Genomic DNA, 57121 nt, shown 5'->3' with positions numbered 1-57121 from the left:
ACGTTCGCTCCGATCAGCAGCAACCAGCTGAAGCCGAATATCAGCGGGAAGAGCATGCCCGCCGTCTTGTGCACATAGTTGAGCTGCCCGCGGGCGTCCCCGTCCATTGCGGACCGCAGTTGCTCCACATAGCCCTGGTCAAAGCCCCCGATGAGGGAATCCGGCATGGCCAGGCCGCCGGAGAGCTGTGTGAGTTGGTTCAGGGTGAGCAGGTGGACGTACCAGAACAGGAAAAGGCTGGCCACGACCCCGGCAATGACGATCAGATTGCTGTTGTTCTGGGCTTTCTGCGGAGTCCTGCTGGTGCTGGGGTTGATCACCGACGGCAGCTGGTGCTGGGGGACGGCTGCGTTGGCGCCGTGCTTCTTGATCCGCTGTGCGGGTGTCTTGGCCATGGCTCCATTATCGTCCGTCCCGGTAGGCTCGTCTGCCGCGGCCCGCGCCGATAGTCTGGGACGCGTGACCGAACTAGGAAAACACCGACTTGGCCGACACAGCACCGCTGAACTCGACCCCGCCCTGGATGACTACCAGCTCGCCGAGGCGCTGGTGCGCGAAGCCGGCACGCTGGCACTGCTGATGCGGCAGGCCGGGCTGGAGGGGCGGCAGAAAACGTCCGTCTCCGACGTCGTCACGGCCGCCGATCATGCCGCTGAGGCGTATGTGCTCGAACAGCTCCAGCGCTGCCGTCCCGACGACGGCATCCTGGGCGAAGAAGGCTCCTCCGTGGCGGGCCGCAGCGGCCGGACCTGGGTCATCGACCCCGTCGACGGGACCTACAACTTCCTGCACGGGTCCACCTACTGGTGCTCCGCGATCGCCCTCAAGGACGGCTCCGGCGTGCTGCTTGGCGCGGTCTTCCAGCCGGAGGAGGACAAGCTCTGGCTCGGCGGGACGTCGCGGCATGCAACGCTCAACGGGGACCGGCTGGCCACCTTCGGGCCCGCTGGTTCCGCGGGCGGGAGCCGGTCAGACACGCCGCTGTCCGAGCTCGGCGCCGCCACCTACATCCATCCCACCTGGCTCGCCGACCCGATGTGCGCCATGCCCTGGCACGCCGCCGCGACCTCCGCCGCCGCGCTCCGTATGTTCGGCTCGGGGTCCTGCGACCTCAGCCGGGTGGCCGACGGCGAGCTGGGTTGCTGGTTCCAGCACAGCTGCCCGGAATGGGACTGGCTGCCCGGCCAGGCGATCGTACTCGCGGCGGGCGGCGCGGCCGACGTCGTCCGGGTCAATGGGCTCGACTGGTTCCTCGCGGGGGGCACGACGGCGGTCCGGCAGCTTCGTGCCGCGCTCGAGTCAGGCTCCGTGGCCTAGATCCGGGTGCGGACGCCACCGTCAGCGGCACCGCCTAGACTTGTAGGCACCATGGATATGTTGTTTGACCCTTACGCTGACGGACCCTTCCAAGCTGCCTCCCAGGCGGGGGCGCCCAGCAGGTCTCCGGCGGGGGCATCCGCCGGGAATGGAATGGCGGCCTTCGACCCGGCGGCCAGCTTCGGATCAAACCTGGCAGATTCAGCAGACCCGGACCGTCCGGCGCTCCCCACCGCGGAGGAGCTCCTGCAGGGGCTCAACCCACAGCAGGAGGAAGCGGTCAGGCACACAGGCAGCGCCCTGCTGATCATCGCCGGCGCCGGCTCAGGCAAGACGCGCGTGCTCAGCCACCGGATCGCCTACCTCATCGCGACGGGACGCGCCCACCATGGCGAGATCCTGGCCATCACCTTCACCAACAAGGCCGCGGCCGAAATGCGCGAGCGGGTCGAAGGCCTTGTCGGCGGCCGGGCCAAGACCATGTGGGTATCCACCTTCCACTCCTCCTGCGTCCGGATCCTGCGGCGCGAGGCCAAGAACGTCGGCCTGAATTCCAACTTCTCCATCTACGATTCCGCGGATTCGCTGCGCCTGATCACCCTCGTGGCCAAGAACCTCGACCTGGACCCCAAGAAGTTCGCGCCCAAGGCCATCCAGCACAAGATTTCCGCGCTCAAGAACGAGCTGATCGACGCTGATTCCTACGCCTCCAGCGCCAACTACAACGACCCTTTCGAACAGTCCGTTGCCGAGGTGTTCAAGGGCTACACCCAGCGTCTGCGCCAGGCCAACGCGATGGACTTCGATGACCTGATCGCCGAGACCGTCTACATGTTCCGCGCCTTTCCGGCGCTGGCGGACTCCTACCGTCGCCGCTTCCGGCATGTCCTCGTGGACGAATACCAGGACACCAACCACGCCCAGTACGCCCTGGTCCGTGAGATCGTCGGTGAGGGCCCCGGCGCGGCCGAGCTCACCGTCGTCGGCGATTCGGACCAGTCGATCTACGCCTTCCGCGGCGCTGATATCCGCAACATCGTGGAATTCGAGAAGGACTACCCGGACACCCGCACCATCAAGCTCGAGCAGAACTACCGCTCCACCCAGACGATCCTCAGCGCCGCCAACTCGGTCATCTCCCGCAACCCCAACCGGCCCGAGAAACGGCTCTGGACGGCGGAGGGTGACGGCGAAAAGATCGTCGGCTATGTCGGCGAGAACGAGCACGACGAGGCCCAGTTCATCGCCAAGGAAATCGACCGGCTGCAGGACGAGGGCAATCTTCGTCCCGGCGACGTCGCGATCTTCTACCGCACCAACGCCCAGTCCCGCTCGATCGAAGACGTCCTGGTGCGGGTCGGCCTGCCCTACAAGGTGGTGGGGGGTACGCGCTTCTACGAGCGCAAGGAAATCAAGGACGCGCTCGCCTACCTCCGCGTCCTGGTCAACCCGGACGATGACGTCAACCTCCGCCGGATCCTCAACGAACCCAAGCGCGGCATCGGCGACCGCGCCGAGGGCGCCGTCGCCTCCCTCGCGCAGCGCGACCGGATCTCCTTTATGGCGGCCGCCCGGCGCGCGGACGAGGCGCCCGGCATGGCGACCCGCTCGGTCAACGCAGTGCTGGGTTTCGTGAAACTGCTCGACGACCTGGCCGAGGTGGCTGCCGGCTCCGGCGCGGCTGCAGCCCTGGAAGCCGTGCTGGAGCAGACCGGCTACCTCGCCGGCCTGCGGTCCAGCACCGACCCCCAGGACGAATCCCGCGTGGAAAACCTCGCCGAGCTCGTCGCCGTCGTGCGCGAATACGAACGGGACAACCCCGAAGGGTCCCTCGGCGCCTTCCTGGAGCAGGTGTCCCTCGTGGCCGACGCCGACCAGATCCCGGATGCCCCGGCCGGATCGGCCGAGGACGCAGCGGCCGCCGTCGCCGAGGCCAGGCGGCTGGGCGTTGTCACCCTGATGACGCTGCACACCGCCAAGGGGCTGGAGTTCCCGGTGGTGTTCCTCACCGGCATGGAACATGGACTGTTCCCGCACCAGCGGTCCGCGACCGACCCCAAGGAACTGGCCGAGGAGCGCCGGTTGGCCTACGTGGGCCTGACCCGGGCCCGGAAGCGCCTGTACCTGACACGCTCCGAGGTGCGCAGCATGTGGGGCCAGAGCCAGTACAACCCCGCGAGCCAGTTCATCGAGGAGATCCCGGCCGAGCTGGTGGAATGGAAACGGGAAGGCACCAGCCGCCAGACCGGCGGCTGGGGGAGCGGAGCGCCGATCGGTTCGAGCCGCTACGGCGGGTCCTTCTGGGGAGCCGGCACCGCCCGCGGCTCCGGGGCAGGCGCGACCGCAGGCTTCAACGCCGACGTCCCGGCCGCGATCGCCAAGAACCGGGTCCAGCCGCAAAAGGAAATAGTGGCGGTCAGCGTGGGGGACAAGGTCAACCACACGAGCTTCGGCAACGGCACCGTCCTGGCGGTGGAGGGCGCCGGGGACAAGACGGTCGCCAAGGTGAAGTTCGACGTCGGCGAGAAGCGGCTCCTGCTCCGCTACGCGCCACTGACCAAGCTCGACGCCTGAGCACACCCGGTGCCCGGACGCTGCCGCTCCGTCATCCGGATGACGGCGCCGACGGGACCGTTACGCAGTATTCTCCGGCGCCGGGAAACAGGCGCGCCGCCGCCACCGGGAGCCCCAAAAACCCCGTAATCTAGGGGTTTTTCTACGCTCAATAGAATAGTGTCCTTCCTCACATAACGGGTACTCTGGGACGGGCGGCTCCGAAGGAAGGGCTAGAGTTCCCAGAGGAGCATTGCGCCGTGTGGCTCGTTTCCAAGCCTGTCGCAGGGTGCGTTTATTCCGCAGCCCGGTAACCGCGAAAACGCGGGGTCCGGCTGTACAGAAACTACTTCGACGTAGAAGGACACTAACCCGTGGACCTGTTTGAATATCAGGCGCGCGATATGTTCGAGGCGCACGGTGTACCCGTGCTTGCTGGCATCGTGGCGTACACCCCTGAAGAAGCAAAGGCAGCTGCCGAGAAAATCGGCGGCGTAACTGTCGTAAAGGCGCAGGTCAAGGCCGGAGGCCGCGGCAAGGCCGGAGGCGTCAAGGTCGCCAAGACCGCCGACGAGGCGCTTGAACACTCCACCAACATCCTCGGCATGGACATCAAGGGCCACACCGTTCACAAGGTGATGATTGCCCAGGGTGCGGATATCGCCGAGGAATACTACTTCTCCGTCCTCCTGGACCGGGCCAACCGCAACTACCTGGCCATGTGCTCGGTTGAAGGCGGCATGGAAATCGAGCAGCTCGCCGTCGAGCGTCCCGATGCCCTGGCCAAGATCTCGATCGACCCGGCCGTCGGCATCGACCAGGCCAAGGCCGACGAAATCGTTGCTGCCGCAGGCTTCGCTGAGGAACTGCGCGGCAAGGTCGCCGGCGTGATCCTGAAGCTCTGGGACGTTTTCAAGAAGGAAGACGCCACCCTCGTTGAGGTCAACCCGCTGGTCCTGACCGGCGCCGGTGACATCGTTGCCCTCGACGGCAAGGTCTCGCTGGACGAAAACGCCGGATTCCGCCACCCGCACCACGCGGAGCTGGAAGACAAGGAAGCCGCTGACCCGCTCGAGGCCAAGGCCAAGGCCCAGGACCTCAACTACGTCAAGCTGGACGGCTCCGTGGGTATCATCGGTAACGGTGCCGGCCTGGTCATGTCCACCCTGGACGTCGTTGCCTACGCCGGTGAAAACCACGGCAACGTCAAGCCCGCCAACTTCCTGGACATCGGCGGTGGAGCTTCCGCAGAGGTCATGGCTGCCGGCCTCGACGTCATCCTCGGCGACGAGCAGGTCAAGTCCGTGTTCGTCAACGTCTTCGGTGGCATCACCGCCTGTGACGCCGTCGCCAAGGGCATCGTCGGCGCACTGGCCGAGCTGGGCTCCTCCGCGAACAAGCCGCTGGTAGTCCGCCTCGACGGCAACAACGTTGAGGAAGGCCGCCGCATCCTGGCCGAGGCCAACCACCCGCTGGTTACCCTGGCCGCCACCATGGACGAGGGCGCCGACAAGGCTGCCGAGCTCGCCAACGCAGCGAAGTAAAGGGACCCGACTATGTCTATTTATCTGAACAAAGACTCCAAGGTCATCGTCCAGGGCATCACCGGCGGCGAAGGCACCAAGCACACCGCGCTCATGCTGAAGGCGGGCACCAACATCGTCGGCGGCGTCAACGCCCGCAAGGCCGGCACCTCGGTCCTGCACGGCGACAAGGAAATCACCGTCTTCGGCACCGTCAAGGAAGCCATCGCCGAGACCGGCGCCGACGTCTCCATCGTCTTCGTGCCGCCGGCCTTCACCAAGGACGCCGTCGTTGAAGCCATCGAGGCAGGCATCGGCCTCGTCGTCGTCATCACCGAAGGCGTGCCGGTCCAGGACTCTGCCGAGTTCTGGGCACTGGCCCAGTCCAAGGTCGACGCCGACGGCAAGCAGGTCACCCGCATCATCGGGCCGAACTGCCCCGGCATCATCACCCCGGGTGAGGCCCTCGTCGGCATCACCCCGGCGAACATCACGGGCAAGGGCCCCATCGGCCTCGTCTCCAAGTCGGGCACCCTGACCTACCAGATGATGTACGAACTGCGCGACCTGGGCTTCTCCACCGCCATCGGCATCGGAGGAGACCCTGTCATCGGCACCACCCACATCGATGCCCTCGAAGCCTTCGAAGCCGACCCGGAGACCAAGGCGATCGTCATGATCGGCGAAATCGGCGGCGACGCCGAGGAGCGCGCTGCCGACTACATCAAGGCCCACGTCACGAAGCCGGTTGTCGGCTACGTGGCAGGTTTCACCGCTCCGGAAGGCAAGACCATGGGCCACGCCGGCGCCATCGTCTCAGGCTCCGCGGGCACCGCACAGGCCAAGCAGGAAGCCCTCGAGGCTGCCGGTGTCAAGGTCGGCAAGACGCCGTCCGAGACCGCCAAGCTCCTGCGCGAAGTCCTCGCAAGCCTCTAGGCTCCAGGCAACACCGCTTCACGGCAACACCGCTTCACAGCAACGCGGGGTCACTTACGGCCCATCCCACTCGCTGGGATGGGCGCAAAGTGACTCCGCGTTGTTTATTTAATACGCACGACGGCGGCCAGCAGCTCCTCGAGCCGCTCGTACCCTTCGGACACGCCGCCTTCCATGCCGGACTGGGCCATTCCGTCGCGGGCCTCCAGGCTTGGGTAGACCGCGTGGGCGGCCAGCCGGGTGCGCCCGTGGCCAAGATCGTGGAAGGTCAGGAACTCGATGCTGACGACGTCCGGGTAACCGTCGAATTCGAAGGTCTGGATGGCGAGTTCGTTCTCGCGGACCGTGTGGAAGATGCCGCTGAAGGTATAGGTGTCACCGTCCGGCCCCATGTGGGTGTAGAGGTAGCTGCCGCCCGTGCGGAAATCATAGTGGTCGATGCTCATGCTCATCCGCCGCGGCCCGAGCCACTGCGCAATCAGTCCGGGGTCCTTGTGCGCCCGGAAGACCTCAGTTACCGGAAAATCGAAGTCGCGTTCGAAGTCGATGAAGGGCAGTCCCACGGGAACTGTCAGTGTCAGTGCATTGCTCATGATGTGTCCTTTGCCTGTGCGCCGCTGGCAGCGGCGTTGGATCGCAGCACGGCGTCAAGGCTGCGGAACTGCCCCTCGCGGACCAGCCGGTACTGGTCGATCCATGCGGTGAGCGCATCCAGCCGTGCGGGATTCAGGTGGACGGGCCGGCGCTGGGCGTCACGGGTGCGCGTGACCAAGTGCGCCTGCTCGAGGACCTGGATGTGTTTCGAGACCGCCTGCTTGGTGATCGCGAAAGGTTCCGCCAGTTCGTTGACGGTTGCCGGTCCCCGGCTGAGCCGGGAAATGATGCGACGACGGATCGGGTCGGCCAGGGCCAGGAAGGCGGCGTCGAGGAAATCGTCGTCGTGTTCGTCCATTGCGTGCCTCCTCGCCCGGAATCCGGCATTCAAGCGGCTAATCATCTGGGTCAGCAACTGGGTCAACAACTGCGCTATCACCTGGTCAGCAACCTACTAATCAACCGATTCATTGATCAACCTCCAGGTTGCTAACGCTACGCCGCACCGCCGGCCTGCGCAATACCCCAACGCGGGGTCACTTCGCGCCCATCCCGGGGCCTGTGATGGGCGCGAAGTGACCCCGCGTTGCTGTGGGCCGGCTGAAAACCTTGTATCGCCTCGTCAAAGTTTGTTAGTATGTCAGGACAAACTATTTAAGGAGAAGCGAGTGCCTCTCGTGCGAATCGACATCAATCAGGGCCGCACACCGGAGCAGCTCCAGGTGCTCAGCCAGGGCGTCCACGCTGCGATCGTGGCCGAATACGGCATTCCGGTGCGGGACTACTTCCACATATTGACCGAACATCCCGCGGGGCAGATAGTCGCCCAGGATGCCGGGCTCGGCTTCGAGCGGACGCCGGATGTTGTGATGATCCAGATCTTCACCCAGGCCGGGCGCAGCCAGCTGGCCAAGCAGTCCCTGTTTGCCGCCGTCGCGGAGAAGCTGGCCGCCGTGGGGGTCTGTGGCGAGGACGTCTTCATTGGATATGTCGAAAACACCGCGGGGGACTGGTCGTTCGGGTTCGGGCAGGCCCAGTACGTTACCGGCGAACTTGGAGTCCCCGGCACGTAGCCGCATGGCGCCGCTGCAGCGGCCAGGCAGCCGCGCCGCGGACCGGTTCAGTCCCTCTGTGTCATGTTGTAAATATGTCAGTACAAACCTTTGACAGGACATTGATTCTAGGGCAAAGTAGTGGATGTGGCCCGGCTCACGCCGGCCCCTAAGCAACGAAGCTCAGGCTGCGCAAAGGTACCGAGTTCACACCAGAAAGGTCCACGATCACCGTGACCCACGAACTGCTCACGATCGGGCGCATCAGCGTTGATATCTACCCGAATGACATCGGGGTGGATCTGGAGGATGTCGTATCCTTCGGAAAGTACCTTGGCGGATCCCCGTCCAACGTAGCGGTCGCCGCTGCCCGCCATGGCCGCCGCACCGCCGTCATCAGCCGCACGGGCGACGATGCCTTCGGCAAATACCTGCACCGCGAACTGCGCAAGTTCAACGTGGACGATTCCTTCGTTACCGCAGTCAAGGAATGGCCCACCGCGGTCACGTTCTGCGCGATCAAGCCGCCGGAAGACTTCCCGCTCTACTTCTACGGACGTTTCCCCACCGCACCGGACCTGCAGATCAAGGCCGAGGAACTGGACCTGGAGGCCATCAGGGACGCCGGAATCTTCTGGTCAACTGTCACCGGCCTCTGCCAGGAGCCCAGCCGCACCGCCCATATCAAGGCCCACGAGGCGCGTCCCCGCACCGGGCTGAAGCCCGGCCAGTTCACCATCCTGGACCTCGACTACCGGCCGATGTTCTGGGCCTCCGAAACCGAAGCCCGGGAACAGGTCGCCAGGATCCTGCCGCACGTCACCGTCGCGATCGGCAACGACAAGGAATGCGCCGTCGCCGTCGGCGAAGGCACCCCGGACGAACAGGCGGACCGGCTGCTCGCGGCCGGCGTCGAAATCGCCGTCGTCAAGCTCGGCCCGGAAGGAGTGATGGCGAAGACCCGCACCGAACGCGTCGTCTCCGCGCCGGTGCCGGTGGAAACCGTCAACGGCCTTGGCGCCGGCGACTCCTTCGGCGGAGCGTTCTGCCACGGGCTGCTCTCCGGCTGGCCGCTGGCCCAGGTGCTCGATTTCGCCAACGCCGCCGGCGCCATCGTCGCCTCCCGCCTGTCCTGCGCCGACGCGATGCCGACGCCGGAAGAAGTCATGGGACTGCTCGCCGAACGCGGCCGCCTGGTGCCGGGTGCCTACGCCACCGAAGGAGCAACATTGTGAGTGTCAACCCAGCCGCTGCAACCCTCGCGGTGGACGATGATCCCCGCCGCTACGAGCACCTGAGCATCATCCGGCTCGAAGACCCGGACGCGATCGCCCGCGCCGCGAAGGCCCGCCGCCGCCACCCCGGCGTCAAGGCCGGCAAACAGAACTTCATCGTCGCCGCCGACCACCCCGCCCGCGGGGCGCTCGCGGTCGGCAGCGATCCCGTCGCGATGGCCGACCGCCGCCAGCTTCTGGACCGCCTGCAGATCGCACTGGCCAACCCGGAGGTTGACGGTGTCCTGGCCTCGCCGGACATCATGGACGACCTCCTCCTGCTCGGCGCGCTCGAGGGCAAGCTGCTCTTCGGCTCGATGAACCGCGGCGGGCTCTCCGGACTGGTCAACGAATTCGATGACCGCTTTACCGGCCACACGGCCGCCGCCCTTGAAGCCCTGGGAGCCGACGGCGGCAAGATGCTCACCCGCATCTGCCTCGGCGACCCGGACACGGTGGCCACCCTCGAAGCAACCGCGAGGGCGATTGACTCGCTCGCCGCGCGCAAGCTGATCGCCATGGTGGAGCCGTTCCTCTCCGTCCGGGAGAACGGCAGGGTCCGCAACGACCTCTCCACCAACGCCGTCATCAAGTCAGTGGCCATCGCCGAAGGCCTGGGCGCCAGCAGCGCTTACACCTGGATGAAGCTCCCCGTGGTGGCCGGGATGGAACGCGTCATGGCGTCCACCACGATGCCGACCGTGCTCCTCGGCGGAGACCCGGAGGGCAGCCAGGAGGACGTATTCGCCAGCTGGCAGGCTGCGCTCGCCCTGCCGGGCGTCCAGGGCCTCACCGTCGGCCGGACCCTGCTCTACCCGCACGACGGCGACGTCGCCGGCGCCGTCGCAACCGCTGCCTCGCTGTTGCACCACGCCGACCCCACTCAAACCGAATCCGCCCGCCCCGGATCCGCCCGAACCGCAGAAGCATCGGAGTAACTTCCCATGGGAATGAGAACTGCCTCAGGAACACGCAGAATGACGGTCGCCCAGGCCGTCGTCGAATACCTGTCCCAGCAGTACACCGTCGATTCGATCGGCGGGCAGGACTTCCGGGAGCGGCTGATCCCGGGTACCTTCGGCATCTTCGGCCACGGCAACGTCGCCGGCGTCGGACAGGCCCTTAAGCAGTACCAGCAGCTCGATCCGACGATCATGCCGTACTACCAGGGCCGCAACGAACAGGCCCAGGCACATCAGGCCGTCGGCTACGCCCGGCACACCCGGCGCCGCCAGACCTTCGCGATCAGCACCTCGATCGGACCGGGTTCCTCGAACCTGCTCACCGGCGCGGCGCTGGCCACGACCAACCGGCTGCCGGTGCTCCTGCTCCCCAGCGACACCTTCGCCACCCGTGCCGCGGACCCCGTACTGCAGCAACTGGAACGCCCGGAAGCCTACGACATCACCGTCAACGACGCCTTCCGGCCGCTGTCGAAGTTCTTCGACCGGGTCTCCCGTCCTGAGCAGCTGTTTTCCGCGTTCCACCACGGCCTCCGCGTCCTCACCGACCCGGCCGAGACCGGGGCAGTGACGATCTCGCTGCCCCAGGACGTCCAGGCCGAAGCCTTCGACGTGCCCGAGGAATTCCTCGCCGAACGCGAATGGCGGATCCGCCGCCCCGACGCCGACGACGAGGACATCCGCCGCGCCGCGGCGGCGATCCGCGCCGCGAAGTGCCCGCTGATCATCGCCGGCGGCGGCGTGCTCTACGCCTATGCCAACGAGGAGCTGGCCAAGTTCGTGGAACTGACCGGCATCCCGGTGGGCAACACCCAGGCCGGGGTCGGCGTCCTGCCCTGGGACCACAAGTACTCGCTCGGCGCGATCGGCTCCACCGGCACGACGGCGGCCAACGCCATCGCCGCCGTTGCGGACCTCATCATCGGCATCGGCACCCGCTACGAGGACTTCACGACGGCGTCCCGGACCGCGTTCCAGAACCCGGACGTGAAGTTCATCAACATCAACGTCGCGCCGATCGACGCCTACAAGCACGGCACCGCCCTGCCGATCGTCGCGGATGCCCGGAAGGCCCTGGTCAAGCTGAACCAGGCCCTCGGCGGCTACCGGATCGGCGCCGACCTGGAGCAGCGGATCACGGCGGAAAAGACACGCTGGAACGCCACCGTGGATGAGGCCTTTGACACCCGGTTTACGCCGCTGCCGGCGCAGAACGAGATCATCGGCGCCACCAGCCGGGCCATGGACGCCCAGGATGTTGTCATCTGCGCCGCAGGTTCCCTGCCGGGGGACCTGCACAAGATGTGGCGTGTCCGGGATCCGTTCGGCTACCACGTCGAATATGCCTACTCGTGCATGGGCTACGAAATCCCCGGCGGCCTCGGCGTCAAGCGCGCGGCGCTGGCCGAGGCCGCGAAGGGCGGGGCGCAACGCGACGTCGTCGTGATGGTGGGGGACGGCTCCTACCTGATGATGCACACCGAACTCGTCACCGCCGTCGCCGAGCGGATCAAGCTGATCGTGGTCCTGATCCAGAACCACGGCTACGCATCGATCGGCTCGCTCTCCGAGTCCCTGGGCTCCCAGCGCTTCGGCACCCAATACCGGGCCCTGGATGAGGAGCACCACAGCTTCGACGACGGCGAGAGGCTCCCCGTGGACCTGGCCCTGAACGCCGAAAGCCTCGGCGTGAAGGTGATCCGGATCGACCCGGGGGAGAAGGTCATCGCCGAGCTCGAGCAGGCCATCCGCGACGCCAAGGCCGCGCCTGAGCGCAGCGGGCCCATCCTGATCCATGTTGAATCCGACCCGCTGCTGGACGCCCCGAGCTCCGAGTCCTGGTGGGATGTCCCGGTCTCCCAGGTCTCCGAGCTCGATTCCACCAAACAGGCCTTCCAGGCCTACGTCGACCACAAGAGCCGCCAGCGCAAGCTGCTGGGCTGACCCCGGCCCCTGAGCCACCCCAGTATCCAACCCCCAAGGACATTCCCATGACGACCAGCACCATCACCAAGACCATCCACCACTTCATCAACGGTGCCGAGACCGCCGGCGTTGGCAGCCGCACCCAGTCCGTCTACAACCCCGCCACCGGCGCCGTCTCCGCAGAGCTGCGGCTGGCGAACCGGGCCGACCTGGACACCACGGTTGCCGCCGCCCGCGCCGCCGCAGATTCCTGGGGCGACATCTCCCTGGCCAAGCGCACCGCCGTCCTGTTCAAGTTCCGCGAACTCGTCGCGGCCCACATGGACGAGCTCGCCGAACTGATCACCGCCGAGCACGGCAAGGTCCTCTCAGACGCCAAGGGCGAGATCGCCCGCGGCCTCGAGGTCGTTGAGTTCGCCTGCGGCATCCCGCAACTGCTCAAGGGCGACTACTCCGACCAGGTCTCCACCGGCATCGACGTCTTCTCCTTCCGCGAGCCCCTCGGCGTCGTCGCCGGCATCACCCCGTTCAACTTCCCCGTCATGGTGCCGCTGTGGATGGCGCCGATGGCCATCGCCACCGGCAACGCCTTCATCCTCAAGCCCTCCGAACGCGACCCCTCCGCCTCGATGCTGCTGGCCAAGCTCTGGAAGGAGGCCGGCCTGCCCGACGGCGTCTTCCAGGTCCTGCACGGCGACAAGGAAACCGTCGAAGGCCTGCTGACCCACCCGGACGTGGACGGCATCTCCTTCGTCGGCTCCACCCCCATCGCGAAGTACGTCCACGAAACCGCCACCGCCCACGGCAAGCGCGTCCAGGCCCTGGGCGGCGCGAAGAACCACGCGATCATCCTGCCCGACGCCGACCTCGACAACGCCGCCGACCACCTCGCCGCCGCCGCCTTCGGTTCCGCCGGCGAGCGCTGCATGGCCATCTCGGTTGCCGTCGCAGTCGGCGAGGCCGCCGACCTCCTGGTCAAGAAGGTCGAAGAACGCGCGCTCGCCGTCAAGGTCAACAACGGCACCGCGCCGGACGCCGAAATGGGCCCGGTCATCACCCAGGCCTCCAAGGAACGTATCGTGAAGATCGTCACCGAGGCCGAAACGGCCGGGGCCGCCATGGTGGTGGACGGCCGCGGCCTCGTGGTCCCCGGCCACGAAGAGGGATTCTGGGTCGGCCCTACCGTCCTGGACCACGTCAAGACCGGAATGACCGCCTACACCGAGGAAATCTTCGGCCCCGTCCTCGTCGTGGTCCGGGTGGAGGACCTGGACGCCGGGATCGCCCTGATCAACGCCAACCCCTACGGGAACGGCACCGCGATCTTCACCTCCTCCGGCGCCAACGCCCGCAAGTTCCAGCGCTCCGTCACGGTGGGGATGATCGGTATCAACGTGCCGCTGCCCGTGCCGGTGGCCTACCACTCCTTCGGCGGCTGGAAGGCCTCGCTGTTCGGCGACAAGCACATCTATGGCCCGGAAGGTGTCTCCTTCTACACCCGCGGCAAGGTCGTCACCTCACGCTGGCCCGAGCCCACCCACGCCTCCGGCGCCTCCTACAACTTCCCCTCCAACTAATCCCCACCCCCCCCAACTGGCTGGCATTAGTTGTCGTTATGAGCCCTCAAAACGACAACAACTGCGAGTCAGTTGGGTTAGCCGGCCAGGGAACCCTGGCGGCGTGGGCCCAAACCACCAGCAGACACAAGGATTGAGCAATGACTGAGAACAAGCTGATCATCGGCACCGCGCCGGACTCCTGGGGCGTCTGGTTCCCGGATGACCCGAAGCAGACCCCGTGGGAACGTTTCCTCGACGAAGTCGCCGAATCCGGCTACAAATGGATCGAACTCGGCCCCTACGGCTACCTCCCCACCGACCCTTCCCGGCTGGCCGAGGAACTCAAGGCCCGCGACCTGAAAATCTCGGCCGGCACGGTGTTCACTGCCTTCCACCGGGGCCTGGACCAGTGGGAAACCGCGTGGGAACCGGCCCGCAAGGTCGCCGAGCTCACCGCCGCGATGGGCGGGGAACACATCGTGGTCATCCCCGCGATGTGGCGCGACGACGTCACCGGCGAGGCCGTGGAGAGCGGCCAGCTCACCGAAAAGGCCTGGAGCGATCTCTTCACCGGCCACAACCGCCTCGGCAAGACCCTGCTGGAGGACTTCGGCCTGAAGCAGCAGTTCCACTCCCACGCCGACTCCCATGTCGGCGCGCAGGAGGACATCGAGACCCTGCTCGCCGCCACAGACTCCAAGCACCTCAACCTGTGCCTGGACACCGGCCACGCCGAATACTGCGGGGCATCCAGCCTCGACCTGATCAAGAACTATCCGGACCGGATCGGCTACCTGCACCTCAAGCAGATCAACCCGGACATCCTCAAAAAGGTCAACGTGGAAGATATGACCTGGGCCGCCGCCAACCTCGCCGGCGTCATGACCGAACCGCCCAACGGGCTGCCGGACCTGCGCGCCGTGATCGAGGCCGTCGAGGCCCTGGACCGGCCGATCTTCGGCATCGTGGAACAGGACATGTACCCCGTGGCCTTTGACGTCCCGATGCCGATCGCCAAGCGCACCCGGAACTACCTGCTCTCCTGCGGCTCCCGCACCGCTGTCAACTAGAACTGAGGACAAGATCATGACCAAGACCCTCCGCGTAGCCGTCATCGGCGCAGGCCGTATGGGCGCAGACCACATCCAGCGGCTCAACACCCGCATCCACGGCGCGGAAGTTGCCGCCGTCGTCGACGTCGACCTTGCCCGGGCCCAGGCGGCCATCGAAGGCATCCCGGGCGCCGTCGCCCTGGCCGACGCCGACGAAGCGCTCAACAACGGCGACGTCAACGCCGTGCTGATCGCCACCCCCGGCTTCCTGCATGAGGACATCCTGCTCAAGGCGATCGCCAAGGACATCCCGATCCTCTGCGAGAAGCCGCTGACCCCGGACGCCGCATCCGCCTGGAAGATCGTCGAGGCCGAGGAAAAGCTGGGCCACCAGCGCATCCAGGTCGGCTTCATGCGCCGCTTCGACGCCGAATATGCCGCCCTGGGCAAGATCATCCGCGATTCCGAACTCGGCGAGCTGCTCATGCTGCACCACCAGCACCGCAACCCCACCACTCCCGCGGGCTTCACCAACGAAATGCTGATCAACGACTCCGTGGTCCACGAATTCGACGCGATCCGCTACTTCACGGGTGAGGAAATCACCTCCGTCCAGGTCCGCCTCGGCAAGGCCACCCGGAACGCCCCGGCCGGCCAGCACGACCCGCAACACGTGCTGATCGAGACCGAGTCCGGCGTCCTGGCCGACGTCGAGATCTACGTCAACGCCAAGTTCGGCTACGAAGTAGCCACCCAGGCCTCCTTCGAGGACGGCATCGTCAGCATCGGCGGGGACCAAGGACCGTACACCCGCAGCAATGGCCACTGGGGCGGCAACATCACCCCCGGCTTCGAGGAGCGCTTCGGCGCGGCATACGACGTCGAAATCCAGTCCTGGGTTGACGCCGCCCTCCGCGGCGAGATCGGCGGCCCCACTGCCTGGGACGGCTACGCCACCGCCGCCTGCTGCGAAGCCGGCGTCGAGGCGCAGAAGAACGGCGAAAAGGTCGCCGTGAAGCTGAACGCCAAGCCTGTCCTCTACCGCTAGACGCGAGCCAGCAGCAATTCCCCGCCTGATCCACAATGGAGTGTTCCCCAGTGAAAATCGCCCTTGACCCCACGCCGTTCCATCACAGCCACGGCCTCCTGGAGTTCCCCCGCGTGGTCGCGGACCTCGGCTACGAGTACATGCAGATGACCCCGCACCCGGACTTCATCCCGTTCTTCAACCACCCGAAGGCGGACGACGAGCTCGTGGCCAAGCTGGCCAAGGCCTGCAAAGACGTGGGGATCGGGATCGCCTCGGTACTGCCGGTGCTGCGCTGGTCGGGCCCGGACGAGGACGCCCGCGAGGCGGCTGTCCGCTACTGGAAGCGCGCCATCCAGATCACGGTGGACCTGGGCGTGGGCACCATGAACACCGAATTCAGCGGCCGGCCGGAGAAGGCCGAGGAGTCCGAGCGCGCCTTCTACCGATCCATGGAGGAATTGCTGCCGATCATCGAACGGGAGGGGATCGACCTGCTGATCGATCCCCACCCGGACGACTTCGTGGAGGAGGGCCTGGCCGCCATCAGGGTGATCCGGGGCCTGAACTCAAAGAACGTGGGCCTGGTCTACGTGGCCTCGCACAGCTTCCACATGAAGAATCCGCCGCTGGAGATCATGCGGGCGGCGGGGGACAAGCTCCGCCTGGTCCACGTCGCGGACACGATGGACCACCATGCCTCGCACGGTCTGCGCTACATCACCAACCCGCCCGGCAACCCGGTCCGGGTCCACCAGCACCTGAAAATCGGCGACGGCGACGTCAACTGGGAGGAGTTCTTCGGCGGCCTGAAGGAAATCGGCTTCCTCGACCGCGAGGACACCGTCATGGTCTCCAGCGTCTTCGCCGAGGATGACGACGCCGCCGAGGTCTCCCGTTACCAGCTGGAGACGATGCAGCAGCACATTGAAAAGGTGAGCGTCTGACGACGGCGGCTGCGGCCTCGTGATCCAGGCCGGTAAGCCCCGCCGCCGCGTTTCGACGCGGCGGCGGGGCTTACCGCGCGTCCGGCCTCAAGGCTCCGGCCCGGCCTAGACCCCGGTGTGCAGCCTGGGGAGGGCGTCGACCAGCGGCGCCAGCTCCGGGACCTCCTGTGCCTCGGCCAGGGCCCGCTCCAGCGTGGCGTCGTGGACCGGCCGGCTCTGCTCGAGCAGCGTGATGCCGCTGGGCGTGAGCTCGGTATAGATCCCGCGGCGGTCTTCCGCGCACAGGATCCGGGTCAGCAGGCCGCGGTCCTCGAGCCGGTTGACCAGGCGTGTCGTGGCGCTCGCGCTCAACGCCGTGGCACGGGCCAGTTGCTGCATGCGCATGTGCCAGCCGTCCTGCCGGCTCAAGGCATCCAGCACCGTGTACTCCACCACGGACAGCTGCGCTTCGGCCTGCAGGGAGCGCTCCAGTTCCGCCTCGATCAGCCCATGCAGGGCCGCCAGTGTCCGCCACCCTTGCGCGCGGACCTCGACGGCGTCGTCCTTGATGCCCATCTGATGTTCCCTTCCGATCAGCCCGCTCCGCCAAAACGGCAGGCCCTCCAAAAATAGTTGCTTGCGCGGGATAGTTGCTTGTGCAACAATAAATAACGCGTCTGCAACTAATAGCTTACGCCTCCCATACCCCTCCGCACAGTTTTGAAGGAGCTCCTCCATGCCTATCGGCCTCATTGCACTCGCCCTCGGCGGGTTCGGGATCGGACTCACCGAGTTCGTCATCATGGGCCTGCTGCCCGAGGTGGCCGCCGACTTCCGGGTCAGTGAGGCCACCGCCGGCTGGCTGATCTCCGGCTACGCGCTCGCCGTCGTCGTCGGGGCTCTTGGCCTCACCGCCGCCGTGACGCGCTTGGAACGCAAGCCGGTCCTGGCCGTGCTGATGGTGCTGTTCATTGCCGGCAACCTCGTCTCCGCCGTCGCCCCCGACTACCTGACGATGATGGTGGGCCGCGTCATCGCCGCCCTGGCGCACGGCGCGTTCTTCGGCATCGGCGCGGTGGTGGCCGCCGGTATGGTCGCGGCCAACAAGAAGGCGGGCGCCATCGCGATCATGTTCACGGGCCTGACGGCGGCCAATGTGCTGGGTGTCCCGTTCGGCACCCTGCTGGGCCAGGCCGCGGGCTGGCGCTCGACCTTCTGGGCGATCACCGGCATCGGTGTGCTGGCGCTCGCCGGCATCCTCGCCCTTGTGCCCAAAACGGGATCCGGCCAGGGGGCGGCGCCTTCTGCCGCTGGTTCTGCCGCTGGCGGTTTGCGCATCGAACTGCGTGCTTTCCGGTCCGGACAGGTCTGGCTCTCCATCGCCGTCACGATCCTCGGCTACGGCGGCATGTTCGGTGCCTTCACCTACATCGCCTTCACGCTCACCGAGGTCAGCGGTTTCTCCGCCTCCACCGTGCCGTGGCTGCTGATCCTCTTCGGTGTGGGGCTCTTCGTCGGCAACACCGTGGGCGGCAAGGCGGCGGACCGGAACGTGGACCGCACCCTGCTCGTGGTGCTCGCGGCCCTGGTACTGGTCCTCGTGGCCTTCGCGCTGACCGCCGGCAACCAGCCGATGACCATCGCGTCCATGGTGCTGCTGGGCGGCTTTGGCTTCGCCACGGTTCCCGGGCTGCAGATGCGCGTCATGAAGTACGCCAGCAGCGCGCCCACCCTGGCCTCCGGCGCCAACATCGGCGCCTTCAATGTGGGCAACGCCCTCGGGGCCTGGCTGGGCGGGGTCACCATCACGGCCGGCTTCGGCTACACCTCGCCGATCTGGGCCGGCGCCGGGATCACCGCGCTGGGCCTCGCCGTGATGGTGTTCGCGGCCGTGAATGCCAGGCGGAAGAACGACGCCGGGCGCGGCGTCCCGGAAGCCGCCGTCGAGCCGGCGGAAAGCCGGGACGGCGTCGAACTGCAGCGTCTCTAGCGGCCGAAGGGCAGGCGCGGGTCCACGTCCTTGCCTTCCCAGGTCTGCCGGATCCAGCCATGGTGCGGGTCGTCGCTGATGAGCCAGTCGCGGACCGGGCCGGGGCCGGCCATCACGTTGAGGTAATACATGTCGTAGCCGGGGGCGGCCATCGCGGGGCCGTGCCAGCCATACGGCACCAGCACAACGTCGCCGGTCCGTACCTCGGCCGAAACGTCGATGGGCCGCTCGTCGGAGGCATACACGCGCTGGTAGCCGATGGCGTCGTCGGCGCCCGGGCGCTTCGGGGCTCCCGGCGCTACCCGGGTTTCGAAGTAGTAGATCTCCTCGAGGCTGGTCTCGCCGTCCTTTTCCTCGTCGTGCTTGTGCGGGGGATAGGAGGACCAGTTGCCGGCCGGGGTAAGGACCTCGCAGACGATGAAGCGGTCGGCTTCCAGCGCCGCGGGCGTGCCGAAATTGTGGACCTGGCGGGAGCAGTTGCCTGCCCCGCGGAGCTCCACCGGCGTCTCCGCGGCCGTGATCAGGCGGGTCGGGTAGGAGGCTTTCGCCGGGGCGGTGGCAACCGCGACCCGGCCGCCGTCGGCCGACGCGATGGTCACGGCCTTGCCGGTTCCCGTATAGAGCACATCGCTGGGACCGCTGAAGACGCTCTCCCGCCCGGCCAGGGAATACGACTGGCCGTCCACGGCCGCCGTGAAGGATCCGCTGAGCGGGATCACGATGCGTTCCTCGCCGGCCGCGGCAAGCCCGACGGCGCCGCCGGCGGGGAGCGTCGCCACCTTCAGACCGGTGTGCGCCCAGCCGTCCACGGCCAGCGTGGAGTCGGCGGTGCCCAGTGAAATGTCCCAGCTGCCCTCGGCAGCGGTTCCCAGCGGATAGACCCAGTTGGCCATGGAGGTCCTCTTTCGGTTGGTGCGCCTGGCGCCTGGCGCCTCGCGCCTGGCGCTTGGCGCGGGCGCTTAGCGTTGGACGAGCGTCATTTCAAAGCTGTAGGAATCGGCCCGGTAGACATGGTGGCCGGTTTCGACCATGCGCCCGGTGTCATCCACCGCGGTCCGCTCCATCGTGACCAGGGCGGAGCCGGGGGTGGTTTCCAGCAGCGGAGCCTGGTAATCGTTGGCGATCATGGCGCCGATCCGCTGCGAGGCGAGGCGGAAGTTCACCCCGCCGTTGCGCAGGATTCCGTACAGACCCTGCGAGCCCAGGAGCGCCTCGTCGATGAGGGTGATGTCATCGCGCACCCAGTTCTCCATCAGGGCCAGCGGTTTGCCGCCGACCTTCCGGAGCCGGGTGAAGTGGTAGACCTTCGCGCCGGCCGGAAGCTGGAGTGCCTCCCGGGTGGCGGCGTCGGCCTCCTCATGCGAGAAGCTCAGCACCTCGGTGGTGGGCTTGCTGCCGTTGTTGCTCAGGTCGTCGTAAAGACTGGAGAGTTCCAGCGGGCGCCGGACCTGGCTGGACACCACCTGGGTGCCCACGCCGCGCTTGCGGACCAGCAGGCCCGAGCGGACGAGTTCATCCATGGCCTTGCGCATCGTAGGGCGGGACAGATTGAGCTGGGCGGCGAGATCGATCTCGTTTTCCAGCCGGCTGCCCGGCTCCAACAATCCGGTGTGGATGGCGGCCTCGATGCCCTGCACCACCTGATGGTAGAGCGGCACCGGTGAGGAGCGGTCGATACTGAGATTTAGTTGATTCGCCACTGAGCTCTCCCTTGTGCTCCGCAGGGGCCGCTCGTGCCGGCCGGTCCGCGTATGTCAGGTATATGTTCGCTTGATAGGACATACTTCCTTGTTCTGATACTAGCAGGGTGATGAGGGACAGCCAATGGTGCTCCGGCCCTCTTGCGGGCTGTCCCGGGCTGCGCCAGGCGGCGCGGTGAGGGCCAATCCGGGCATTTCTTCCAATTGTGTTACGTCAAAACATCCTAATGTCAGGACAAACTATTGACAACTGTGATCGGAGTCACCATGATCATTTGTAGATAGCCCACGGACTGACGCGACGAAGCGGTCGGCGTGGCCCGGAATCAAAGGAGATTGATCGTGACCAAGTTCTCGTGGCGGAAGGCAGCCCTGACGGCGGCCGTGGTACCCATGCTGGCCCTGAGCGCGTGTTCCAGCACCGGCGGCAAGCCCGCAGACTCAGGCAACGCGGCCGGCGGAGGCCAGGCAGCTTCCACGCCCCGGATCAAGATCGCCCTCATCACCCATGCCGCTCCGGGCGACACCTTCTGGGACATCCTCCGCAAGGGCGCCGAGGAAGCCGCGGCCAAGGACAACGTTGACCTGCTTTACACCTCGGATCCCGAAGGCGGCCGCCAGGCCCAGCTGATCCAGCAGGCCATCGACCAGAAGGTGGACGGCATCGCCGTGACACTGGCCAAGCCGGACGCCCTCAAGGACGTGCTGAAGAAGGCCACGGATGCCGGCATTCCGATAGTCAGCCTGAACTCCGGTGCCGATGTCTGGAAGAAGGTGGGTGCGTTCACCCACTTCGGTTCGGACGAGAACCTGGCCGGCGCCGCCGTCGGCGACAAGCTGGCCTCCCTGGGCGTCAAGCACCCGATTTGCGTGATCATGGAGCAGGGGAACGTCGCCCTCGATTCCCGGTGTGCCGGTGTCAAGTCGAAGGTCCCGGGCACCGAAAACCTGTTCGTGCAAGGAACGGACATGACCCAGGTTTCCTCCACAGTGACCGCAAAGCTACAGGCGACCCCGGACGCCGACGCCATCATCGGACTCGGCGCACCGTTCACGCTCACAATTGACAAGGCCGTTGAGTCACTGAACCTGCAGAGCAAGGTCAAGGTGGCCTCCTTCGACATGAACGGCGAGCTCGCCCAGGCGATCATCGACGGCAAGGTGGCATTCACCGTGGACCAGCAGCCGTGGCTGCAGGGCTACGGGTCCATCGACGCGCTGTGGCAGGTCAAGCGCGGCGGCATCCACGTGGGTGGCGGACTTCCGGTACTGACCGGCCCGTCGATCATCGATCAGGCAGCAGCTCCTGACGTCCTCAAGTTCGCCAAGGAAGGCATCCGCTAAGGATGCCCCAGCCGGGTTCCGGGGCTTGGCGGCCCCGGAACCCGCCCAGGTAGGAGAAACACTATGACTCAATTAGCCGTAAAGATCCCTGTGCGTGATGAACGCATCGGTAAACGCAACCCGCTCCAGGCCCTCCTGGGGCGGCCCGAGGTCGGTGCCCTGGTGGGTGCGATCGTCCTGTTCATTTTCTTCTCCGCTGTTTCCCCGACCTTCCTGCAGCCGGCGTCCTTCGCGACGGTGCTCTATGGAAGCTCGACCATCGGGATTATGGCGGTGGGGGTGTCGCTGCTGATGATCGGCGGGGAGTTCGACCTCTCCACCGGTGTCGCCGTGATCAGCTCGGCGCTGACGGCGTCGATGTTCAGCTGGTACTTCAGCACGAACGTCTGGGTCGGCGTCGGCCTGGCTTTGCTGGTCTCCTTGTCCATCGGCTTCATCAACGGCTGGATCCTGATGAAGACCAAGCTGCCCAGCTTCATCGTCACGCTGGCGACGTTCCTGATGCTGACGGGCCTGAACCTGGGCCTGACCCGGATGATCGGCGGCGGCGTGTCCTCACCGTCGATCTCGACGATGGACGGCTACAAGGCGGCGCAGGCCGTGTTCTCCTCCTCGGTGAACATCGGCGGCGTCGATGTGAAGAACACCGTGTTCATCTGGATCCTGCTCGTGGCGGTGGCCTCCTGGGTGCTGCTGCGGACCAAGGTAGGCAACTGGATCTTCGCCGTCGGCGGGGACGCGAACGCGGCCCGCGCCGTGGGCGTGCCGGTCAAGGCGACCAAGATCGGCCTGTTTATGGGCGTGGGGTTCTGCGGCTGGATCCTGGGCATGCACAACCTCTTCGCGTTCGACGCCGTGCAGTCCGGCGAGGGCGTGGGCAATGAATTCCTCTATATCATCGCCGCGGTGATCGGCGGCTGCCTCCTGACCGGCGGGTACGGCTCGGCGGTGGGCGGTGCGATCGGCGCGTTCATCTTCGGCATGGCCAACAAGGGCATCGTCTACGCGCAGTGGAACCCGGACTGGTTCAAGTTCTTCCTGGGCCTGATGCTGCTGCTGGCCACCATCGTGAACCTCATCGTCAAGCGCCGCGCGGAACTCAAGTAAAGGGGCCCGGACCACCATGAATGCCAATCAGACAGACGCCAAACGGATTGACCAGAAGCGGCTCCTCAAGGATGAGAAGGACCCGCTGACCCACACCCCCGTCCACCTGCTCTCCCTGGAGGGCGTGGGCAAGCATTACGGCAACATCGTCGCGCTCAGCGACGTCACGATGGCCGTGGACAACGGCCGTGTCACCTGCGTGCTGGGCGATAACGGCGCCGGCAAATCGACGCTCATCAAGATCATCGCCGGCCTGCACCAGCACGACGCGGGAGTCCTGAACATCATGGGCGAGGAGCGGAAATTCGATTCGCCCCGCGACGCCCTGGACGCCGGGATCGCTACCGTCTACCAGGATCTGGCCGTCGTCCCGCTGATGCCGATCTGGCGGAACTTCTTCCTCGGCTCCGAGCTGACCAGCGGCTTCGGCCCGTTCAAGAGCATGGATGTCCAGCAGATGAAGGACATCACCAAGCAGGAACTGGCCGAGATGGGCATCGACCTGCGCGACGTGGAGCAGCCCATCGGCCAGCTTTCCGGCGGCGAACGCCAGTGTGTCGCGATCGCCCGGGCCGTGTACTTCGGGGCGAAGGTCCTGATCCTGGACGAGCCCACCGCCGCCCTGGGCGTCAAGCAGTCCGGCGTCGTGCTGCGCTACATCCTCCAGGCCCGCGACCGGGGGCTCGGGGTCATCTTCATCACCCACAACCCGCACCACGCCTTCCCTGTCGGTGACCGCTTCCTGCTGCTCAAGCGCGGCAAGTCTATCGGCTACTACGACAAGAAGGACATCACCCTGGACGAGCTCACCGCCCAGATGGCCGGCGGCGCCGAACTCGCCGAACTTGCCCACGAACTCGAACAGCTCGGCGGCCACGGCGATGTGGTCAAGGAGGTGCAGGCCGAAGTGGCCGAGACGTCCAGCCAACTGCCGGGCTGAGCAGCGGCCCGGTGCGCAGCACCTGTACGGGTCAACTTCACGAGTCCGGGAACCCCGGCCGGCGCCCGCCGGCCGGGGTTTGACCTGAAAGCCGTTATGAGATCGGAGCACCATGACCATCCGGGTAGGGGTGATTGGCGCCGGCAACATGGGCGCCCACCACATCACCAACCTCGCAACAACCATCAACGGGGCGGAAGTCAGCTTCGTTGCCGACGCCGATCCGGGCCGCGCCGCGCAGGCTGCTGCCGCCGCCGGCGCCCGGTTTACCACCGAACCGTCGGAGCTGATCAACTCCAGTGAGGTTGACGCCGTCGTGATCGCCTCGGACGATTCGAGCCATGCCGGGCTGATCCTGGAATGCTTCGAGGCCATGACCCCCGTCTTCTGCGAAAAGCCGCTGGCGCCCACGGCCGCCGAATGCCGGGAGGTGCTGGAGGCCGACGCCGACATCGTGGCCGCCACGGGCAACTCCCTGCTCTCCCTGGGCTTCATGCGCCGCTTCGACCCCGGCTACGCCGAGCTGAAGCGCGTCACGTCCGCCCGTGAACATGGCGAACCGCTTATGGTGCACTGCATCAGCCGCAGCCAGGCGTCCGCCCCGGGCGCGACCACCGAATCCGCCGTCACCAACTCCGCGATCCACGAACTCGACGCCGTACCCTGGCTGCTGGGATCTCCCATCACCGACGTCGCGTGGAACTCCGGCCGGCGTTCATCACGGGCCCCCGCAGGCCTCGATGACCCCGTCCTGATGATGCTGCGGACCGCGGACGGCACGCTCACCACGCTGGAACTGTTCCTCAACGCGGAGTTCGGCTACTCCATCAAGTGCGAGGTGGTGGCCGAACACGGCACCGCCAGCCTGTCGGAACCGGCGCTGCTGACCACCAGTGCGGCCGCAGCCATGTCAACGGGCTATCCCGGGGACTGGCGGGGGCGTTTCGCTGACGCCTACCGGCTGCAGCTCCAGGCCTGGATCTCGGCGCTGGCCAACGGGGAGGAACCGCCCCTGGCCACCGCGCTGGACGGCCTGCGGGCCGCCGAGGCCGCCGAGGCGATGATCGCCTCCTTCCACAACAACGGCGCCTACACCAAGGTGGCCCGTTCATGACCGGGCCGCGCTCGCTGCCGCCGTCCCGGGTTCCGGATTCCCGTGATGCGCCCCCGCTGCGCTGGGGGATCATGGGTCCCGGCTGGATCGCGGAGCGCTTCACGGAATCCGTCCAGGCACACTCCTCTCAGCTGATTGCCGCGATCGCCTCGCGTTCGCTGGACCGTTCCGAAATGTTTGCCGGGCGGCACGGAATCCCGGCGGCTTTCGGCAGCTACGAGGAGCTGGCAGCTTCCGACGTCGACATCATCTACGTGGCCACGCCGCACAACTTCCACTATGCGGCTGCGCTCATGGCGCTCGACGCCGGCAAGCATGTCCTGATCGAGAAGCCGATCGGCATCAACCGCGAACAGGCGGCAGGAATCGCCAGCCGGGCCTCCGGGGCCGGCCTGTTCGCCGCCGAAGCAATGTGGACGTTCTTCCTGCCCAAGTTCGACGTCATCCGGCAGGTGCTCGACGCCGGAATGCTCGGGGAGCTCACCACGGTCTTCGCTGAATACGGCGAGCATTTTGACCGCAGCCACCGGATCTTCGACCCGGCCCTGGCCGGCGGCCCGCTGCTGGATCTGGGGACCTATCCGCTCTCGCTGATCACGTCCGTGCTGGGCGAACCGGACCGTCTCCTGGCGCTCGGTGAACCGCACGGTTCCGGGGTTAACGCCCAGCTTTCCGCCGTGATGTCCTTTGCCGGCGGAAAGCAGGCGGTGATGAACACCCAGCTGCACAATTTCACGCCGACCTCGGCCACCATCGTGGGAACGGAAGCCTCGCTGACCATTGACGGTCCCTTCAACATGCCCGGCGGCTTCACCGTGCGCTTCCCGGACGGAACCCGGCTGGCCTACGAGGAGGCCGCCGGGGCGCACTTCGAGGGGCTGCACTACGAAGCTGCCGCCGTCGCCCGTGCCGTTGCGGCGGGGCAGCTCGAGGTTCCGCAGCGGCCGCTCGCCGAGTCCGTCCGGACCATGGCCGTCGCCGACGCCATCAGGAACCAGCTCGGCATCGTGTTTCCCGGCGAAAGGCCCGCGGCGGGACGGCCCGCCGGCAGCTCCAGCCCGACAACCATCGAAGGAATCCTATGAAGAACGTGACCCTTGGACTCGTGGGAGTGGGACGCATCGGCGTCATGCACGCCCGCAACATCTCTGCGCTGAACAGTGTGCTCCGCCCCCGAGGAATCAACGTCGGGCTGAGACTGACCGATGTGGCCGAGGAGCATGCCCGCACGGTTGCTGCCGGGCTGGATGCCGGGTTCCTGCCCTCGGTGGAGGCCCTGATCGGCTCCGGCATCGACGGCCTGGTCATCGCCACCGGCACCGGGACGCACCCCGGCTTGATCAAGGCGGGCGTGGGCGCCGGTATCCCGGTGTTCTGCGAAAAGCCGGTGGCCATGAACGTCGCCGACTCCGAGCCTGTGCTGGACTACATCCGGTCCAAGGGCGGCACGGTCCAGATCGGCCACCAGCGGCGCTTCGACGCCGGCTACCTCGAGGCCAAGCGCGCGTTCACCGCCGGGGAGCTGGGCTGGATCCACTCCTTGCGGGCGGTCACCTGCGACATGGCCCCGCCGCCGGTGGAGTTCCTGGCCGGCTCCGGCGGCCTGTTCCGGGACTGCTCGGTGCACGATTTCGACATCCTGCGCTGGCTGACCGGACGGGAGATCGTCGAGGTCTATGCCAAGGGCTCCAACAACGGCGATCCCGCCATCGGGGCGGTCGGGGACGTGGACACCGCCCTCGCGCTGGTGACCTTCGACGACGGCACGCTGGGCACCGTCAGCGCCTCGCGCTACAACGGGGCCGGCCACGACGTCCGGCTGGAGATCCAGGGTTCGGCCGGTTCGCTTATGGTGGGCCTGGACGAGAAATCGGCGCTGGCCTCGGCCGAAGCCGGCGTCGCGTTCCCGTCCGGGGAGGCGCACCACACCTTCGCGGAGCGCTTCGAGGCGGCCTACCGCTCTGAGCTGGCGGCCTTCGTCGAGCTGATCCTGGGCGAGCGGGACAACCCGTGCACCCCGGAGGACGCGGTGGCCGCGTCGCGGGTTGCCGATGCCGCCCAGGAGTCACTGGAGACCGGGCTGCCTGTCAAGGTATCCCTGGCAGCCCGCAGCCAGGGGAGCCGCGGCTAACCCTGCCGGCGGGCCCGGCACACGGCGACAAATGCCCGGAACGGTGCCATCCGCTCCTCGGCGGACAGCTCCAGGGCCTCGGGATGCCATTGGACGGACGCTACCCAGCGCTCCGGATCCTCCAGGGCCTCGATGGTTCCGTCCTCCGCGACGGCCGTCACCGTGAGGCCGTCCGCCACCCGGGCCACCGCCTGGTGGTGGCCGGACGCGATCTTCACGGTGACGCCGTCGCCGCTCCCGTAGAGGCCCGCGATCTTGGTACCCGGCCGCACCTCGACTTCATGCCAGGCCCAGGGGCCGGCACCGTGCACGGGGGCCGGCTCGCTGTGCGCCACCGTCCCGGGCACCATGTCCTGGATCAGGGTGCCGCCGTACAGCACATTCAGCAGTTGGTGCCCCCGGCAGATCCCCAGCACCGGCACGCCGGCGCCGATCGACTGCCGGGCGAGGGCCACGTCCAGGTCATCCTGGGCACGGTTCACGTCGTAGCATGCCGCGCTTTGTTCCTCGCCGTAGAGCCGGGGGTCCAGGTCGCCGCCGCCTGGCAGGACGACGCCGTCGAGCGCCGTGAGCTCTGCGGCCGAAGGAGCCGCGGTGAGCAGGACCGGTTCGCCGCCGCCCTCGCGCACCAGCTCCACGATGTAGTCGAAGAGGTCATTGGCCTCGGCCACCCGGGGATCCGGGTCGGAGGAGCTGCTGAGGCGGACGGGAATACCGATGCGGGGCCGGCTGCCGGGGGAGTTGCGGGAAGTCTGCATGGCTTATTCTGCAACAGAATCCGAGGGCTAGGATGGCCGGATGAACAACAGCTATCTCGTGTCCCGCAGCCGGTTTGTCGCGGCCACTCCGGAAGCAGTCTTCGACGTTCTGGCCACACCCGCCCTGCACAGCGTGATCGACGGCTCGGGCACGGTCAAGGGAGCGCAGCCGCACGGCCCCGGGCGGCTGGCCCTCGGCGCGAAGTTTGGCATGGAGATGAACGTGCGGGTGGATTACAAGATCCTCAACACCGTGTGCGAGTTCGAGGAAGGCCGGCGTATCGCCTGGCGCCACTTCTACGGCCATGTGTGGCGCTACCTGCTGGAACCCGCCACCGACGCGGCCGGCAAACCCGGCACCCTGGTCACCGAGCAATGGGACGCGAGGCAGGTCCGCGGCAGGATCTTCCTCCGGCTGGCGGGCTACCTCCGCCGCCATCCGGCAAACCTGGAACAGACCCTGGCCAAGCTCGACGCCTATCTGGCGGGCTCCGGCGGCCTTGAAGCCGGCAGTACCCCGGAACAGCACCACTAGGCGCGCCGTATGAGCGCCGCCCGCAGCCTGCACCCCAGTCCGCGCACGCTGGAAGTCGAAAGCCTCGACAGCTTCGACCGGCTGGTCGCGGCCGGGGCACGGAGCATGCACGGCTGGCACGCCCAGTCGCTGGACCTGCGCGGCCGCAGCGCACCGCTGGCGGCCCTGGACGTCCAGGGTGCGATCTTCCTGGGCTGCACCTTTGACGCGGGGGTCGAGGGGGCGTTGCGCAGCCGGGGCGCCCTGATCTTTCCCAGACTCGAGGACGTACCTTTTAACCCCTACCGCGGGCAGCTGTACAGCCCGAAGGAACTGTATGCGGGAATCGAAACCTCACGCTACGAGGACACCCTCGACGCCCGAGTGTACCAATGGAGCATCCGGCCCGGCCAGCGTCACCGCCTCGACGCAACGCTCGCCGCCGCCCTGCATGACCACGCGATCGGCGATGCCCTGGACGAGCTGACCCGCTCCGAGCTCTGCACCGGCCGGACCATGGTCGGAGTCATGGGCGGCCATGCTGCCCGCCGTGGCACCGCACGCTTCGAAGAGGCCGCGCTGCTGGGCCGGCTGCTGGCGCGGAACAACCGGGTGGTCGCCACCGGCGGGGGGCCCGGAACCATGGAGGCGGCCAATCTGGGTGCCTACCTCAGCACGGTCCCGGACTCCGATTTCCAGCAGGCGCTGGAAGACCTTGCCGCCGTGCCCACCTTTCGGCCCTCGGTGTCGGAGTGGGCGCGCGCAGCAGCCGCCGTCGTCGGCCGCCACCCGGAAGGAACGCCGTCGCTGGGGATCCCGACCTGGTTCTACGGGCATGAGCCGCCAAACTTCTTCGCCACCCATGTCGCCAAGTACTTCGCCAACGCCATCCGCGAAGCAATCCTGCTGGAGCTCTGCAACGGGGGCATCATCTTCCTGCCCGGATCGGGCGGCACCGTGCAGGAGATCTTCCAGGACGCCTGCGAGAACTACTACGGCGCTCCGCAGACCATCACTCCCATGGTGCTGGTGGGGGAGGAGCACTGGCTGCGCCGCTTCCCGGCATGGCCCCTGCTGCAGAGCCTGGCCGCCGGCCGGCGGATGGAAAGCCGGATCTTCCTCGTGGACACCGTGGAGGAAGCGCTCGCCGTGCTGGACGCGTAGACGGCTACAGGTCCTTGCGGCATTGGGCATGGCCCAGCGCCTGCAGTCCGTTCAGGTCTCCGGCGGCCAGGCCGTCCGGGGCGCCGATCTCCGGGTACATCAGCTGCCGCGGATCATCAACATGTTCCAGCCCCATCACATGGCCCAGTTCGTGCAGGATCACGGCCGTGGCGTACCCGGCCCCGTCGCGCCGGCTGAGCTCCTCGGCGATCTGTGGGGAATCGAGTTCCAGGCTGCCGGTGACGAAGCTCTTGGGGCCGTCGCCGTAGCTGAAGTGGGTGCTGCCGCCGGTGCCGATCACCGGGCCCTTGAGCTGGGGTGCCTGTTCCGGAGTCGTCCACGCGATCAGCAACGGTGCCCACCGGTCCCCGTAGGCGTCCTTCTGGTAGGGGGCACGCGATGGTGCGGGGGCCTCGGTGGTGGCGCCGTCGTTAATGAATGTGATGCCGGTGGCCACGGACACCGTCCGGATGGCGTCGTCCACGAGCTGTTCCGCGCCTGCCGGCGCCAGTTCGGCATTAACCACATAGTGCAGCGGCCGGCACGGGGAGTAGCCCACCGGCGAGCCGTCCTCGTTCGTCGCAAGGAACTTGTACGAACCGCTGGCGACGGCGGGCTTCCGCGGTTTCCCGAGCGGCTCATCCTGTTCTTCGAGCCCGGGCGGGGGAGTGTCGGTCCGCGGCCCCTCCTCGGTTGCGCCGGACTGCTGGCCGGCCTGGCCTGCGGTTGGCTGGGCCGATGGCTGTGCGGGGGGATGGCTGTTCGTCCCGCGGTGGGCCTCGAAGAGGCCCACGAACCGGAGATCGCCATGCACGAACCCGGCTACCAGGAAAGCGGTAGCGCCGGCGATCAGGGCCGCCGTTGCCAGGTTGCGGATCATCTGCCGGGCGGTGCGTGAGCTGCTGTGCCGAGGCCTCCGATCCCGGAGGCCGGCACCTTCCACTAGCCGACCACCGCGCCAAACGCCAGGCCCAGCAGATACGTCACGCCGGCAGCGCCCATGCCGATGGCGAGCTGGCGCAGGCCACGGGTGGTGGGGGAGGTGCCGGACAGGAGGCCGACGACGCCGCCGGTAAACAGCAGCGCCAGGCCCACCAGGACGGCGGAGACCGCGAGCGCCGCGACGCCGGTCAGGCCGAGGAGGAAGGGGATGATCGGCACGATGGCGCCGGAGGCGAAGAAGCAGAAGCTCGACGCCGCCGCGCTCCAGGCGGTGCCGACAGCCTCGTGTTCATCGTGCGCCTCGCGGCTTTCCGGCCACAGCGAGAGGCTTGGATCGCAGTCGCAGTCCAGCAGGCCCATCCGCTCGGCGACGCGGTGTTCGGCGGCCTCCCGGGACATTCCGCGGGCCAGGTACACGAGCAGGAGCTCGTTGTGCTCGATGTCCAGGGCGGGCGCCGCGGCCAGGGTGACCTGGGTGGGAAGCGTCGCGGCCAGGAGCTCCCGCTGCGATCGCACGGAAATGAACTCGCCGGCGCCCATCGACAGTGCCCCGGCCAGCAACCCGGCCACCCCACTGAGGAGGACCACGTGGCTCCCCACACCGGAGGCGGCCATGCCCATGACGAGGGAAAGGTTGCTGACCAGGCCGTCGTTCGCGCCGAAGACGGCCGCCCGGAAGGTTCCGGCCAGCCGGTTGCGGCCCCGGGTGGCGAGCCCGCGGACGACTTCTTCGTGGATTTGTTCGTCGGCGGCCATCGCGGGGGTGGCGGAAGGGTCACGGGAGTACGGCGAGCGGCTTTCGGCGCGCTGGGCCAGGGCCAGGACGAACACGGAGCCGAAGTGGCGCGCCAGGAAGCCCACGAACTGGCTGCGGAGCGAAGCATGGCGTGGCCGGCCGGCTTTGTCACCCAGGAGCTGGAGCCAGTGCGCCTCATGGCGGCCCTCGGCCTCGGCCAGCGCGAGCAGGATGTCACGTTCTTCGCCGTGGCGGTTCTGGGCCAGGTCACGGTAGACGGCGGCTTCGGCCCGTTCATCGGCGAGGTACTGGCGCCAGCGCTTGATGTCCGCGGGGCTCGCCGCGTTGCTTGGGTCCGCGGCACTCGCTGCCGCGTGGGCGGCGGCGGTTTCGCTGCGGGCGGTGGCTGCGTCTGCGGCTGCGTTGTCTTGGTCAGATTTGGCGTGCTGAAACACGAAAGCTCCTGGGCTTGAAAGGGCATGGTGCGGCCCCGTTGCCTCTCCAGAGTACCCCGTAATCCAGCGTAATTCCGGCTGGCAATCCTTAGTCCAAAGTTTAGGCAAACCGTAACCATAGTGCCGTCTCAGGGCCTTTGGCTGGCACCGGCGGGCAACCCTTGACCCTCAGGGTCCGCGGTGTTCGAATGAGAGCCAGGCGGGTTCCCGGCAGGCCCGCCGCCGGCCGAACACCCGGGTCCCGGCCTGGGCGGGCGGACAGCTTGGACCACTGCCAGCAGCTCGAGCGCACGGAGGTCGCACCATGGACAACACCGGCTCCATCCCCATCCAGCCCAGGGAAACCGTCGAGTCCGATCCCGCCTACGACTTCGCCGACGACACCCCCATCGATGACGAGAAGTGGGACGAGGAGAGTGAGCAGGAGGAGCTTGTCGACGAAGATGAGCGGGCCGTCCCGCTGGACGCGGACGAGTTCCGCGAACCGGAGGAACAGGACTAGCCCGACGGTTGGATGCCGACGGTTAAACACTGACGGGACACTGACACTTAAACGCCCGACGGCGGCGCCTCCTTGGGGAGGCACCGCCGGTGTTTTGGCAGTTTTGGTCCGCCGACCGGCCGGGTGACTCAGGCCTGGTGCGCCAGGACCGGAATCTGTTCTTCCTCGACGGCGCAGCCGGCGACCCGCCGGTACCAGTTCTTCATGACCGAGGGGTCGGTGGGCCTGGTCAGCAGCGACACCACGACGTCGACGATGGCGGCCACCGTTCCGTTGGCCTGGTCCATATCCCGGGAATTCGCGGCTTGAACGAATACTTGGTTCGCCACTAGTAATTACTCGTTTCCTCCCGATTGCTTGCCCGGACATGGGCCGCCCGAAATACTGGGTTTCATTCACCATGAACACCGAGGGGGGACTCGTGGTCTGTGATTTCATGTCGCGGCGCCGGGGTCAGTTTGTAGTAGTCGGCGTATTTTCACTTCTGCTCGCGCTGACCGGCATCGGCGCGTCGGATATTGGTGGAGATGAGGCAGTCAGTTGGTGGTCGTCCCAGTTGTCATGGCCGGATTTTGTCCGCGTCATGAGCCAACAGGACATGAATTTCGCACCCTATTATGCCTTCCTGCACTTGTGGACAAACGCGTCCACTGAACTATGGTGGATGCGCCTACCCTCCGCGGTGGGAGCCGCTGTGGCTGCCGTGGCTCTCACCGGCTTGACCCGTTACCTCTTCAACGCCGGGGCGGCTTGGCTGGCCGCGATGCTCACTGTCCTATCGCTCTCGTGGATTGCCTTCGCGCAGGAGGCCCGCCCTTATTCCTGGGCTGCGGCCATTGCCACGCTGGCCACTTGGGTGTTCGTAGCCCTTTGTGACCGCGTCCGGCCCAGGCCCGTAGCGTTCTATCTTCTGCTAATGGCCCTGCTGCCGCTGGCCCACTTATTTGCCGTGATGGTAGGCGGAGTACATTTGCTATTCGCCTTGGTGCGCAGGGACCGCGGGATGGCGGTCCTGTCCCTCGTCGGCATAGTCCCTGGCCTGATCATTGGAGTTCTGGTTTCGACGCAGGTGAAGCAGGTTAGTCAAACGGTGCCAACGGCGCTCGGGGCCGTGCAGGACGTGGCCGGGATGAGCAGCCTCACGTGGTACATGCCGGTGGCCCTCCTGGCGCTGGCAGGTCTGGTTGCCTATCGCGGGGGCGGGGGTGGCCCTCGTAACTGGACCGATGTCGTGTTGTTCGCCAGTTGGTGGATTTTCCCGCCGGTCCTCCTATGGGCTTTGTCCGTTACTATCACGCCTGTCTTTGCGGCGAGGTACTTTCTGTGGACCACCCCGGCCATGATCATCCCCGCAGCGGCGCTGCTGGAGAGGATCATCCGGGGCATGCCAACCAAACCCATCGCCACAACTGCGGCGCGGGCAGTTGTCTTCCTAGTCATCGCCGGCCTGATGGTGGCAATGATTCCCAAGCAGATCCAGGTCCGAAGCGCTTCCGGGCACTTCTGGCAGGCCGGGCAGATGGCTGAAACCATTCTGCAGGCCCGCGGAACTTCGGACGCCCTCATAGCTCCTGAATACGGCGTCCGGCTTCCGGTCGAGTACCATCTTCGGAGCGTGGAACTGCCTCAGCCCCTTGCTGCTGGCGCAGCGAGGGACGATGGCCGCTATGACCCGCCAGCCGTGCCCGTAGCGGAGGAACGCGCCCGACTTGCGGACTACTCGAGGGTGTGGGTGCTCTCGACGCCGGGGAAACCCCACCGCGTCCCGAGCGGATTCTGTGAGCAGCAATCCTGGACTGGCGGCTCTCAGGTAGCCGTGCTGACTCTGGCGGCGCGCTGCTGAACATGGTGTCCGGGCTGACGGACCACATGCCAGGCTCAGGACCAGCACGCCCGCTCCGATCGCCACCACGAGCCACATGCCGGAGGCTTCCCTCGGGTCACTGACTTATTGCCTAATAGGCAACGCTTGTTGCAGCGCAATATGTTGTGATCCCGGTAGCAGTCAAGACGCAATCCGCGCAGCCGCAGTATCCGCCGTCCTTGGACGTTGATCCCGCTAGTATTGCTCCCATGAAGGGGCCGAGCGGCCGGCCGTGAAAGGTTCCTAAATGAAGGCTCTACCAGTTGAACCGAGCAACGTTCCCGTTGCCATCGGTTCCCGGATCCGCGCCGCCCGGCAGTCGCAGCGGCTCACGATCGAGCAGGTTGCCGACGCCACCGGCCTGACCAAGGGCTTCCTGAGCCGGGTTGAGCGGGACCTCACCTCACCGTCCGTCGCGTCCCTCGTGACGCTGTGCCAGGTGCTCTCCATCTCGATCGGCGATCTCTTTGCCGCTCCCGAGACGCACCTGACGAAGAAGGACGAAGGTCCCCGGATTTCGCTTGGCGGGGAGGGGATCGTGGAGCGGCTGCTGACGGCCCGCTCCGAACGGCGGGTCCAGATCATCCAGGCCGTAATCGAGCCCCGCGGCCGCGGCGAAGCCGAACTGTATGCCGTGGACTGCGACGTCGACGTGCTGCATGTGGTCCGGGGGAGCCTCCGGTTGATCCTCACCAACGAGGAGTTCGAGCTCCATGCCGGGGACACCGTGACGTTCCCCGGCCGGGAGCCGCATACCTGGGTCAATCCCACGGACGACGCCGTCGAGGTGCTGTGGGTGCTGGTCCCGGCCGCCAGCCGGTAGCCGTACTCCGCCTGGGCCATACCCCCGCTTCACTCCAGGCCCGGCATGGTGACGCGTACGTCACATGGTGTTTACATCATGGAAACGCTGAATTAATCCCTGGGCTGACCTCGTAACGCCGGCGAAATGACGGACGAGCCTTGCTGAAACATGCCCTCGGTAACGTCGTCTGCGGGGGGACGTGCACCGTCCCGCAGATGAAGCAGCAGAAGCAGTAGAAATGGTCTCGCCGGTCCGGCGCCCTTGACGCGCCAGCATTCGAGGAAGGCTCCCGCAATGAACTCGTCAGTGCTTGAAGCAGTAATGGCTGTAGATCCCCAGACGCTCGATCCCGGCGCGACGGCGTGGATGCTGGCAGCATCCGCCCTCGTTCTCCTGATGACTCCAGGCCTCGCATTTTTCTACGGCGGACTGGTTCGGATGAAATCGGTCCTGAACATTATGATGATGAGTTTCGGCGCCATGGGGGTCGTCGCCGTCGTCTGGGCCCTGTGGGGCTATGGCATGGCGTTCGGGCCCGATTCCCTCAACGGATTCATCGGTGACCCGTTCGTGAACTTCGGCCTGAGCGGACTGACCAGCAGTATCGGCAGCAAGGCGGCCGGGCTGCCGGACATGGTGTTCATCGGCTTCCAGGCCACGTTCGCCATCATCACCGTCGCGCTGATCAGCGGCGCCGTCGCCGAACGCGTTCGGTTCGGCCCCTGGCTGCTCTTTGCCGCCCTCTGGGTGACGCTTGTCTACGCGCCCATCGCCCACTGGGTCTGGGGCGGCGGGATCTTCGGCACCGACGGGATCATCGGCAGCAAGATTTCGGCGCTCGACTTCGCCGGCGGAACCGTTGTGCACATGAACGCCGGCATCGCGGGCCTGATGCTGGCCGTCGTCCTGGGCAAACGGCTCGGCTTCATGAAGGACCCCAACATCCGCCCGCACAACCTGCCCTTCGTGATGCTCGGGGCGGGGTTGCTGTGGTTCGGCTGGTTCGGGTTCAACGCCGGCTCGGAACTCGCCGCCGACGCTACGGCAGGCCTGGCCTGGACCAACACGCTGCTGGCCACGAGTGCAGCGCTGCTGGGCTGGCTTCTGGTGGAGCGGATCCGTGACGGGCACGCCACCTCGCTCGGCGCCGCCTCGGGCGCGGTGGCCGGCCTGGTCGCCGTCACCCCCGCCTGCGGGTTCATCGACCCCGTCGGCGCCATCCTGATCGGCACCGTGGCGGGGGCTGTCTGTGCGCTCGCCGTCGGGCTGAAATTCAAGATCGGACTGGATGACTCCCTCGACGTCGTGGCCGTGCACTTCGTCGGCGGCCTGTGGGGGACGCTGTCCCTGGGATTCTTCGCCCTTCCTTCCGCCAAGACGGCGGGCGGACTGTTCTACGGCGGCGGGATGGCCCAGTTCTGGCCCCAGTTCCTCACCGCGCTCATCGTTACCGTCTGGAGCGCCGTCATGACCACCCTGATCGGCTTCGCTATCCACAAGACCATGGGCATGAGGGTTTCCGCGGCCGACGAACTCTCCGGCATCGACGTGACCGAACACGCCGAAACCGCGTACGAACTCCTGATGGTTGGCGGCAGCTTCCATCCCGGGGATCAGCACGCCACGGCGGCCTCCGCGGCCTCCGCGGCGACGGAACCGGACGGCCAGAAGGACCTCGAACCGGCGGTGCGGGGCAGGGTATCCAGATGAAGCTCGTGACGGCCATCGTGCGGCCGGGGAGAGTCGACGCCGTCAGCGCCGCCCTGGAGGAATTGGGGGTCAACGGCCTGACCGTCAGCCAGGCCAGCGGCTACGGCCGGCAGCGCGGCCATGTGGAGGTGTACCGGGGTGCGGAATACAGCTCCGATCTCCTCCCCAAGGCCAGGGTGGAGGTGCTGGTCAACGAGGACGCCGTCGACGGCGTCGTGGATGCCATCATGGCCGGAGCCCGCACGGGCAGCTTCGGGGACGGCAAGATCTGGACCATCGACGTCCGCGACGCGGTCCGCGTCCGGACAGGTGAGCGGGGCGCCTCGGCGATAGCGTGAGGATCGATCGCGTGAGGGGCGGCGCTCGCGGAGCGCCGCCCCTCGGAGCGGGCGTGATGCAGGGGCCGCGCTCCTCGCAGGACAATTGGTAAACAATTGATGCGCAATACGAAACTTCGAGTGTATGATGGCTGTCACACCCATCGGTCAATCCTCGAAGGAGAGGCTTTCTCTTGGAAGAGCTGCGCATCGAGGCCAATGGCAACCTTGGCCCCATCGATTCATCCCGCATCCCGCGCTACGCGGGAGCCGCCACCTATGCACGCCTGCCACGGCTGGACCAGGTGGCCAAGGCTGACGTCACGGTGGTGGGCGTCCCGTTCGACTCCGGCGTCTCCTACCGCCCCGGCGCCCGCTTCGGCGCCAACCACGTCCGCGAAGCCAGCCGGCTGCTTCGCCCCTACAACCCGGCCTGGGACGTCAGTCCCTTCGAGAATGTCCAGGTGGCCGACGCCGGCGACATGGCGGTCAACCCCTTCAACATCCACGAAGCCATCGAGACGATCCAGCAGAACGCCCTGGACCTGACGGGCTCCGGCAGCAAGCTCCTCACCCTTGGCGGGGACCACACCATCGCCCTGCCGCTGTTGCGCGCCGCCGCCGAGCGCGCCGGAGAACCCGTCGCCCTGCTGCACTTCGACGCACACCTGGACACCTGGGATACCTACTTCGGCGCCGAATACACGCACGGGACACCGTTCCGCCGCGCCGTCGAGGAAGGGATCCTGGACACCGAGGCGATCAGCCACATCGGCACCCGCGGCCCGCTTTACGGCAAGAAGGACCTCGACGACGACCACCGCTTCGGCTTCGGCATCGTCACCTCCGCCGACGTCTACTACCAGGGCGTGCTCGAGACCGTAGCAAAGGTCCGCGACCGGATCGGCAACCGCCCGCTCTACATCTCCGTCGACATCGACGTCCTGGACCCGGCCCACGCGCCGGGCACCGGCACGCCGGAAGCCGGCGGCATCACGAGCCGCGAACTCCTGGAGATCATCCGCGGCTTCCGCGGCATGAACCTCGTGGGCGCCGACGTCGTCGAGGTGGCCCCCGCGTACGACCACGCCGACATCACCGGGGTGGCCGCCAGCCACGTCGCCTACGAACTGGTCACCCTGATGGCGGACCGCGCCATCGAAGGGGACCGATTCGGCGCGCCCACCGGCTACGCCGCCCAGGCCCTCGGCCAGGAAACCCGCCGCACGGCCGGATTCTCGCGATGAGCGGCGTGCGCAACGGCGGGGACCTCGTCGTCGAGACCCTCGAGGCCCTCGGCGCCAAGACCGTCTTCGGTATCCCCGGCCAGCACGCGCTGGGCCTCTTTGACGCGATGGGCCGCGGAAAGCTGCACTTCGTGTCCTCACGGGTGGAGAACAACTCCGCCTTCGCCGCGGACGGCTATTCCCGGGCCACCGGTGAAGTCGGAGTCCTCTTCCTCTCCACCGGCCCGGGTGCTCTCACCGCCCTCGCCGGGCTCCAGGAGGCCTATGCCACCGGCGTGCCCATGGTTGTGGTCGCCAGCCAGATCCCGCTCGAAGGGCTCGGCGCGCGACGCAAGGGCATGTTGCACCAGCTCGATGACCAGAAGGCCTCGGCCGCGAATGTCACCAAGAGCCAGCGGCTGATCCAGCATGCCTCGGGTATCCCCTCGGCCATCCAGGACGCCTGGACCGAGGCGATCTCCTCGCCGCAGGGCCCGGTGTGGCTTGAAATCCCACAGAACGTGTTGCTGGACCCCATCATGGTGCCCCCGGTGGAGGATGCCCTCGCCGAAGCGGCGGACAACCCGCCCCGGGTGGAGTTGATCCGGGAAGCCGTCAAATGGCTCTCGACGGCGGAACGTCCGGCCATCATCGCCGGCGGCGGCACGCGCCGCGGCCGGGCCGAGAAATCGCTGCTCTCCATCGCGGAGAAGCTGCGGGCGCCGGTGATCTGCACGCCCGGCGGCAACGGCGCATTCCCGTGGAACCATGAGCTCTCGCTCCAGTCCTGGATCGAGGACCAGTACATGACGGAGCTGCTCGAAGACGCCGATGTACTGATCGTCGTCGGCTCCTCCCTGGGCGAGGTCACCTCCAACTACTTCACCTTCGAACCCCGCGGCCGGATCATCCAGATCGACGCCGAGCCCCGCGTCCTGGAGTCAAACCGCCCCGGCCTGGGCATCCGCGCCGACGCCGGCCAGGCCCTCGAGGCCCTTGACGCCGCCCTGACGGACCCGCACGGCGAGCGCGCGGACTGGCACGGCACCTCACCCGAGGCCCTGGTCAAGGAGTCCCTGGCCAAGGTCAGGGCCCGGCTGGAGTCCCAGGATCTCGGCAAGGAACTGAAGTTCATGGCGGACATCCGCGAGGCCGTTCCGGCGGCCATGCAGACGTTCTGGGACATGACGATTTCGGCCTACTGGGCCTGGAGCTGCTGGGACGCCCGAGAGGGCCAGTTCCACTCCGCGCAGGGCGCCGGCGGCCTGGGCTTCGGCTTCCCGGCGGCCATCGGCGGCGCCGTCGGCCTGGAAACCACCGGCAAATCCGGCGGTTCGGCCCGGGTGCTGGCCGTCTCGGGCGACGGCTCGGCGATGTACTCGATCGCCGAGCTGGCCACGGCCAGGCAGCACAACGTCCCCGTCACCTGGCTCATTGTCGACGACGGCGGCTACGGCATCCTGCGTGAGTACATGGTGGGCGCCTTCGGTAAGGCCACGGCCACCGAGCTCACCCGGCCCGACTTCGTCAAGCTGGCCGAGGCCTTCGGCGTCCCCGCCACCCGGGTGTCCCCGGAGGGCGTCGGGGATGCCCTGAAGGCGGGGTTCGCCGCGGACGGACCGAACGTCGTCGTCGTCGAAACCCTGCTCAGGATGTTCGGACCGACGCACCTCGGCGACTGACACACCCCCTTCGCGACGGCGCGGACCGGCAGCCCAGCTGCCGGTCCGCGTTTGCCATTTAACCGGAGTTTCGGGGATCCCCAAAAGGTTTAGTTTCCCAAAGTAACCAATTTGCGATATGGTTGCCTAAGGCAAGTAAAAGAGGGATGTCTTCCATGTCAGTTGCACCGAACGCCGCAGCCAAACTCGTGTACCAGATCTTCGATCTCCAGCGTGCCGTCCGCTGTGTCGCCATGCTCAACCTGCGGGGGCAGGACACCGGGGTGGCGCTGCAAGGCGTCCTGAGGTTTGTGGGGGAAGGCGAATCCCGCGCCACGCACCTTGCGGAGCGCCTCGGCGTCAGCGCCCCCGTCCTGAGCCGGCACATCGCCGAGCTGCAGGAGCAGGGCTACGTCGTCCGCAGGCCGGATCCGGAGGACGGGCGCGCCCAGCTGGTTGCGCTGTCCCCGCTGGGAGTGGAAAAGCTCCGTGAGATCGAGGACCAACGCACGGCCACGCTCCAGGGACTCCTACTTGACTGGAGCGAGGAAGACGTCGAACAAACGGCGGAAATCCTGCAAAAACTTGCTGAGTCCCTGAGGACCACAGCCCGGGCAAAGACGGCCGGATCCACCACTACGACCACCGTTGCTGAGGAGTAAACATGGCAAGCCACGCTGCCGCCACCGGGCCTTCACCGGCCCCCACACCACCTGCGCACCCCGCTCCCGCGGGGGCGATGACCCACCGCCAGATCATGGAAGCCCTCACGGGCCTGCTGGCCGCGTTTTTCACCGCGATCATCAGCAGTACCATCGTTGCCAACGCGCTGCCGACGATCATGTCCGAGCTCAAGGGCAGCCAGACGGACTTTGCCTGGGTCATCACGGCGGCCCTGCTGGCCAACGCCGCCACCACGCCGATCTGGGGCAAACTGGCGGACCTCTTCAACAAGAAGTTCCTCGTCCAGCTCAGCATCGTGATCTTCGTGGCCGGTTCCGTGATGGCGGGCCTGTCCGACTCGATCCCGCTGCTGCTCACCGCCCGCGTCATCCAGGGCATCGCGATGGGCGGGCTTACGGCGCTGGCCATGGCCATCATCGGCTCCATCATCCCGCCCCGTGACCGTGGCAAGTACTCCGGCTATATGGGCGCTGTGATGGCCGCCGGCACCGCCGGTGGTCCGCTGCTCGGCGGCTTCATCGTCGACAGCCCGCTTGGCTGGCGCTGGACTTTCTTCGTCTGTGTCCCGCTGGCCGTCGTCGCCCTCATCCTGCTGCAGATCACCCTCAAGCTGCCGCACGTCCGGCGCCCGGCAAAGATCGACTGGCTCGGATCCATCCTGCTCACCTCCGGCGTCAGCCTGCTGCTGATCTGGGTCTCCTTCGCCGGCAACCCGGACTACTACGACTGGTGGTCCTGGCAGACGGTCGCGATGGTGGGCGGCGGCATTGCCCTGCTGGCACTCCTGGTGTTCGTCGAATCGCGGGTGTCCCAGCCCATCATTCCGCTGAAGATCATCTCGGAGCGCACCACGGCCCTCGCCATCCTTGCCTCGGTGGCTGTCGGCGTCGGTATGTTCGGTTCCTCCGCCTTCCTGGGCCAGTACTTCCAGGTGGCACGTGGCGCCAGCCCCACCGAAGCCGGGCTGCTCACGCTGCCCATGATCGCAGGCAACCTCATCGGCTCGGTCCTTTCCGGCCAGCTGATCAGCCGCACCGGCAAGTGGAAGCGTTACCTCGTTGCCGGATCCATCCTGCTCATCGGCGGGCTGGGACTGGCCGGAACCATGGACCACACCACGGAGCTCTGGGCCACGGGCCTCTACACCTTCGTCCTCGGCCTTGGCCTGGGGATGCTCATGCAGAACCTGGTCCTGGCCGTGCAGAACACCGTCAAGGCCTCCGAGATCGGCACCGCCAGCGCCTCCGTGTCCTTCTTCCGCTCGGTCGGCGGCGCCATCGGCGTCTCCGTGCTGGGCGCAGTCCTGGCCAACCGTGTCAAGGAACTTGCCACCGAGGGCCTGGCCAAGGCCGGGATTCCCGTTACCGGCGGATCCGCCGGGGGAAGCATGGACCTCAAGGACATGCCGGCACCGATCCGCGACATCATGCGGGCAGCCTACGGTGACGCGACGGCCCAGATCTTCATGATTTCCGCCATCATCGCCATCGTGGCGCTCATCGCGATCCTCCTGATCAAGGAACAGCCCCTGCGTCGCACCGTGGACATCCAGCCGGAGCCCGCTGCCGGCGCAGCCGCTGCTGCCCAGTCCGACGGCGGCCAGGCAGAGTCCGCCGCCGGAACCGGAATTGTGGACCTTGACCGCGAGTTCATCGAGGTGCTCAGCCGCCCGCATAACAATGAGTCCCGCTTCCCGGCGGCCGCGCTGCTGGGGTCGGAGGGCCTGGAGGCCGGCCGGCTGGACTCCGACGGTTCGGGGGCAGCCCGGCAGGACGCTGACCGGCTGGACACAGGCAGCTTTGACCGGGCCGCCAGCCGGGAAGTAGCGCGGCTGCGTGCCCGCACCCTGGTCGCCGACGCCCGCGCCGAAACGGCCGACGTCGTGCCCGTACTGCTGCGGACCCAGCAGTTGCTGGCCGAGCAGCAGGTCCAGCTGGCGGAGGCGCTGCGCGCCGTCCACGAGCAGGCGGCGGAGCAGCGTGCGATTGCGGCTGAACAGGCCCGCGTCAGCGAAGAGCTCACAACCCTCCGCCGGCAGCTGGCAAAGGAACGGAAACTGCAGCGCGCCGCCGCCGACTACATCGCAACCCACGGCCGGCACCGGAACGAGTAGCATCCCCGGGCCGGCCGTCCCCGGCAAGCCTGCCGGGTAAGCGGAGGCGGGAGGCAGCGGAGCGCGGGCGCTGGGAATTCATCTCGTTTGGATGACACTGGGATGTCCTGTGTTCCTCGGGGGCAGGGGACTTCGTACAGTTGGATGGCTGGGATTGTCGGACGGGTCTGCTATTACTTCTGTTAGCACTTCCAACATCCACTCAGCGCTCTCCCATCGGCTCTCCAACGAGGGCCCCTAACCGGTTTCCAAAGGACTCGTGGGCATGCTCGTCACCCTCATACGGCGCTATTCCAAGCCATATCTGCCGTACATTGCGGCCGTCATCATCTTCCAGTTGGCATCGACCATCGCGGCCCTGTATTTACCCAGCCTCAACGCCCAGATCATCGATGAGGGCGTCTCCCGGGGCGATACGGACTACATCTGGCGCACCGGCGGGCTCATGCTCGGCGTGGCACTGGTCCAGGTGGCCACCGCAATCGCTGGGGTGTACTTCGGGTCGAAGGCCGCGATGGCGTTCGGCCGCGACCTGCGGCGGGGCGTCTTCCGCAAGGTGAGCAGCTTCTCGGCCAAGGACGTCAACGTCTTCGGTGCCCCCACCCTCATCACGCGCGGCACCAACGACGTCCAGCAGGTCCAGATGCTCGTGCTGATGGGGCTGAACTTCATGGTCGCCACGCCCATCATGTGCATCGGCGGCATCGTCATGGCGCTGCGCGAGGACCTCAACCTGTCCTGGCTGGTCTGGGTCTCGGTGCCGCTGCTGACGGTGGTGGTGGGTTACCTCGTGGTCCGGCTGATGCCGCTCTTCCGCTCCATGCAGAAGAAGATCGACAGGCTCAACGGGGTCCTCCGCGAGCAGATCATCGGCATCCGCGTCGTCCGCGCGTTCGTGCGCGAACCCCACGAGGCGGAGCGGTTCGGCGCTGCCAACCAGGAGCTGACCGATGTCTCGCTGAAGATCGGCGCCTTGTTCGTGCTGATGTTCCCCGCCATCGGCATGATCCTGCACATCTCCACCGCCGCCGTGCTGTGGTTCGGCGGGCAGCGGGTTGACGCCGGCGAGATGCAGGTGGGCTCGCTGACCGCGTTCCTGCAGTACCTGCTGCAGATCCTGATGGCCGTCATGATGGGCACGTTCATGGCCATGATGATCCCCCGCGCCTCGGTCTGCGCCGACCGGATCGGCGAGGTGCTCGACGTCGAACCCTCCATCCATGAGCCGCTCACCCCGGTGGCACCGGCCGAAAAGGCCGGACGCGTGGAGTTCCGGAACGTGTCCTTTGCCTACCCCGGCGCCGAGGCGCCCGTGCTGAGCGACGTCAGCTTCACCGCCGAGCCCGGCCAGACCGTGGCGATCATCGGCTCCACCGGCGCCGGCAAGACCACCCTGCTGGCCCTGCTGCCGCGGCTCTTCGACGCCGCCTCGGGTGAGGTGCTGCTCGACGGCGTCCCCGTCACCAGGCTGGACCGTGCCGAGATCACCCGGCGCGTCGCCATGGTGCCGCAGCGGCCCTACCTGTTCTCGGGAACCATCGAACACAACCTGCGCTTCGGCAAGCCCGAGGCCACGGATGAGGAACTCTGGGACGCCCTGGACGTGGCCCAGGCCGCGGACTTCGTGCGTGAGAAGAAGGACGGCCTCGGCTCCCGGATCGCCCAGGGCGGCACCAACGTCTCCGGCGGCCAGCGGCAACGGCTGTGCATCGCCCGCGCCCTCGTCACCGAACCCAAGGTCTTCCTGTTCGATGACTCTTTCTCGGCCCTCGACGTGGCCACGGACGCCAGGCTGCGCCGCGCGCTCAAGGCCAGGACCTCCGACGCGACGGTGATCATCGTCGGCCAGCGCGTCTCCACGATCGCCGATGCGGACCAGATCCTCGTCCTGGACAAGGGGCGGATCGTGGACCGGGGCACACACGAGGAACTGCTGGAAACATCGCCCACCTACCAGGAAATTGTTGAGTCCCAGCTAAGCGCGGAGGCAGTGGCATGAGCAGCACCGAGAAGGTCTCCGTACCGGACGCCGCCGCCAACGACGAGGACTTCTACGAGGAGGAATTCACTCCCGGCGAGGCCGACGGCGGCATGTTCGGCGCTGTGCCGGCCAAGAAGGCCCAGCACTTCTGGCCCTCGGCCAAACGGCTCATGGGGCTGTTGAAACCCGAGCGGGCCGGCATCGTCCTGGTGCTCGGACTCGTGGCGGTCGCCGTCGTCCTGAACGTGATCGCCCCCCGGATCCTGGGCCAGGCGATGGACGTGATCTTCGGGGGAGTCGTCGGCAAGCAGTTGCCCGCCGGGGTCAGCAAGGAGCAGTTCGTGGATGGGCTGCGCGCCCGCGGCGACAACAACTTCGCGGACATGCTGGCCAAGATGGACCTCATCCCGGGCGTGGGCATCGATTTCCAGAAGCTCGCGTTCCTCATCAGCGTTGTCCTGGTGATGTACTTCGTCGCCAACATCTTCCTCTGGCTGCAGGGCTATGTCCTGAACATCCTCGTGATGCGGGTGGTCCGCCAGCTCCGCAATGACACCGAGAAGAAGCTGAACAAGCTCCCGCTGAACTACTTCGACACCCGCCAGCGCGGCGACATCCTGTCCCGCGTCACCAACGACGTGGACAACATCCAGCAGGCACTCCAGCAGGCCTTCGCCCAGCTGGTGAATTCGGCGCTGACGGTGCTCGGGATCGTCATCATGATGTTCATCGTCTCGTGGCAGCTCGCCCTGATCGCCCTGATCGCGCTTCCGCTCTCCGGCGTTGCTGCCGGCATCATCGGCTCCCGCAGCCAGAAGCTCTTCGCCTCCCAGTGGAAGAACACCGGCGAGCTCAACGGCCAGATCGAGGAATCGTTCTCCGGGCATGACCTGGTCCGTGTCTTCGGCCGGGACGCCGACATGCTGGCCCGCTTCGACGAGCGGAACGAGGCGCTCTACAAGGCCAGCTTCGGGGCGCAGTTCGTCTCCGGCATGATCATGCCGGTCATGCAGTTCGTGTCCTACCTCAGCTACGTGGGGATCGCCGTCGTCGGCGGACTCCGGGTTGCCGCCGGCGGAATGAGCCTGGGTGACGCCACGGCGTTCATCCAGTACTCGCGCGAATTCACCCAGCCGCTGGGCCAGATGGCGGGCATGGCCAACATGCTGCAGTCCGGCGTCGCCTCCGCCGAGCGGGTCTTTGAGTTCCTCGACGCCGAGGAGCAGGACGCCGAGACCGCCACCGAGCAGCTGCCGGCCAAGACCGACGGCCACGTCGAGTTCAGGCACGTCAGCTTCAGCTACACCCCGGACAAGCCGCTGATCGGGGACCTGTCCTTCACGGCCGAGCCCGGGCATACCGTCGCGATTGTCGGCCCGACGGGTGCCGGCAAGACCACGCTGGTGAACCTTGTGATGCGCTTCTATGAGCTGAACGCCGGCAGCATTACCCTGGACGGGGTGGACATCACGCAGCTGAGCCGCGCGGAACTGCGCTCCAAGGTGGGCATGGTCCTGCAGGACGCCTGGCTGTTCGGCGGCACAATCTACGACAACATCCGCTACGGCAAGCTGGACGCCACCGAAGAGCAGGTCATGGAAGCGGCCAAGGCCACCTTCGTGGACCGATTCGTCCGGGCGCTGCCCGACGGGTACAACACGATCATCGACGAGGAAGGCAACAACGTCAGCGCCGGCGAAAAGCAGCTGATCACCATCGCCCGGGCCTTCGTCGCCAACCCCTCGCTGCTGATCCTGGACGAGGCCACCAGTTCCGTGGATACCCGCACCGAAGTCCTGGTCCAGAAGGCCATGGCTGCGCTGCGCACGGAGCGCACCAGCTTCGTGATCGCCCACCGGCTCTCCACCATCCGCGACGCCGACACCATCCTGGTGATGGAAGCCGGCCGCATCGTGGAGCAGGGCCGGCACGCCGAGCTGCTGGAACTGAAGGGCGCCTACTACCGCCTCTACATGTCCCAGTTCGCCGGTGAAGACGCCGACGCGGCCTCCTCGGACCGTGCCGTGGAAGACACGACGGCGGTGCGGAGCTGAGCGCCGCCGGCACGGCCGCCCCGGACCCGGCTGCCCCCGGCGGCAGGCGCCTGGAGGTTCGGGTGCCGATGCGCTGGGGCGACATGGACGCCTACGGCCACATCAACAACGTCCAAGTGGTCCGGATTCTGGAGGAGGCCCGGATCGCGGGCTTCGGGCCCCCGCGCGGGCCCGGACTGCCCGGAATGGAGCCGCCGGTGCCGCTCTTCAGCGACATCCCGGAGGGAACCCTCGCCCTCGTGGTGGAGCATAAGATCCGCTACGTCCGGACGCTCGAATACCGCAACGTGCCGGCGGTGGTCCAGCTTTGGATCGGCGCCGTCAAGGGCGCCAGCTTCGACATCCACTACCTCGTGCAGGATCCCGTGACCGGCGAGGACTGCGTCCGGGCCACGAGCCATCTCGCGTTCGTCGAAGAGGCCACCGGGCGGGTGCTGCGCCTCACGCCGGAGCAGAAGGAGCGGCTCGCGCCGTTCACTGCTGTCCACGCGGCCGTAGTCCCCCCGGTCCCATAGCCTCTTCCTCAGGTGCACAAATCACCCCTACAATGAACAACCCCGGAAGCAAGGAGCTGTGACGATGACGAACAGAAGCAAGAACGCACGGAAGAAGAAGTCGTGGAAGGAACTCTCGCCGCTGGCGCGGTTCGGAACCATTGCCGCCGCCGTCGTCCAGTTGAGCCTCCTGGTCGCGGCGCAGCGGGACATATCCCGCCGCCCGGCAGAGCAGATCCGCGGCAGCAAAGCCATGTGGCGGGGGATCACGCTGATCAACTTCATCGGACCGGGCAGCTATTTCACCTTCGGTGTCAAGGGGGCTCCCGCAGCCAAGTAGCTACCGGCAACCGTGCCTGCCGGTAGCTACTGAGCAGTAGCCGCAGCCTGGGCTTAATGCGGGCGTTCAGCTTAAGCCTGTAAATTGGGAGCATGACCCCATCCAAAAAGCCTGCCATGCACCGTGCCCTCGGCATCTCCAAAGAGATCGAAGACGCTGCCTGGTTTGTCTTGGGCCCGGGACTGCACGGCAGGCCGTCGGCCCTGGACGGGCGCACCAAAACGTGGTCGGTGCCGGCCGCCGCGGAGTTATTGGACCGCCTCGAACGCGGTGTTCCGGACTCCAAGGCCCCCATGATGACGAACCTCCGGCAGAACCTCGAGGGGGCGTCGCGCGGAGCCAAACAGCTGGCCGTGGAACTGCTCTTCCTGCAGTCCCTGCCGCTGGCCCATGAGGTGAAGTCGCTCAAGGTCAAGCGCGCACGGGTGGCCGAGGCCGCGAGCTGGCTGGAACCCCCGTTGGAGCTCCCGGACGAGCTCTACGCGGGCATGACGGACCACGGCGTGATCCGGGACCGCACGGCTGAGTTCAACTGGACCATCTGGGATCACCTGAAGTGGCTTTGCCGCTTCGTGAAGCACGTCGCCCAGCGTCCCGCCGGCGTCGTCGCCGCTGCCGTCAAGGACCCGCTGGCCTTCCACCAGCTGGTCGCCGGCACCCCCGACGACCAGCCGGCCATCCGCCGCAGCATCGAATTCCTGGTCTGGCCCAGCTACTTCGAACCCGTTGTGGCCGACGTCGAACGCCAGGAGATCCGCGATGCCTTCGCCTCCCTGGTCGGCGGGGCGAAGGGTGACAGCGACGAGGAAATCTCGGCGGACATCCACCGCATCCGGCTCCACCTCGACGAGCAGGCCGGCCAGCGGATCGACTGGTACTCCCGCCAGCTGGTCAGCCAATGGCGGAAGGTCGGCGATCCGGGCCGCCGAGCATGGCTGCTGCGCACCTACCATGACAACGCCGAGCTCCTCGCGGCCTGGCAGGCCGAGGAAACGGTGACGCTCGATGTCGAGCACCTCCGCCTGCTGGATCCGGGCGTCACGGCCGGACTGGTCCAGCATGCCGTGGACGAGGACTACAAACACCTCGGCTATGTGGAGCGCGAAGATACCAAGACCGCCGTCTTCGCCTTCCTGACCGTCATGAAGCCGGGCGACCTGGCCCTCTCCCAGAGCTCGGGCGCCGTCCGGGTCGGCGTGGTCCTCGGCGAACCTGAGCACCACGATGACAACCGCCGGCTGCGCCGCAAGGTCCGCTGGTTCGACGAGACCCATGACATGACCGAGCTGCCCCGGCACGTGCAGCGCCAGCTGGCCACCGCCGGGATCATCGTGGACATCACCCGCGTCATCGCCTCGCTCGAGGCACTCCTGCCGGTCGAAGCGGAAGCCGAAGCCGAGGAGGGCGAGCAGCCGGCCGCCGCCGTCGAACCCGCTTGTGAAGGGTTCCGCCCCCTGACGCCCGAATTTGCCGCGTCCCTGCACATGGACCTGGAGCCGTTGCAGGAAATCGCCGAACTCCTGGAGGAGAACCGGCAGCTGGTGCTCTACGGGCCGCCCGGAACCGGCAAGACCTACCTGGCCAAGCACCTTGCGGCCCAGCTGGCAGGGGACACCACGGACGAGCGGGTCAAGCTCGTGCAGTTCCACCCCTCGTACGCCTATGAGGATTTCTTCGAGGGCTTCCGTCCGGACAAGACCGAAGAGGGTCAGGTTTCCTTCAAGCTCGTGGCCGGTCCGCTGCGCCGGATCGCCGAAGAGGCCGCCAAACCCGGCAACGAGAGCAAGCCGTACTTCCTGATCATCGATGAGATGAACCGGGCGAACCTGGCGAAGGTTTTCGGTGAGCTGTACTTCCTGCTCGAATACCGCGACGACCGGATCTATCTCCAGTACAGCCCCAACGAGCCGTTCACGCTGCCGGACAACCTGTACATCATCGGGACCATGAACACCGCGGACCGTTCCATCGCGATGATGGATGCGGCCATCCGCCGCCGCTTCTCCTTCATCGAGCTGCACCCGAAGACCGAGCCGGTGAAGGGCTCGCTGCTGCGGTTCCTGCAGGCGCGGAACCTGGATACGACGCCGGCCCTGCTGCTGGACGCACTGAACGACGCGATCGACGAGTGGGACCGGGACCTCATGATCGGGCCGTCCTACTTCATGAAGAAGTCCGCCCAGACTCCGAAGGGCCTGCGCCGGATCTGGAAGTACGAGCTGATGCCGCTGCTCGAGGAGCACTATCACGGCCAGCTCAACCGGGCCCAGCTGGAGGAGCGGTTCGGACTGGACCAACTGCTCGCCCGCCTTGCGCGCGTCTAGCCTGCAGCGGCCCGGGACGTCCGCGGGACCGGTGACGTCCCACGGGCCGGCAACGTCCCGCGGTCCCGCCGCGGCGGTGCGCCGGATCGTGCTGGATGAGCTCTCGGGTGGGGTTGTGGAGCGGCTCGACCCTGCCAGCGCCGCCTACGTCAACGGCAGCGGCCTGGCCAAGGCCTCGCCGATGGGCCTGGGTCTGTACCGGATCGAGCCCGTGGGAAAGGTGGGCTCGGTGCGCACCCCGGCGGTGCAGCTTGAGGTGCGGCCCAAGGAACGCCTTGGCCTGGGCAGGCTCCTGTTCCTGCTCGGCTACGCGGGGGAGCAGGGCTTCCGGGATGATTCCGTGGCCGCGGTCGAGGAAACCGAGCTGTGGAGTGCCCTGGCCGAGTCCCTCGCACAACTGGCGGACCGTGCGCTGAGCCGCGGCGTGCTGCAGGGCTACCTCAATGTGGAGGAATCGCTCCGGACGGTCAAGGGCCGGATCCGGATTTCGGACCAGATCTCGCGCCGGCCCGGGATGCTGGTCCCCCTGGAGGTCTCCTACGACGAGTTCACCGAGGACATCGCGGAAAACCGGATCCTGCGCGCCGCGCTTGAGCGGATGTCCCAGGTCCCGGGTGTGCGTCCGGAAGTGCTCAGCCGTTTACGGCAGCTGAAGGGAAAGCTCGACGCCGTGACCCGCCTTCAGTCAGGAGCGCCGCTCCCGGTATGGCGTGCCAGCCGGATGAACACTCGGTACCACGCGGCGCTCCGGCTAGCCGAGGTGATCCTGCGCAACGCCTCGGCGGAGGCCGGCGACGGGAAGCAGCAGTCGGCGTCGTTTGTGGTGGACATGTCCAAAGTTTTCGAGGACTTCGTCGGGACGGCGTTGCGGCAGGCCATGGCGGCGTTTCCGGGGGAGATGCGCCTTCGCTACAACGCGCTGCTCAACGAGGCCGTCCGCGACTCCGACCGGATCGTGGTGCAGCCCGGCGCGGTCCATTTCCTGGGCGGCCGGCCGGTGATGGTTTACGAGGCCAAGTACCAGGCGGCTGCCGACCTCGGCGCGTCCCTCTCGGGGGACCATTACCGGATGCTGGCCTACTGCACCTCACTGAGGGTGCCCACGGCGTGGCTGATCTACCCGGGCGCAGGCGAAATCAAGCTGCGGCGGATCCTCAATACAGACATCGACATCGTAGAATTCCCGCTGGATCTGTCCTTGCCGCCGTCGGAAATCCTGGCGTCGGTGGCTGACCTCGCGCAACAGTCGTGGGGCGAAGTGGTGCGTCAGGCCACAATAAGCCGCTGACGGCGTCGGTGGTGCGAGTTACGCGGTTTCTTCCTGCTGGGCGGACAAGTTCAGCAAATGCTTCAAGAGCGCTTTTTCCGGCTGGCCCGGGTGGTTGGCGACTTGCCGGCGAAGATTATCGCGGACCTCCGCCTCTTCCGGCCCGGTCTCAGCGAGTATCGCATCGATGATCTCGGTCACTTGCCCGCGCAGGGGGCCGAGATCCTGCTCGTCCGCCCCCAACTGATCCAGGCTCAGGGAGGGTGTGCGTTCCAGGCCGCGGGGCCGACGGAATTCCAGCACCTGGGCGTCAGAATCGGACGACGGTTTTGATAGTGGCGCTGAGGAACTCGGCTCGTTCGACATCAGCGAGTGTTGCATCATCTAGCGATCTCCCGGGGGTGTAGTAAGGCCCTTAGGTACTGGCCGAATAGGGTCCAAGTCCCCGAAGATGAACATTATCCTAGGCAGACCGCCGTGTCTCGCTTAGCCGCTACGATAATTTTGTTGTGTCTTCGGGTGCGACGCCGGCGGGCCGGCGGGCTCGGGAAGACGGCGCCTCGGCGCCCAGCAGGAAGGCATCGAGCTGCTGCTCCAGCGCGGAGGGATCCTTGAGCTCGCATTCCCAAACGGTGAGGACCTGCCAGCCTGCACTCTCGAGCTGCCGGCGCTGCTCGGCGTCGCGGTTGCGGGTGCGCGTGCGTTTGGTTTCCCAGAACTCCGCGTTGGTCTTCGGCGCATGCTGACCCACGCGGCAGTCGTGGAAGTGCCAGAAGCAGCCGTTGACGAAGATGACTTTGTGGCGGCTGGCGAACACCAGGTCGGGGCTGCCGGGCAGGCGACCGCCGCGGGCGGTGCCGTGCAGCCGGTAGCGGTACCCCTTGGCATGGAGGAGCCTGCGGACGAGCAGCTCAGGCTGAGTGTTCTTTCCCCGGATGCGGGACATGTTCCAGCTGCGCCGCTCCGGTGTCAGCCTGTCCGCCATGCATTAAGTCTAGGCGGGCGGTGTCCGGCGCTAGATCTCCCGTTCGGGCTGCTCGCCGAACTGGAAGTGGCGGCCGGAAACCGATGTCGGCTCGATCTCGACGTAAAAGTCTTTCAAGGTGGGGACCCAGGGCTTCAGTCCCAGCGCCTCGGCCGCGGCGATGTCCGCGGACTGCTCCAGTACACGCGCGGTGCCGCGAAGGACGACTGACCAGGCGTCCGCGGACAGGATGCCGTCCGTTTCGAAGAGCACCTTGGAGTTGATGGTCAGTTCGGCCAGCTTGTTGCCCGGGGCGGTGCGGATGATCAGCTTCCGGCCGCTCACCGCGTAATTCACCGGAAAGATGTCCGGCTCGCCAGCCACGGTGACTACCAGCCTGCCGTGTTTGGTGGCCTCAATCAGTTTCCAGGACTGGTCGTCGTCCAGGTTGAGGATGGGATTGCCGTCTGCGTGTTCAAACATCATGGGCTCATTGTTCTATCTCGTGTAGAAAAAAACCAGAGGCTAACGGCGGAAAATGCGGGGCATGGGGCGGGGCGATGCGCCAGGCTAAAGTGTCCGCCCCCTCCGTGGCCTGTGCCTTGTTTCGCACTGCATCCGGTGCCTGTGGATAACGCTGAGGTCCAAAATGTGGCGTCGGTTACCCTTAAGCATTGTTTGCACTCAGGCGTCTTGATTTCTATCGGGGGAGTAGCTGACCATGACATCTCGACCTTCCGTCTCCGGCCGTCGCCAGGCCGTCTCCGCTGTGGTTGTTGCTGCGTCTCTGCTGTTGATCACAGCCTGCAACGGTGGAGGGTCTTCGCCGGGCGGCCCGCCGGCGACTGAGTCACTGAGCGCGTCTGCGGCACCCACGCCAAGCGCCACACCGTCACCGTCGGCCAGTTACAAACCCGCAGACGCCTCGGGCAAGGCCCAGAACGTTCCGGTCCCGGTTCTGCCGGAGGCCGCGAAGGCAGAGACGAAGGAAGGCCTGGAGGCGTTCGCGCGGTACTGGTTTGCCCAGTTGAACTTCGCCTATGAGACCGGACAGTTTTCCGGGTTGAACTCGGTAACGACCCTGGCCTGCGAATTCTGTTCAAACATAACTCGATCTCTGGCCACGAGCTATGAGGCGGAAAGATGGTTGGCGGGCGGGCATATTGAGACTCCATCAATTAGCACAAATTATGCGCCCCAGACAGACGGCCAATATCAAGTAATCGTGCAGGTTCAGCAAGCAAGAATCTCCTACTTTGGCCCGGGCGGTGCCGAGTTCCGGGCCCCGACGCCGCCGTCCGATACAGGAAATGTCATGCTCGCCGCGTTCACGGACGGGCGCTGGCAGCTTACCGGGCTCCATCCGATCCGATGACCCCAGCACATTGGCGTCGCATAAATCGGGTATTGGTATTCCTCGTGGTTGCTTTTGCACTGGGAAGTTCCACTTTCCTTCCACCGGCCGCATTTTCAGATGAAGGCGGGGTAGATGCTGGTTTCGGAAACCAAGGAATCAACGTGGGCGGTTGGAGGCTGGATCCGGACACCGGGCATTTCGTGCCCCTTGAAGCTGGCACCCCGTCCGCCGATCCCTACCAATACAAGTGGGAGCTCCAGTGTCATCTCGGCGGCGGTGACTTCGACACTCCTTGCCTTGCCCGACGCGTGGACTGCAAGGGGAACGGGCCGGATGGGCAGGATGGAATCCCTGTTGTCTGGCTGAAAGCACCGGCGGGCGTGCCGAACCCGATGTGGTCGTTCCATTCCGGGCCCACGTGCCTCTTCGATCCCAAGCCAGAAGACTTGCTGCCCCGGATCGCCGCCATGATCCAAACAGAGTTTCAGAAGCTCCCGGTCGCCGCTGGAACGGTCACGGCCCAACCTAGCCCGCACACTCTCCGCGGAGCCGAGACCAACTTCTTCGCAGCTGCGACCGAACAGCAGTTCGCCACCACTCTCCTGGGGCAACAAATACACGTCATTGCCAAACCGGTGCAGTACATGTGGACTTATGGCGACGGCACCTCGCTGGGACCGCAGACTGCAGCCGGTGGCCCGCTGCCCGAGGACCGTTGGGGCGAAAGAACCCTCACGAGCCACATCTACACCCAGACCGGAGATTTCTCCGTGGTGCTGACGACCCATTTCCAAGGCAGCTATTCCGTCAATGGCGGCCCACCCCTGCCCATCCCGGGACAAGGCCAATTCAGCTCGCCGCCACAGCAGGTCAGCGTGTGGCGCTCGATCACCCGGAACTACGCGGACAACTGCCTCCAAAACCCCCAAGGCCAGGGTTGTCCCGGAGCGGCCCCGAAAGCGCCGTAACGATCCCGCCGGTCGCCGGTCGCCGGTCTGCACCTGTACCTGGCGCGCACCGGCGTCGTTCCCTTGAGGAACGGCTAGAGTACAAGCCGGTGACCGACGACGTGTAGGGACAGAAGATTCATGGCATATGGCGAGCTCGATCCCTCGTCCGGGCGCCCATCCGGCAGGCGCTCCAAGAGCTTGCCAGCGAGGGCTACGTCTACAGAAAGCAAGGCAAAGGAACGTTCCCGGTCGTGGGCACCCGGGTTCAGCGGCCGGCCGACGTGCGGTCGGGGGCCTTGTACCAGTACCTCTCCGACACCGGACTGCATCCGACAGGGAAGGTCACCGGCGTCGAGCGGGTAGAGCCGCCCGCCCGGATCCGGGACCTCCCGGGGCTCGAATCGCACGAACGGCTCCTGCATTTCACGCGCCTGATCTCGGTTGAGGAGGAGCCCCTCGTCGAAGCCGACGTCTACATCCGGGCGCCTGAGGACTTCAGCCCCACGGCCGCGGAACTGGACGATGAAGGCTCCGCCTTCCGGCTCCTGGAGCGACAGTTCGGCATCGCACACGTACGAGCCGAGCACGATGCCTGGGCGACCGCGGCAACCGCCGACCAAGCGGCGATCTTCGGCGTGAGCCAGGGAAGCCCGCTGCTCGTCATCGAGACAATCTTCTACACGACGGGTGACCGGCCCGCGGGGTGGCGCTCCGCGGTGCACGAGGCCGAAAAGTTCAAGTACCGGTTCAGCACAAGCCAGTGATCGCCTCTATGGACCAGAGCCCCGTTTCCGCACCCTGCACACGTGATTTTCGCCCGCTCGGGACGATTCCCTCTTGACTTTGGCTTTACACCATGTAAATCTAGTAGACAGGTAATCAAGGTCACACGCAGGCAGTGCACTACGGCTTACAGGTGGACGTCAGGCTCCCCGGGGCACTGTCCTCCTTGTTTACCACAGCCTGCACCGAGTTCGGCGAGGAATCAATCCAGAGGTCGCGCGGTGCATGATCCTTCAAAGCGCGTGACGCCAACGATGGCGTGACGCTGACGAAAGGTTGTGCCAATGACGGATACAACAAGTGTCACCAGCAAAACCGTCAATACGGTCCTTGGTCCTGTTCCTGCTGCTGAGTTGGGTGTGGTGGCGGTGCATGAGGCGCTGCTTTCGGTGGTTCCGGGGGCGCAGTATGCGCCGGATGTGAGCATGGACCGGGCGGAGATTTTTGAGGTCCTGGCCGGGAAGCTGGCGGACTTCCGTGAGCATGGCGGTAAAACGATTGTGGACAGCACGGGGATGTTCCATGGCCGTGACCTGAAGCTGTTCGAGGCGCTTTCGCGCTCGACCGGGGTGCATATTGTCGCTTCGACGGGTATGGGTCCGGAGGAGATGCTGGGCGGTTATTTCCTGACGCCGCAGACGAACCCGCCGACGCCGTGGCCGGCTGAGAAGTTCGCGGACCTGTTTTCGAAGGAGGTCACCGAGGGCATGGTGGTTCCGCGCGTCGAGCGCCGGGGTGCGGCCGGTCTGGTGACCACGACGGCGGACCGGGCGGGCATGACCGCGACGGAGGAGAGCCTGTTCCGCGGCGCGGCCAGGACCGCGCTGGACACGGGCGTTCCGGTGTCCATCCGTTTCGGCGCCGATGCCCTGCACGATCTGGATATCGTCCTGGACGAGCAGATCGGGGCCGGCCGGGTGCTCGTTGGCGGCCTGGACCGCAGGGACGCCGCCAGTGCCGGGGCCGCCCTGGCGGTGGCCGGGCGTGGGGCGTTCGTCGGGATCGATCATGTGGGCCTGAACGAGGACGCGGGCTACCTCACCGACCACGAGCGCGCCGACCTGGTCCTCGGGCTCGTGCGGGCCGGCCATGCGGACAAGGTCATCCTCTCGAGCAATGCGATCGGCGTGGCCAAGGGGCAGCCGGAGTACGAGCTGCCGTTCAGCCACGTCGTCTCCGTCTTCGTGCCGTTCCTGAAAACCCGGGGCCTGTCCGAGGAGGATGCCCACCGCATCCTGGTGGAGAACCCGCGCGACCTGCTGACCGTGCGCTAAGCACGCACCGGCCCCTACATGACAAGCTTTCGAACCCCTGAGGTGAACGAATGACCAAGGTTAACACCGTGCTGGGAACCATCCCGGCCGAAGAACTGGAAATCGTGGCGGTCCACGAACACATCGGCTATGGCATGCCCGGATCCGAACTGGACACCCGGTGGTGGAAGTCCCCGGAGCAGGCCTACGAGGAGACCGTGCCGAAGCTGCGGAAATTCCGTGAATACGGCGGCGGGACCTTCGTGGATGCCACGGGCATCTGCAACGGCCGCGACGTGGACTACTACAAGTCCCTGTCTGCCAAGACCGGGGTCCATATTGTGGCGTGCACCGGTTTCGTCGGCGGCGACACCGCCTTGCCGCATTTCTCCCGCGCGACCGTGGACTACCTGACGAAGGTGTTCATCCACGACATCACCGTGGGGATCGGGAACACCGGGGCCAAGGCCGGTGTGATCAAGGTCGGGGTGAGCCGCGGCGGGCGGATGACGGATCTGGACAAGCGCATCTACCGGGCCGCGGCCCGCGCCGCCGTCGTGACCGGCGCGCCGATCCTGACCCATCTGGCCATCGATCCGGAACCGGCGGTGACCATCTTCAACGAAGAGGGCCTGCCGCTGGACCGTGTGCTTTTCGGCCATGCCGACGACGGGCTGAACGCTCCGATCACCCCGCACGACTGGATCTACGCCCAGGGCGGCCGGATCGGTTTCGACACCTTCGGCTACGACCTGGAACTGCCGGATCCGCCGTTTTGGGGCCGCAAGCGCGCCGAACGGATGGAGCACTTCGTGAGCCTCGTGAACAAGGGCTATACGGACAAGCTCCTCGTCTCGGCCGACGCGAACTGCAGCC

General features: G+C 66.6%; 53 protein-coding genes (2 of these 53 running past the window's edge). 40 read left to right on the top strand and 13 right to left on the bottom strand.

Features of this window, described 5'->3' with window-relative positions:
• Nucleotides 1-395 carry the 5' portion of a hypothetical protein gene (locus E5206_RS18690; protein ID WP_136323803.1) on the bottom strand. It extends 259 nt beyond the left edge of the window, so the window shows 395 of its 654 coding nt (coding positions 1-395); it begins with the start codon at nucleotides 393-395; its stop codon lies off the left edge, out of view.
• A 64-nt stretch (nucleotides 396-459) separates the two neighbouring features.
• On the opposite strand from E5206_RS18690, the gene E5206_RS18685 reads away from it, so the two are divergent.
• From E5206_RS18685 to sucD, 4 genes are all read left to right on the top strand, one after another.
• Entirely contained in the window at nucleotides 460-1317 is an 858-nt protein-coding gene (locus tag E5206_RS18685) for an inositol monophosphatase family protein (RefSeq protein WP_240689844.1), read from the top strand.
• A gap of 51 nt (nucleotides 1318-1368) precedes the next feature.
• Complete coding sequence (gene pcrA / locus E5206_RS18680) at nucleotides 1369-3891, top strand: DNA helicase PcrA (protein WP_136323801.1); 2523 nt, start codon at nucleotides 1369-1371, stop codon at nucleotides 3889-3891.
• A gap of 353 nt (nucleotides 3892-4244) precedes the next feature.
• Nucleotides 4245-5414: an ADP-forming succinate--CoA ligase subunit beta gene (gene sucC / locus E5206_RS18675; protein ID WP_136323800.1), complete on the top strand. Its 1170-nt coding sequence runs from the start codon at nucleotides 4245-4247 to the stop codon at nucleotides 5412-5414.
• A gap of 12 nt (nucleotides 5415-5426) precedes the next feature.
• Complete coding sequence (sucD, locus tag E5206_RS18670) at nucleotides 5427-6329, top strand: succinate--CoA ligase subunit alpha (protein ID WP_136323799.1); 903 nt, start codon at nucleotides 5427-5429, stop codon at nucleotides 6327-6329.
• Nucleotides 6330-6433: 104 nt separating this feature from the next.
• Here the strand turns inward: sucD and E5206_RS18665 are convergent, their stop codons facing one another.
• Together E5206_RS18665 and E5206_RS18660 are read right to left on the bottom strand one after the other, a co-directional pair.
• Nucleotides 6434-6922: an SRPBCC family protein gene (locus E5206_RS18665; protein ID WP_136323798.1), complete on the bottom strand. Its 489-nt coding sequence runs from the start codon at nucleotides 6920-6922 to the stop codon at nucleotides 6434-6436.
• Nucleotides 6919-7281 carry a metalloregulator ArsR/SmtB family transcription factor gene (locus tag E5206_RS18660; protein ID WP_136323797.1) on the bottom strand — a complete coding sequence of 121 codons (363 nt, stop codon included), beginning with the start codon at nucleotides 7279-7281 and terminating at the stop codon, nucleotides 6919-6921. The genes E5206_RS18665 and E5206_RS18660 overlap by 4 nt, the downstream gene beginning before the upstream one ends.
• Before the next feature lie 310 nt (nucleotides 7282-7591).
• Between E5206_RS18660 and E5206_RS18655 the strand changes: the two genes are divergently transcribed.
• The 8 genes from E5206_RS18655 (at nucleotide 7592) to E5206_RS18620 (ending at nucleotide 16722) form a co-directional block, all read left to right on the top strand.
• Nucleotides 7592-7996, top strand: a complete 405-nt coding sequence (locus tag E5206_RS18655; RefSeq protein ID WP_136323796.1) for a tautomerase family protein — start codon at nucleotides 7592-7594, stop codon at nucleotides 7994-7996.
• Nucleotides 7997-8208: 212 nt separating this feature from the next.
• A complete protein-coding gene (iolC, locus tag E5206_RS18650; protein WP_136323795.1) occupies nucleotides 8209-9210 on the top strand; it encodes a 5-dehydro-2-deoxygluconokinase in 1002 nt (333 codons plus the stop codon).
• Nucleotides 9207-10187, top strand: a complete 981-nt coding sequence (locus tag E5206_RS18645; protein ID WP_240689842.1) for a deoxyribose-phosphate aldolase — start codon at nucleotides 9207-9209, stop codon at nucleotides 10185-10187. Before iolC ends, E5206_RS18645 begins: the two co-directional genes overlap by 4 nt.
• A 39-nt stretch (nucleotides 10188-10226) precedes the next feature.
• Nucleotides 10227-12155 carry a 3D-(3,5/4)-trihydroxycyclohexane-1,2-dione acylhydrolase (decyclizing) gene (gene iolD / locus E5206_RS18640; protein ID WP_136323794.1) on the top strand — a complete coding sequence of 643 codons (1929 nt, stop codon included), beginning with the start codon at nucleotides 10227-10229 and terminating at the stop codon, nucleotides 12153-12155.
• A 47-nt stretch (nucleotides 12156-12202) separates the two neighbouring features.
• Entirely contained in the window at nucleotides 12203-13714 is a 1512-nt protein-coding gene (locus E5206_RS18635) for a CoA-acylating methylmalonate-semialdehyde dehydrogenase (RefSeq protein ID WP_136323793.1), read from the top strand.
• 140 nt (nucleotides 13715-13854) lie between these two features.
• Nucleotides 13855-14766 carry a sugar phosphate isomerase/epimerase gene (locus E5206_RS18630; protein ID WP_136323792.1) on the top strand — a complete coding sequence of 304 codons (912 nt, stop codon included), beginning with the start codon at nucleotides 13855-13857 and terminating at the stop codon, nucleotides 14764-14766.
• Nucleotides 14767-14782: 16 nt separating this feature from the next.
• The gene (locus E5206_RS18625; RefSeq protein WP_136323791.1) at nucleotides 14783-15796 is read left to right on the top strand and encodes a Gfo/Idh/MocA family oxidoreductase; all 1014 of its coding nucleotides are present in this window, start codon (nucleotides 14783-14785) and stop codon (nucleotides 15794-15796) included.
• Between the two features lie 50 nt (nucleotides 15797-15846).
• The gene (locus tag E5206_RS18620) at nucleotides 15847-16722 is read left to right on the top strand and encodes a sugar phosphate isomerase/epimerase family protein (protein WP_136323790.1); all 876 of its coding nucleotides are present in this window, start codon (nucleotides 15847-15849) and stop codon (nucleotides 16720-16722) included.
• A gap of 105 nt (nucleotides 16723-16827) precedes the next feature.
• On the opposite strand, the gene E5206_RS18615 is transcribed toward E5206_RS18620, so the two are convergent.
• Nucleotides 16828-17277 carry a MarR family transcriptional regulator gene (locus tag E5206_RS18615; protein WP_136323789.1) on the bottom strand — a complete coding sequence of 150 codons (450 nt, stop codon included), beginning with the start codon at nucleotides 17275-17277 and terminating at the stop codon, nucleotides 16828-16830.
• Nucleotides 17278-17437: 160 nt separating this feature from the next.
• Between E5206_RS18615 and E5206_RS18610 the strand changes: the two genes are divergently transcribed.
• The gene (locus E5206_RS18610) at nucleotides 17438-18691 is read left to right on the top strand and encodes an MFS transporter (protein ID WP_136323788.1); all 1254 of its coding nucleotides are present in this window, start codon (nucleotides 17438-17440) and stop codon (nucleotides 18689-18691) included.
• Here E5206_RS18610 and iolB read toward each other — a convergent pair.
• Nucleotides 18688-19584, bottom strand: coding sequence for a 5-deoxy-glucuronate isomerase (gene iolB / locus E5206_RS18605; protein WP_136323787.1), 897 nt, complete (start codon nucleotides 19582-19584; stop codon nucleotides 18688-18690). The genes E5206_RS18610 and iolB overlap by 4 nt on opposite strands.
• Nucleotides 19585-19650: 66 nt before the next feature.
• Nucleotides 19651-20391, bottom strand: coding sequence for a GntR family transcriptional regulator (locus E5206_RS18600; protein ID WP_136323786.1), 741 nt, complete (start codon nucleotides 20389-20391; stop codon nucleotides 19651-19653).
• Between the two features lie 342 nt (nucleotides 20392-20733).
• On the opposite strand from E5206_RS18600, the gene E5206_RS18595 reads away from it, so the two are divergent.
• The 6 genes from E5206_RS18595 (at nucleotide 20734) to E5206_RS18570 (ending at nucleotide 27027) form a co-directional block, all read left to right on the top strand.
• Nucleotides 20734-21735: a substrate-binding domain-containing protein gene (locus tag E5206_RS18595; protein WP_136323785.1), complete on the top strand. Its 1002-nt coding sequence runs from the start codon at nucleotides 20734-20736 to the stop codon at nucleotides 21733-21735.
• Nucleotides 21736-21798: 63 nt separating this feature from the next.
• On the top strand, nucleotides 21799-22842 hold the full coding sequence (locus tag E5206_RS18590; RefSeq protein ID WP_136323784.1) for an ABC transporter permease: 1044 nt from the start codon (nucleotides 21799-21801) through the stop codon (nucleotides 22840-22842).
• A 16-nt stretch (nucleotides 22843-22858) separates the two neighbouring features.
• Nucleotides 22859-23782, top strand: a complete 924-nt coding sequence (locus tag E5206_RS18585) for an ATP-binding cassette domain-containing protein (RefSeq protein WP_136323783.1) — start codon at nucleotides 22859-22861, stop codon at nucleotides 23780-23782.
• 112 nt (nucleotides 23783-23894) lie between these two features.
• Entirely contained in the window at nucleotides 23895-24896 is a 1002-nt protein-coding gene (locus E5206_RS18580; RefSeq protein WP_136323782.1) for a Gfo/Idh/MocA family oxidoreductase, read from the top strand.
• Complete coding sequence (locus tag E5206_RS18575; protein ID WP_136323781.1) at nucleotides 24893-25981, top strand: Gfo/Idh/MocA family oxidoreductase; 1089 nt, start codon at nucleotides 24893-24895, stop codon at nucleotides 25979-25981. Before E5206_RS18580 ends, E5206_RS18575 begins: the two co-directional genes overlap by 4 nt.
• On the top strand, nucleotides 25978-27027 hold the full coding sequence (locus E5206_RS18570) for a Gfo/Idh/MocA family oxidoreductase (protein ID WP_136323780.1): 1050 nt from the start codon (nucleotides 25978-25980) through the stop codon (nucleotides 27025-27027). The genes E5206_RS18575 and E5206_RS18570 overlap by 4 nt, the downstream gene beginning before the upstream one ends.
• On the opposite strand, the gene E5206_RS18565 is transcribed toward E5206_RS18570, so the two are convergent.
• Nucleotides 27024-27785 (bottom strand): gamma-glutamyl-gamma-aminobutyrate hydrolase family protein, encoded by a 762-nt coding sequence (locus E5206_RS18565; RefSeq protein WP_136323779.1) that lies wholly within the window; start codon nucleotides 27783-27785, stop codon nucleotides 27024-27026. The two genes, E5206_RS18570 and E5206_RS18565, sit on opposite strands and share 4 nt — an antisense overlap.
• A 40-nt stretch (nucleotides 27786-27825) precedes the next feature.
• Between E5206_RS18565 and E5206_RS18560 the strand changes: the two genes are divergently transcribed.
• Nucleotides 27826-28320: an SRPBCC family protein gene (locus E5206_RS18560; RefSeq protein WP_136323778.1), complete on the top strand. Its 495-nt coding sequence runs from the start codon at nucleotides 27826-27828 to the stop codon at nucleotides 28318-28320.
• A 9-nt stretch (nucleotides 28321-28329) separates the two neighbouring features.
• Complete coding sequence (locus E5206_RS18555; RefSeq protein WP_136323777.1) at nucleotides 28330-29463, top strand: Rossmann fold nucleotide-binding protein; 1134 nt, start codon at nucleotides 28330-28332, stop codon at nucleotides 29461-29463.
• A gap of 4 nt (nucleotides 29464-29467) precedes the next feature.
• Here the strand turns inward: E5206_RS18555 and E5206_RS18550 are convergent, their stop codons facing one another.
• Both E5206_RS18550 and E5206_RS18545 read right to left on the bottom strand, forming a co-directional pair.
• A complete protein-coding gene (locus E5206_RS18550) occupies nucleotides 29468-30343 on the bottom strand; it encodes a matrixin family metalloprotease (protein ID WP_136323776.1) in 876 nt (291 codons plus the stop codon).
• A 62-nt stretch (nucleotides 30344-30405) separates the two neighbouring features.
• Nucleotides 30406-31596, bottom strand: a complete 1191-nt coding sequence (locus tag E5206_RS18545; RefSeq protein ID WP_136323775.1) for a VIT1/CCC1 transporter family protein — start codon at nucleotides 31594-31596, stop codon at nucleotides 30406-30408.
• 304 nt (nucleotides 31597-31900) lie between these two features.
• Here E5206_RS18545 and E5206_RS18540 point away from each other — a divergent pair, with 304 nt between their 5' ends.
• Nucleotides 31901-32098: a hypothetical protein gene (locus E5206_RS18540; RefSeq protein ID WP_136323774.1), complete on the top strand. Its 198-nt coding sequence runs from the start codon at nucleotides 31901-31903 to the stop codon at nucleotides 32096-32098.
• Between the two features lie 128 nt (nucleotides 32099-32226).
• Here the strand turns inward: E5206_RS18540 and E5206_RS18535 are convergent, their stop codons facing one another.
• Nucleotides 32227-32427 carry a hypothetical protein gene (locus E5206_RS18535; RefSeq protein WP_136323773.1) on the bottom strand — a complete coding sequence of 67 codons (201 nt, stop codon included), beginning with the start codon at nucleotides 32425-32427 and terminating at the stop codon, nucleotides 32227-32229.
• Nucleotides 32428-32465: 38 nt separating this feature from the next.
• Between E5206_RS18535 and E5206_RS18530 the strand changes: the two genes are divergently transcribed.
• From E5206_RS18530 to E5206_RS18465, 14 genes are all read left to right on the top strand, one after another.
• Complete coding sequence (locus E5206_RS18530) at nucleotides 32466-33941, top strand: hypothetical protein (RefSeq protein ID WP_168709386.1); 1476 nt, start codon at nucleotides 32466-32468, stop codon at nucleotides 33939-33941.
• A gap of 268 nt (nucleotides 33942-34209) precedes the next feature.
• A complete protein-coding gene (locus E5206_RS18525; protein WP_136323771.1) occupies nucleotides 34210-34785 on the top strand; it encodes a cupin domain-containing protein in 576 nt (191 codons plus the stop codon).
• 276 nt (nucleotides 34786-35061) lie between these two features.
• Complete coding sequence (locus tag E5206_RS18520) at nucleotides 35062-36477, top strand: ammonium transporter (protein ID WP_136323770.1); 1416 nt, start codon at nucleotides 35062-35064, stop codon at nucleotides 36475-36477.
• Entirely contained in the window at nucleotides 36474-36815 is a 342-nt protein-coding gene (locus tag E5206_RS18515; protein ID WP_136323769.1) for a P-II family nitrogen regulator, read from the top strand. The genes E5206_RS18520 and E5206_RS18515 overlap by 4 nt, the downstream gene beginning before the upstream one ends.
• A 173-nt stretch (nucleotides 36816-36988) precedes the next feature.
• Entirely contained in the window at nucleotides 36989-38041 is a 1053-nt protein-coding gene (gene speB / locus E5206_RS18510; protein ID WP_136323768.1) for an agmatinase, read from the top strand.
• Nucleotides 38038-39702, top strand: a complete 1665-nt coding sequence (locus tag E5206_RS18505; RefSeq protein ID WP_136323767.1) for a thiamine pyrophosphate-binding protein — start codon at nucleotides 38038-38040, stop codon at nucleotides 39700-39702. The genes speB and E5206_RS18505 overlap by 4 nt, the downstream gene beginning before the upstream one ends.
• A 155-nt stretch (nucleotides 39703-39857) precedes the next feature.
• On the top strand, nucleotides 39858-40343 hold the full coding sequence (locus E5206_RS18500) for a MarR family transcriptional regulator (RefSeq protein WP_136323766.1): 486 nt from the start codon (nucleotides 39858-39860) through the stop codon (nucleotides 40341-40343).
• A gap of 77 nt (nucleotides 40344-40420) precedes the next feature.
• Entirely contained in the window at nucleotides 40421-42478 is a 2058-nt protein-coding gene (locus tag E5206_RS18495) for an MDR family MFS transporter (protein WP_240690210.1), read from the top strand.
• A gap of 265 nt (nucleotides 42479-42743) precedes the next feature.
• On the top strand, nucleotides 42744-44477 hold the full coding sequence (locus E5206_RS18490; protein WP_136323764.1) for an ABC transporter ATP-binding protein: 1734 nt from the start codon (nucleotides 42744-42746) through the stop codon (nucleotides 44475-44477).
• On the top strand, nucleotides 44474-46513 hold the full coding sequence (locus E5206_RS18485; RefSeq protein WP_136323763.1) for an ABC transporter ATP-binding protein: 2040 nt from the start codon (nucleotides 44474-44476) through the stop codon (nucleotides 46511-46513). Before E5206_RS18490 ends, E5206_RS18485 begins: the two co-directional genes overlap by 4 nt.
• Before the next feature lie 68 nt (nucleotides 46514-46581).
• The gene (locus E5206_RS18480) at nucleotides 46582-47028 is read left to right on the top strand and encodes a thioesterase family protein (RefSeq protein ID WP_136324229.1); all 447 of its coding nucleotides are present in this window, start codon (nucleotides 46582-46584) and stop codon (nucleotides 47026-47028) included.
• A gap of 64 nt (nucleotides 47029-47092) precedes the next feature.
• Nucleotides 47093-47347 carry a hypothetical protein gene (locus E5206_RS18475; protein WP_136323762.1) on the top strand — a complete coding sequence of 85 codons (255 nt, stop codon included), beginning with the start codon at nucleotides 47093-47095 and terminating at the stop codon, nucleotides 47345-47347.
• Between the two features lie 92 nt (nucleotides 47348-47439).
• A complete protein-coding gene (locus E5206_RS18470) occupies nucleotides 47440-49671 on the top strand; it encodes an AAA family ATPase (RefSeq protein ID WP_136323761.1) in 2232 nt (743 codons plus the stop codon).
• Nucleotides 49672-49702: 31 nt separating this feature from the next.
• Nucleotides 49703-50959 carry an McrC family protein gene (locus E5206_RS18465; protein ID WP_240689839.1) on the top strand — a complete coding sequence of 419 codons (1257 nt, stop codon included), beginning with the start codon at nucleotides 49703-49705 and terminating at the stop codon, nucleotides 50957-50959.
• Nucleotides 50960-50977: 18 nt separating this feature from the next.
• On the opposite strand, the gene E5206_RS18460 is transcribed toward E5206_RS18465, so the two are convergent.
• The 3 genes from E5206_RS18460 to E5206_RS18450 form a co-directional block, all read right to left on the bottom strand.
• The gene (locus E5206_RS18460; RefSeq protein ID WP_136323760.1) at nucleotides 50978-51322 is read right to left on the bottom strand and encodes a hypothetical protein; all 345 of its coding nucleotides are present in this window, start codon (nucleotides 51320-51322) and stop codon (nucleotides 50978-50980) included.
• A gap of 109 nt (nucleotides 51323-51431) precedes the next feature.
• Nucleotides 51432-51923, bottom strand: a complete 492-nt coding sequence (locus E5206_RS18455; RefSeq protein WP_136323759.1) for a very short patch repair endonuclease — start codon at nucleotides 51921-51923, stop codon at nucleotides 51432-51434.
• Nucleotides 51924-51953: 30 nt separating this feature from the next.
• Nucleotides 51954-52388, bottom strand: coding sequence for a pyridoxamine 5'-phosphate oxidase family protein (locus E5206_RS18450; protein WP_136323758.1), 435 nt, complete (start codon nucleotides 52386-52388; stop codon nucleotides 51954-51956).
• A 921-nt stretch (nucleotides 52389-53309) separates the two neighbouring features.
• Here E5206_RS18450 and E5206_RS19710 point away from each other — a divergent pair.
• The 4 genes from E5206_RS19710 to E5206_RS18430 all read left to right on the top strand — a co-directional run.
• A complete protein-coding gene (locus E5206_RS19710) occupies nucleotides 53310-54227 on the top strand; it encodes a hypothetical protein (protein WP_240689837.1) in 918 nt (305 codons plus the stop codon).
• 233 nt (nucleotides 54228-54460) lie between these two features.
• The gene (locus E5206_RS18440) at nucleotides 54461-54973 is read left to right on the top strand and encodes a UTRA domain-containing protein (RefSeq protein ID WP_240689836.1); all 513 of its coding nucleotides are present in this window, start codon (nucleotides 54461-54463) and stop codon (nucleotides 54971-54973) included.
• A 303-nt stretch (nucleotides 54974-55276) separates the two neighbouring features.
• A complete protein-coding gene (locus E5206_RS18435; RefSeq protein WP_136323756.1) occupies nucleotides 55277-56266 on the top strand; it encodes a phosphotriesterase in 990 nt (329 codons plus the stop codon).
• A 50-nt stretch (nucleotides 56267-56316) separates the two neighbouring features.
• Nucleotides 56317-57121 carry the 5' portion of a phosphotriesterase gene (locus tag E5206_RS18430; RefSeq protein WP_136323755.1) on the top strand. Its footprint extends 149 nt past the window's final position, so 805 of the gene's 954 nt are visible here — the first part of the coding sequence; the start codon lies at nucleotides 56317-56319; the stop codon falls past the right edge of the window.

Origin of the sequence: Arthrobacter sp. PAMC25564 (assembly GCF_004798705.1) — a bacterium.
Taxonomy (GTDB): Bacteria; Actinomycetota; Actinomycetes; order Actinomycetales; family Micrococcaceae; genus Arthrobacter.
Note: the sequence above shows the minus strand (reverse complement) of the source record. Positions and strands in the feature narration are given on the sequence as shown.

Bases quoted from the DNA above. Each gene is read 5' to 3' on its own strand.
- E5206_RS18570 (WP_136323780.1), top strand. From the start codon at position 25,978: ATGAAGAACGTGACCCTTGGACTCGTGGGAGTGGGACGCATCGGCGTC.
- E5206_RS18495 (WP_240690210.1), top strand. From the start codon at position 40,421: ATGACCCACCGCCAGATCATGGAAGCCCTCACGGGCCTGCTGGCCGCG.
- E5206_RS18555 (WP_136323777.1), top strand. From the start codon at position 28,330: ATGAGCGCCGCCCGCAGCCTGCACCCCAGTCCGCGCACGCTGGAAGTC.
- E5206_RS18475 (WP_136323762.1), top strand. From the start codon at position 47,093: ATGACGAACAGAAGCAAGAACGCACGGAAGAAGAAGTCGTGGAAGGAA.
- iolD (WP_136323794.1), top strand. From the start codon at position 10,227: ATGACGGTCGCCCAGGCCGTCGTCGAATACCTGTCCCAGCAGTACACC.
- E5206_RS18585 (WP_136323783.1), top strand. From the start codon at position 22,859: ATGAATGCCAATCAGACAGACGCCAAACGGATTGACCAGAAGCGGCTC.
- E5206_RS18625 (WP_136323791.1), top strand. From the start codon at position 14,783: ATGACCAAGACCCTCCGCGTAGCCGTCATCGGCGCAGGCCGTATGGGC.
- E5206_RS18460 (WP_136323760.1), bottom strand. From the start codon at position 51,322: ATGATGCAACACTCGCTGATGTCGAACGAGCCGAGTTCCTCAGCGCCA.
- E5206_RS18540 (WP_136323774.1), top strand. From the start codon at position 31,901: ATGGACAACACCGGCTCCATCCCCATCCAGCCCAGGGAAACCGTCGAG.
- E5206_RS18435 (WP_136323756.1), top strand. From the start codon at position 55,277: ATGACGGATACAACAAGTGTCACCAGCAAAACCGTCAATACGGTCCTT.
- E5206_RS18665 (WP_136323798.1), bottom strand. From the start codon at position 6,922: ATGAGCAATGCACTGACACTGACAGTTCCCGTGGGACTGCCCTTCATC.
- E5206_RS18565 (WP_136323779.1), bottom strand. From the start codon at position 27,785: ATGCAGACTTCCCGCAACTCCCCCGGCAGCCGGCCCCGCATCGGTATT.
- E5206_RS18485 (WP_136323763.1), top strand. From the start codon at position 44,474: ATGAGCAGCACCGAGAAGGTCTCCGTACCGGACGCCGCCGCCAACGAC.
- E5206_RS18520 (WP_136323770.1), top strand. From the start codon at position 35,062: ATGAACTCGTCAGTGCTTGAAGCAGTAATGGCTGTAGATCCCCAGACG.
- E5206_RS18635 (WP_136323793.1), top strand. From the start codon at position 12,203: ATGACGACCAGCACCATCACCAAGACCATCCACCACTTCATCAACGGT.
- E5206_RS18480 (WP_136324229.1), top strand. From the start codon at position 46,582: ATGCGCTGGGGCGACATGGACGCCTACGGCCACATCAACAACGTCCAA.
- E5206_RS18515 (WP_136323769.1), top strand. From the start codon at position 36,474: ATGAAGCTCGTGACGGCCATCGTGCGGCCGGGGAGAGTCGACGCCGTC.
- E5206_RS18530 (WP_168709386.1), top strand. From the start codon at position 32,466: ATGGGCCGCCCGAAATACTGGGTTTCATTCACCATGAACACCGAGGGG.
- E5206_RS18610 (WP_136323788.1), top strand. From the start codon at position 17,438: ATGCCTATCGGCCTCATTGCACTCGCCCTCGGCGGGTTCGGGATCGGA.
- E5206_RS18525 (WP_136323771.1), top strand. From the start codon at position 34,210: ATGAAGGCTCTACCAGTTGAACCGAGCAACGTTCCCGTTGCCATCGGT.
- E5206_RS18550 (WP_136323776.1), bottom strand. From the start codon at position 30,343: ATGATCCGCAACCTGGCAACGGCGGCCCTGATCGCCGGCGCTACCGCT.
- E5206_RS18575 (WP_136323781.1), top strand. From the start codon at position 24,893: ATGACCGGGCCGCGCTCGCTGCCGCCGTCCCGGGTTCCGGATTCCCGT.
- E5206_RS18560 (WP_136323778.1), top strand. From the start codon at position 27,826: ATGAACAACAGCTATCTCGTGTCCCGCAGCCGGTTTGTCGCGGCCACT.
- iolB (WP_136323787.1), bottom strand. From the start codon at position 19,584: ATGGCCAACTGGGTCTATCCGCTGGGAACCGCTGCCGAGGGCAGCTGG.
- E5206_RS18615 (WP_136323789.1), bottom strand. From the start codon at position 17,277: ATGGGCATCAAGGACGACGCCGTCGAGGTCCGCGCGCAAGGGTGGCGG.
- E5206_RS18505 (WP_136323767.1), top strand. From the start codon at position 38,038: ATGAGCGGCGTGCGCAACGGCGGGGACCTCGTCGTCGAGACCCTCGAG.
- sucD (WP_136323799.1), top strand. From the start codon at position 5,427: ATGTCTATTTATCTGAACAAAGACTCCAAGGTCATCGTCCAGGGCATC.
- E5206_RS18470 (WP_136323761.1), top strand. From the start codon at position 47,440: ATGACCCCATCCAAAAAGCCTGCCATGCACCGTGCCCTCGGCATCTCC.
- E5206_RS18580 (WP_136323782.1), top strand. From the start codon at position 23,895: ATGACCATCCGGGTAGGGGTGATTGGCGCCGGCAACATGGGCGCCCAC.
- E5206_RS18630 (WP_136323792.1), top strand. From the start codon at position 13,855: ATGACTGAGAACAAGCTGATCATCGGCACCGCGCCGGACTCCTGGGGC.
- E5206_RS18490 (WP_136323764.1), top strand. From the start codon at position 42,744: ATGCTCGTCACCCTCATACGGCGCTATTCCAAGCCATATCTGCCGTAC.
- E5206_RS18450 (WP_136323758.1), bottom strand. From the start codon at position 52,388: ATGATGTTTGAACACGCAGACGGCAATCCCATCCTCAACCTGGACGAC.
- E5206_RS18455 (WP_136323759.1), bottom strand. From the start codon at position 51,923: ATGGCGGACAGGCTGACACCGGAGCGGCGCAGCTGGAACATGTCCCGC.
- E5206_RS18660 (WP_136323797.1), bottom strand. From the start codon at position 7,281: ATGGACGAACACGACGACGATTTCCTCGACGCCGCCTTCCTGGCCCTG.
- E5206_RS18590 (WP_136323784.1), top strand. From the start codon at position 21,799: ATGACTCAATTAGCCGTAAAGATCCCTGTGCGTGATGAACGCATCGGT.
- E5206_RS18500 (WP_136323766.1), top strand. From the start codon at position 39,858: ATGTCAGTTGCACCGAACGCCGCAGCCAAACTCGTGTACCAGATCTTC.
- pcrA (WP_136323801.1), top strand. From the start codon at position 1,369: ATGGATATGTTGTTTGACCCTTACGCTGACGGACCCTTCCAAGCTGCC.